The following is a 57010-nucleotide window of genomic DNA, read 5'->3' on the forward strand; positions in this document are numbered from 1 at the left end:
TTTCTTTTTGATTCATTAGATGTCTGCCTCCTTGAAGATAACTCTTCCATTTTCAAAACGCTCTAAACGAGCAAGTGATACGACCTGATGACCTGATTTTTCTAACAGTTCACGACCATCTTGGAAAGATTTTTCTATCACAATCCCGATGGCCTCGACTGTAGCACCAGCTTGTTCGATAATCTGAATCAAACCATTAGCTGCTTGACCATTAGCCAAGAAATCATCAATAATTAATACTTTTTCTCCTGGAGATAAAAACTTCCCTGCAATGGATACGGTACTAGTAACTTGTTTAGTGAAAGAATAAACCTCAGCAGTTAAAATTCCTTCATTCATGGTAATATTTTTTGCCTTCTTAGCAAAAATCATAGGTACATCTAATTGTTCAGCAACATATAGAGCTGGAGCAATTCCAGATGCTTCAATGGTTACGACTTTGGTAATACCTGCATTTTTAAAATATTCTGCAAAGGTGCGACCAATCTCGCGCATTAAGGAAAAATCCACTTGGTGAGTCAAGAATGAATCCACCTTAAGAATATTCTCACCTAGAATATTCCCATCTTTTAAAATACGTTCCTCTAGTAATTTCACAATAACCTCCGAAATAAAAAGGGACTTACATAGTAAGCCCCTTAGAAAGATTGAAACAAATATCCCTGCTTCTTTTATCTCTCTTCGACTTACTCATTGTTAGGTATTTACGGTACCTTTTAGAAACGCCACGCCAATTCGCGACATAAATAAGTAATCATATTTTTAGTGAGCATCTCCATTCCAGATAGAGTTCTTCACAATCACATAATCTACATGTCTAAGATCAGCTACCTTTCGACCTCCAGCATAAGAAATCGAACTTTGCAAATCTTGTTCCATCTCAGTTAGGGTATCTTGTAAATGTCCTTTGGCAGGAAGAAGAATTTTCTTACCTTCGACATTCTTATAGGCACCTTTTTGGTATTCTGAAGCAGAACCATAGTATTCTTTAAATTGTTTACCATCGACTTCAACAGTTTTACCAGGGCTTTCGATATGGCCTGCAAATAAAGAACCAATCATAACCATACTTGCACCAAAGCGGATTGACTTGGCAATATCTCCGTGTGTACGGATTCCACCATCGGCAATAATCGGTTTACGCGCAGCTTTAGCACACCAGCGAAGAGCTGCTAACTGCCAACCACCAGTACCAAAACCAGTTTTAACCTTAGTAATACATACTTTACCTGGACCGATTCCGACCTTAGTAGCGTCTGCTCCAGCGTTTTCAAGTTCACGAACTGCCTCTGGAGTACCAACGTTACCGGCGATGACAAAGGTATCTGGCAATTCTTTCTTAATGTGCTGAATCATTGAAATCACGCTGTCGGCATGTCCATGAGCGATATCAATAGTGATGTACTCTGGAGCATCTTCCTTTAATTGACTAACAAAATCATATTCGTAATCTTTAACACCAACAGAGATAGAAGCAATCAACCCTTTTTCATGCATGCGTTTCACAAAAGGAATGCGCCCATCTTCATCAAAGCGATGCATGATATAGAAATAACCACCTTTTGCAAGTTGTTCTGCAACATCTTCATCCAAGATAGTTTGCATATTAGAAGGAACAACCGGCAACTTGAAGGTATGATTCCCCAAAGTTACATGCGTATCAGCTTCTGCTCGACTTTGAAGGACACATTTGTTAGGGATAAGCTGAATATCTTCGTAGTCAAAGATTGGAAATTCGTTCAACATTCAATGTCTCGTTTCTTTTAGAATGACCTACCTATGCTTTCGCATCACTACGTCTTTTCCGACGTTTCCTTTAAAGATTATAAACTAAGGTAAAGTTTTTGTCAATTATTTTGAAACCTAAAATTTATAACGTTCGGATTTTACTCGTTGTTTCACAAAAAATAGAGAGTTTATAGGCTCTCTATTTTTTGTTTATATTAATAATACTCCCCTTGACGGTAATCCCATGAGTTAAAGGTATCTGACAGATGCATCATGATTTTATCGATGTCAAGTCCTTTACGGATCACAACTGGTGCTGGTGAGATTGAACGTGCTCCTCCTTGTTCTGGAATAAGCTTGCCGTCTTTATCAACCATAGAGACCATCACACCTTGCTCGTAGCGAGTTTCGATTGTTTTGTCTGGTTGGATTGAGGCAACGTAGTCGTCTGCTTCGATGACAAGATCCACTGCTCCTTCGATACGTTGACCGATTCCTTCAACCTTACCACGATTTCCTTTTCCAGAAGGATTTGCAGATGAAGCGTAGACCATCTTGCCTTCTTCCCAAAGTTTGGCAGCTAATTGTTCTCCAGCTTTACCAAACTTAATGACAAAACAGCTTGTTCCACGAACGTCAGTCATGAGTTCTTCACGTCCATCACCGTATGCTTTCAATTTTTCAAAGGCTTCTGTTTTCCAAGGAAGAATACAACCAAGGAGAATATCTTGGTCCCAATGTTTTTGATAGAAGGCTTCAATTTCTGGGTTGAGTTGTGCTAAAGCGCGAAGTTCGTCCATACTACCACAGAGGACAACACCTGGTTTGTTACGGTTACGTTCTTTGGCTTCAAACTTACGCTCAAGTCCAGCCTTGTCACTAGTCATGATAATGTAACCGACTTTAGTAGGACAAACGATACATCCGCCCTCACCTTTTAAAATTTCATAGCCTTCTTGTGAAAGTGTTCCGTTCCATTGAATGTGTTTTGTCATAGTTCTATTTCCTTTTCTATATTTATTCTAATCCTGCCAGTAGGCTGGACGTTGTTTTTCATAAGCAGCAATCAAATCTTCGTACTGCATGGTAATACCGATATCATCCAAACCATTTAAGAGCTTGTGTTTCCATTCGCTATCAATTTCGAAATTGAATTCTCCAACTGGTGAGATGATTTTTTGTTGCTCCAAGTCTACAGTTACTTGGTCGTTCGGTTTGAGTTGGGCTAGTTTTTCTCTAACTTCCCTTGGTTGAACAATTGGCAACATGCCATTATTGAGTTCATTATTGTAATGAATATCTCCAAAAGAGCCTGCAATTACGACCTTAAAACCATAGTCTGCTAGTGCCCAAGCTGCGTGCTCTCTAGAAGAGCCGGCTCCAAAGTTATCCCCTGTGATGAGAATACTAGCCTTACGGTATTCAGGTCGGTTAAAGACAAAATCTGGATCCTCAGTGTACTTATCGTCCAGATAACGCCAAGCATACATGAGGTATTTGCCAAAACCTTTCTTGTCAATCAACTTCAGAAACTGTTTGGGAAGAATTTGGTCGGTATCGATATTGTCATTCATGAGAGGAACGGTTGTACCTGTATAAACTGTAAATTTCTCCATATCCTCTCCTTACTGAGCTTCTGGCATTTTTCGTACATCTACGAAACGCCCTGCAATAGCTGCTGCTGCTGCCATTGCTGGACTGCAGAGGTGTGTTTTAGCACCAAAACCTTGTCTATCTTCAAAGTTGCGGTTACTGGTTGAGGCACAGTGAACACCATCTGGTACTTTGTCAGGATTCATTCCTAGGCACATGGAGCAACCTGGGTCTCTCCACTCAAAGCCAGCATCTTGGAAAACCTTATCCAAGCCCAACTTTTCAGCAGCTCGTTTGACTGGTCGAGAACCAGGTACCACGATAGCCGTCAAATTTGGTGCAATCTTTTTCCCTTCTACAAATCGAGCCGCCAGTTGCAAATCACTAATTCTAGCGTTTGTACAAGAACCAATAAAGACATAGCCTAGTTGGATATCTGCTGGTTTTTGACCTGGTTGTAAATCCATGTAATGATAAGCACGTTCATCATTCATATCCTTTATTTCTGGGAAGCTACTATCAAAGTCAACACCCATAGCAGGATTGGTTCCCCAAGTCACCATAGGAGCCAATTTTGAGACATCCAAACGAATAACCTTATCATAAACGGCATCTTCATCACTAACCAGTCTTTTCCAATCAGCTACTGCTGCATCAAAATCTTTGGGTACACACTCTCGTCCCTTTAAATAGTCAAAAGCGGTCTGATCTGGATTCATGATTCCCATCTTAGAGCCAAACTCGATAGACATATTGCAAATAGTCATACGCTCTTCCATGCTCAGTGCATCAATGGCCTGACCTCGATACTCCACCACGTAGCCAACACCACAAGCAACACCGTACTCGGCAATCAAGGCTAAGATAAAATCCTTGGAATAAACTCCTTTTTGAGGAACACCTGTAAATTCTACCAACATTTTCTTGGGTTTGACCTGCCAGAGTGTCTGGGTAGCGAAGACATGTTCGACCTCACTGGTTCCAATACCGAATGCAATCGCTCCAAAAGCTCCATGGGTTGCTGTATGGCTATCACCACAGACGATGAATTTTCCTGGTTGGGTTCGTCCTGTTTCTGGACCAACCATATGAACGATACCTTGCTTTTCTGAACCGTGTGCAGCATGTTCGATTCCAAACTCTTCAACATTTTCAGCTAACTTATCAATCTGTGCTTTGGAGATTACATCACGTATATCATATATATTGACCGTCGGGACATTGTGGTCAAAGGTACCAAATGTTAAATCTGGTCGTCTTAATCTACGTCCTGCATCTCGCAATCCTTGAAAAGCTTGAGGACTGGTCACCTCGTGAATATAGTGTTGATCCACATACATGAGTTGCGGTTGTCCCTCTTCTCCTGTAATCACATGGAGGTCCCATAATTTATCAAAAATCGATTTTCCTGCCATCCATTACCTCCATATCAAATACAAAGCTACTAGTGTAGTCACTATTCCTAGGAACCAAACCGTTTTAAAATACCATTTTCTAGTCTTGTGATGAAAGGTAACACCTGCCAACCAAGCACCAAAACCACCACACAAGAATGCAAATGATAATAAATATTTTTCAGGGATGCGCCAAGCACCTCTTTTTGCTTTAGATTTATCAATACCATAAATCATAAATACAAATAAATTCCAAATCAAAATAGCAAAAGTAATTCCTTGATTTATCTTCATAATCTTTCAATGATGGCTTCCGTCATTTCCTTGGTTGAAGCCTCTCCTCCTAAATCTCTCGTTAAAATTCCTACTGCTAAAGTTGCTTCAACAGCACGCTCGATACGCTCCGCATCCTCATATCGTCCAAAACTATCTCGTAACATCATAGCAACTGATAAAATCATAGAAATAGGGTTGGCGATTCCTAGGCCTGCTATATCAGGCGCCGAACCATGAATGGGTTCATAGAGACTCGGTCCATTTTCAGAATGACTGGCTGATGGCATAACACCCAGTGTACCAGATAGAACACTTGATTCGTCTGATAGGATGTCTCCAAATAGATTCTCTGTTACGATAACATCGAACTTAGCAGGATTAGTAATCATAAGCATGGCAGCTGAGTCCACCAACTTGTGCTCCAAGGTTACATCTGGAAAATCTTGCGCAACCTCGTCAGCTACTCTTCGCCAAAGTTTTGATGTTGCCAAAACATTTTGCTTATCAATACTGGTAAGGATTTTTCTCCGACTTCTTGCGATTTCAAAAGCCTTACGAACAATCCGCTCTACTTCCTCATAACTATAATCATTGATATCACGCGCTTTTCGGTCTTCAAGGATATGATCACCAAAGTAAATCCCACCTGTCAACTCACGTACTACAAGAAAGTCAACACCAGCAATTCGTTCAGGTTTGAGAGGCGATAAGTGCTTAAGACTATCAAAAATTTTAACTGGACGAATATTGGCATAAAGATTGAGTTCCTTGCGGAGTGCCAAAAGCCCTTGTTCGGGTCGAACTGTAGCATTATCATACTGAGGACTACCGATTGCAGCAAGGAGGATAGCGTCCGCTTCCCTAGAAGCCTTGAGTGTTGCTTCTGGTAAGGGGTGACCCTCAGCATCAATACCTGCACCGCCAAAAGGTTGTTTGACTATCTCAATGTCAAAGTCTGTTTTTTTGGCTATAGATGCTAGAACTTCTAAACCAGCTTCCATGATTTCTGGCCCAATCCCATCACCTGCTAGGGCAACAATTTTCTTTGTCATGGTATTCTCCTTTAAAGACTAGGCATGTCGCGATAGGAAACATTTGGACCTATCTCTCCGGTATTCTCTTTTTGAACAAAAGTATTGGCATTGATGTAGGCAATGGCTGAAGCTTTCAACACATCGAAATCAATTCCGGCCGCGTTAAAGATGGTTTCTGTATCTTTGTTTTCAACAGTAACTAAGACTCTAGCCTGAGCATCGATTCCATCCGTCACAGCGTCAATAGTGTAGGAAACCAAGCGAACAGATTGATTAAAGAACTTGTCAACAGCGTTAAAGATAGCTTCAACAGAACCTTGTCCAGTTGCATTAAAGTCGACTTTCTCACCATCCAAATTAGCCAATCTAACAGTCGCTTCAATTTCATTTTCCGCATGAGTTTGAAGTTGTAAATCATCAAAGTGAAAGCCTTCTGGGTTTTCAACCATGGTCCCAGCTACCAGAGCACGAATATCCGCGTCTGTGACTTCTTGTTTCTTATCTGCAAGTGATTTGAATTTGTCAAAGAGTGGCTTAATATCCTCTTCTGTGAAGTCTAAGGCCAGTTCTCTCAGTTTTTCTACAAAGGCATGGCGACCAGATAATTTTCCAAGCGGAAGACTATTACTCTTTACACCCACCAATTCTGGTGTTATGATTTCATAGGTAAGTGGGTTTTTAAGAACTCCGTCTTGGTGAATACCTGATTCATGAGAAAAGGCATTTCCACCGACAACTGCCTTATTTTTGGGAACTGGAATTCCTGAGAAGCGAGAGACCATTTCGGACGTATTAATCGTTTCGTTTAGGACGATACTTGACTCTGCTTGGTAATAATCCTGACGAATATTGAGGGCTACCGCTATTTCTTCTAAAGCAGCATTCCCAGCTCGTTCGCCGATTCCGTTAATGGTTCCTTCGACACGTCCTGCACCATTCTTTACAGCAGCGAGGCTATTTGCTACTGCCATTCCAAGGTCATCATGGCAGTGAGGTGAATAGATAATCTGACGGTCTGTTTGGACATTGTCAATCAGATATTTAAAGATACTTCCGTATTCCTCTGGAGTTGTAAAACCTACTGTATCAGGAATATTAATATAAGTCGCACCCGCATCGACCGCAGTTTGAACGACTTGTAGAAGAAAGTCCAGCTCAGTTCTAGTAGCATCTTCTGGAGAGAATTCTACTACTTCAAACTTACTCCGTGCATAGGAAACATGTTCACTGATCGCTTCCAAAATCTCTTCCTTACTCTTATTGAGCTTATACTTACGGTGAATCGGACTGGTAGCGATAAAGACGTGAATCTGAGGATACTTTGCATCTTTAAGTGCTTCATAGCAAGCGTCAATGTCTGATTTAACAGAACGTGCTAAGCCTGTCACGGCTGTTTTTTTCATAGCCTTAGCAATTTCTTGAACAGCTGTAAATGAATCTGGACTAGCAGCCGGAAAACCAGCTTCGATTGCTGAAATCCCCCATTTCTCTAACTGTTTTGCTATAGCAACCTTTTCCTTTATTGAAAAATTGACACCTGGTGTCTGCTCACCATCTCGGAGACTGGTATCTAAAAACTCAACTACACGCATAAGAATTCTCCCTTCACATTTTCGATATAGAAAAAACATCTCGCTCGGAGTTCCAAGCGAGATGTTGATTTACTCCCGCTTGGTAAGCCAAACAGGACTAATGCTTTTGCACTAGTCCGAGTACCTCAACAACAAAGCAAATTGATTAAACTTAGCTGTTTTCATGTTTGGCTTTCTCCTTTGTTTGATGTCTTGTTTAGTATTCTAGCATAGGAAAAATCACTTGTCAAGAAAAAATCCAATATTTTCTGAAAATTTCTTCAATAAAGAATATTTTGCGAATTAAAAGTATTTAAAACTCAAATATGTTTATTTATTTCTTAGAAGTCAAAAACCAACTTCTCTCAAATAATTCAAGGACCTTTTCGTCAGTTAGAGTGTCATCAAGTGGAAGACTAATCCAATAGCGTTTATTCATATGAAAGGCTGGGAAAATTCCCATTTGTGAAAGCAAGTCAGCTACTTGGTCGTGTTTGAGGTTGACTGCTTCCACTAGCCCTTCTCTCCCCTTATCTAGCCTATCCCAAGGAATTCTCATTAAAATAGCATACCACTTCTGATTATCTTCGTGGCGTAAAACCGCCGTATCAGGTGATTTCTCCCATAGATATTCCAGCTGATTGCCATACTTTGCTTGAACAAGCGCCATGATTCTCTTGGTCTGTGGATTGAGAAATTCCTCTACCTCAAAACAAGCCTTTCGAATGCTATAAAGTACTTCTAAACAAGCCTCTCGAACGCTTCCGACAAAAGAACCTCTCATACTTTCCATATGAACTTGAGGATAGAGGTCCCTAGTTTCTTGGTCATAAACTCGAAAACTTAAGTCCCCATCCTCAACTGTAACCATCATGAGAAAATCTCCCTGCAAGATAGTCGAACTATAGGTCCATACACCTTGATTTTCTACAAAACCATACTCTTTAGCCTTTTTACTATTAAATTGATAGGCTTTAAAAATTTCAAACATAAGCGAAAACTGCTACCAAAAGCTAGCAGTTCCTTTCTATTTTTTAAAAGACAACCTTTGTTCCATGTAATTGTGTCACGCCCAGTTGATCGATAAAGGTTTGACGGTTGTCCATGTCAATCCCACCACCCGGTAAAATTTCGATTTTTCCTGCAGCGTGTTCTAAAATTCTGCGGTAGTGAGCAAAACGTTTCTCTAAAGAGTCACCAGATACACCAGCTCGAGTCAGGATACGTGTTACGCCAGCCTGGCTGAGCCAATCAATAGCTTCTAGTTGATCTTGGTCACTTAAGTCGTCAAAAGCCATATGGAAGACAATCTCCATACCTTTAGATGCAGCAATCAACTTTTCAAGGTTAGCCTTATCCAATTTCTTATCTGCTGTTAAGGCACCAAAGACAACCCCTTGGCTACCTGCTTGAGCAGTTAGACGAATATCCTCAAGCATAATAGAAATCTCGAGGTCATTGTAAACAAAGTCACCACCACGTGGACGAATCATTGTCATGATAGTCGTATCGTAGTCGGCCGCCAGTTCCACAGCTGCCTTTGTCACTCCGTAGCTTGGAGTTGTTCCACCAACCGCTAAATTATCACAGAGCTCAATACGGCGAGCTCCTGCCTGCATAGCTTTTTCAAGCAAGGTCACATTTTCAGCACAAAATTCGTAAATCATTTGATACTCCTTGAAGGTTTCTTTAATATTATTATATCATATTGTTTTAAGTAACCCCTACTTTTTATCAAGGAAAATCATGACTTTTTTAGCTATTCTTTATCTGGAATTACCTTAAAGAGATAATAGGTTATAAATACTGTTAAGCAGCCTAAAGCAATTTTTACAGGTAAGAGCGGAGCAAAATAAATGGAGATTCCCATCAAAATATAAATCGATACGATAATCTTCTTCTTTCGTTCACGCGCAATAGACTTAGTTTCTCTGAAGTCCGCAACATAAGTTTGGTAGAGCTTGGTATGATAGAGCCAATCTTCAAAACGTTTAGAGGATTTTGAAAAACAAGCAATTGACAACAAGAGAAAGGGTGTTGTCGGTAATAGTGGCAAGGCAACTCCAACGATTGCTAAAGCTAAAGAAATGAATCCAATGCAAAGATAAATAATGCGCATATCTGCTCCTAAGTAAGAATAATCTTCTTCTAGTTAAGCATAAAAAGATAAAATCTGTCAAGTTTAAATTAAAAAGAGCTGAAATTATCATTTCAGCCCTAATTATTTTTATTTAATCTTGTCTTCTTCGTAGTCACCATTGCTACATACAATCTGTTTCCCGCCACCACGGATTTTTTTCTCCATGAGGAAATGACCACATTTAGGACAATCACGTCCAACAGGTTTATCCCAAGAGGTAAACTCACATTCTGGATAACGATTGCATCCATAGAAAATACGATTACGTTTGGTTTTGCGTTCGATGATTTGCCCTTGATGGCATTTTGGACATGTAACACCAACTTCTTTAACAATGGCCTGCGTATGTCGACAATCTGGGAAATTACTACATGCATAAAACTTACCGAAGCGTCCAATCTTAATCACCATCGGACTACCACAAACTTCACAGTCAAATCCTGCTGGTTCGTCCTTGATTTGAATTTTTTCCATCTCTGCTTCAGCTTTTGCGACCTCTTTAGAGAATGGTTTGTAAAATTCATCAATAACTCGTTGCCACTCTTCTTTTCCGACCTCAACATCGTCCAGTTTACCTTCCATTTCAGCGGTAAACTTCACGTTAACAATGTCTGGGAAGTATTCGACAATCAGCTTGTTAACGACTTGTCCTAAATCAGTTGGTTCAAAGCGTTTAGATGCTAGTCTTACATAGTAACGTTTTTGGATTGTTTCAATGGTTGGAGCATAGGTAGATGGACGTCCAACTCCGTTTTCTTCCAAGGTCTTAATCAAAGTAGCCTCAGAATATCGTGCCGGTGGTTGTGTGAAATGTTGTTCAGGTTTGCTATTAACCTGTTTGACCACATCTCCTACTTCCATATCAGGCAGCATCTTATTTTTATCAGAATCGTTGTAAATAGCTAAATAACCATCAAACTTAACCTGACTACCATTCGCCGCGAATTGAACACCATTTTGCGAAAGTTTAACAGCCATGGTATCAAAAATTGCACCAGTCATTTGACTCGCTACAAAGCGGTTCCAGATAAGGGTATAAAGTTTTAGCTGGTCTTTATCCAAATACTTAGCAATTTTCTCAGGTGTATTAAAGACACTTGAAGGACGAATAGCTTCGTGGGCGTCTTGAGCGCCAGAGGCATTTTTCACCTTGCTACCATGTTTAGAATACTTACTACCAAAACGTTCATTGATGTAGCTAGCGGCTTCATTCTGAGCAACTGGGCTGATACGAGTAGAATCCGTACGCATATAGGTGATCAAACCTTGGACACCTGTACCAATATTGATTCCTTCATAGAGTTGCTGAGCAACCATCATCGTCTTTCGAGTACGGAAGTTAATCTTGTTAGCAGCATCCATCTGCATAGAAGACGTTGTATATGGAAGAGGAGCATTGCGCTTTCTTTCCTTTTTATCTACTTGATCAACAGTAAAGTCTTTACTGCTAAGATGAGATAAAACTTTTTTGACTTCATCATTGGTGGTCAACTTCATCTTCTTGCCATTCATTCCATAAAAAGAAGCTTGGAATTGCTTGGTACCTTTTTTAAAGACACCATCAATCGTCCAATATTCTTCTGGTTGGAAGGCATTGATTTCATTTTCACGATCAATGATTAGCTTAAGAGCAACAGACTGAACACGCCCTGCTGATAAGCCTTTTTTAACCTTTTTCCAAAGAATTGGTGAAATTGAATACCCCACTAAACGGTCCAAAACACGACGGGCCTGTTGGGCATCGACCAAATCCATATTAATTTTACGAGGTTCTTTAAAGGCATTTTTTACTGCATCTTTGGTAATCTCGTTGAAAACAACACGGTTGGTATCATTCTCGTCTAGATCTAAAATATGCGCTAAATGCCATGAAATAGCCTCCCCTTCCCGGTCCGGGTCACTTGCAAGAAAGACTTTATCGGCTTTCTTAGCTTCTTTTTTCAAATCATTGATGAGAGGACCTTTCCCACGAATATTGATATATTGCGGTTCGTAATTATTTTCCACGTCAACTGACATACTTGATTTTTTCAAATCACGAATATGTCCTACGCTGGCTAAAACCTTATAATTACGTCCTAGATATTTCTCAATCGTTTTCGCCTTAGCAGGCGACTCCACGATTACAAGATTTTTTTTACTTGTTGATTTTTTCTTTTTGGTTGCCGTTACCACAGTATCACACCTTCTCAAAGTAATTAAACTTTATAAAGTGTAAACCATTTTTAAAAACCTGTCAAGACATAACACCCATATAATAGAAGAAAAGTTTGCTAAATGAAATCATTTCATTCATTAAAATTCAAATTCTGCTAGTATATCCTGCCCACATGTTGCTAGTTTTGCTCCTTCTTGGATTAAATGATGACAGCCGTCTGAGCGTCCATCTAAAATGGAACCTGGAATCGCAAAGACATCTCTACCTTCCTCCATGGCACGCTCACAAGTGATTAAGCTACCAGACCTCATTTTAGCTTCTGCAACGATGACTCCTCGACACAATCCTGCAATAATGCGATTTCTGGCAGGAAAGTGATATTTCAAAGGTTCTTCTCCTGGACCGTACTCGCTTAGAAGCAAATGATGTTCTCCAATGTATTCTTGAAGGCGTTTATTGGAGCGGGGATAATAGACATCTAAACCAGTCCCAATCACTGCAATCGTTTTGCCCCCAGTTTGTAGAACAGACATATGGGCTGCTGTATCAATTCCTCTAGCAAGTCCACTCACCACAACTAATTCATTTTCCAATTCTTCAATGATTTTACGGACTGATTTGGTTCCTATTTGACTACAAGTGCGACTACCTACAACTGCAACCTTGGGTAATTTCAAGAGATTTAAATCTCCTTTATAAAAAAGCAATACAGGTGCATCATAAATTTCACTGAGTGAAATGGGATAAACATCATCCAAAATTGAAAATGATGGGAACTTTTCAAAATCTTTCTTCAGGCGTTCCATGCTTTCAAAAGTCAGTTTATGGTACCGCTCCATAAAAACTACTGGATTACGACACTCTGAGGCTTCAGCGATTGTCTCTAAACTCAATTCCTGATCATAAATTTCTCCGTATTGAAGTACTTTCAGAACCTGCTGATTACTTAAACCTGCCTGCTTCAATTTATAAATCTCAAAATTGTCAATCTTAATCTTCATTATTAACTCCTTGTCATCCTCTCTCTATTTATATATTCGTAGAAAAATAAAAAAACTCCCAACAATTTTACTTGTTAGGAAGTTTCTATTTATCTTTGTTATCTTAGTAATCAGGTCGAAGAACTCCAGTGACAGTCGCTTTAGTCGCTTCATAGTCTCCGTCAATAACAACCTTGATAATGCGTTTAGCATCCTCTTCAGGCGCAGGAACCAAAGGGAGACGAGTTGGACCAGCTTCAAATCCCATATAGTTGAGGACTGCCTTAACAGGTGCAGGACTTGGGTATGAGAAGAGAGCATTAACCTTGGGAATAAACTTACGTTGAATAGCTGCCGCTTTCTTCATATCACTCTCTTCAATCGCAGTGAACATTTCATACATTTCATCACCATTGGTATGAGAAGCAACAGAGATAACCCCATCAGCACCAAGGTTCATAGCATGGAAGGCATCCCCATCTTCACCAGTGTAGATCAAGAATTCTTCTGGTTTGTGCTCAATCAAATAAGCCATATTTGCAAGGCTGGTACATTCCTTAACACCAATGATATTTGGATGTTCCGCTAAGCGAAGCATGGTTTCTGGTGTCAATTCTACTACTACACGACCTGGAATGTTATAGATAATGATGGGTAAATCAGAGGCATCTGCAATAGCTTTAAAGTGCTGGTACATACCTTCTTGAGATGGTTTATTGTAGTAAGGAACAATTGCGAGACCAGCCGCAAAGCCTCCAAAATCTGCCACTTCTTTGACGAACTCAATAGAGTCTCGTGTATCATTAGTACCGACACCAGCAATTAAAGGAACACGGCCATTAACCACTTTCTGAACTGCTGCAAACAACTGCAACTCCTCATCGTGAGTAAGAGTCGGACTCTCAGCAGTCGTCCCCGCCAAGAGAATTCCGTCTGTGTGATGTGCCAATAGATGTTCAATCAACTTTGGAATAGCATCGAAATTTATGGAGCCATCTTCGTGAAAAGGAGTAATAAAAGCAGTGATAATTTTACAATCTTTTAAATCTTGATAAGACATAGAAAAAACCTTTCTCTATATAAGAAAGAGGCTGGGGCATACTTGCCTTTGCCTCCTGTTCTGTACATAAAATAAGAGGAAGAAATCAAACTCTTCGAGTTACTGATTTCTGTTTTGCTCCCTATTTCAATTCAAACTTCAACTCAGCTGTTGGGTGTACTAGACCACGTTCATGTAAAGTCTCTGCAATTTGAACTGAGTTCCAAGCAGCACCTTTAAGAAGGTTATCAGACACCACCCACATGTGGATCCCTTTTTCAGCATCCAAGTCTTTACGGATACGTCCGACAAAGGTATCGCGAGAACCAACCGCATTAATAGCTTGAGGATAGATTTGATGAGCCACATCGTCTTCAAGAACTGCACCTGGAAAGGCAGCAATCGCAGCTTTGACTTCATCGATTGGAGCCACTTCTTTTGTTTCAATGTAAACTGACTCAGAGTGAGCTGACAAGACAGGAATACGCACGCAAGTTGCTGAAACGGCAATGCTATCGTCTTCCATGATTTTCTTAGTTTCGTTTGTCATCTTCATTTCTTCATAAGTGTAGTCATTATCAGTGAAGACATCAATTTGAGGAAGGGCATTAAAAGCAATTGGATAGTGTTTCTTATCGCCACCTGATGGCAAGATTTCCGCATGCAAATCACGTGGATTTACACCATCATTCAATACTTCACGCAATTCACGTTGTGTCTCAAGAATAGCACCCATACCAGCACCTGAGACAGCTTGATAAGTTGAAACAATGATACGGTCTAAGCCCCATTTTTGACGAACTGGTTCAAGAGCTACCATCATTTGAATAGTTGAACAGTTAGGACATGCAATGATCCCATTATGAGCATCAAGGGCATGGGCGTTTACTTCAGGAACAACCAATGGCACATCTGGATTTTGACGGAAATAAGAAGTGTTATCTACTACTACTGCCCCTGCTTTAACAGCATAAGGTGCGTATTTTGCAGAAGTTGAACCACCAGCAGAGAAGAGAGCAATATCAACTCCTTCAAAAGCTTCTTCTGTTGTTTCTTCAATAGTCACATCTTGGCCCTTGAATTGCAAGACCTTTCCTGCAGAACGTGCAGACGCAAGGTAGCGAATCTTATCGATTGGAAGAATTGATTCTTCCAACATTTTGATCATTTGAGCACCAACGGCACCTGTAGCACCGACAACAGCAACTGTATATCCCATAACAAACCTCTTTTGGAATTTTCTAAAAATTTCTATAATAGAAACATTATACTACTTTTTAGAAAAATTGAAAAGTCTTTACCTTATCTATTTTCTGAAATTGACAAGAAAAAAGGTCGCTATCATTAGCGAACCTTTTTCTAAAAATTTACAAATTAATATCTTTGTTTATACGGTTTATTAAATGCATCTAAAACATCTGACGGAGTGTCTGAATAAGATTTGATTTCTTTTAAATCTCCCTTTACGATAATCCGTTCGGTTGCATCATAGTCTACACAAGTGACCAAGGTAATTTCATTGATACCTTCACGATCATCGATTTCATCAACTCGATCTGGGGTTACGTGTTTCACTTCCCGAATTTCGTAGGTATAAACTTTATCCTTATCAGTCAGATAAATCTTCATTCCTTCTTTGGCATTGACCAAAGGAGAAAATAGCATTTGGCTAGCATTCTCAGCTGTAAAGATATGGTGACTAGCAAGAGAATAATTTCCTTCACCCATTTTTTGATTTGGTTTCATGGTTCCTGCTCCGTAGAACAAGTTTACATTGTCCAAACCTTTAAAGATTGGCAGGTTGATTTCTACTTCGGGAACTGCAATTCCACCTATAACAGGTAACTGTTGTGCATCCCATTGGGATGATAAAACTGCCTCCGAAGAAATAGCCTTCACGGAATTAAAATCAAAATTTCCTTCTGCACCATTGTTCTCTTCAAGCTTCTCTTTTGAAACTTGACTAACTTGATACTTGTTAGTATTCCAAACCATAAAGATATTACGAATCTTTGAGTTAAAAATCAAGGCTAGAGACAAAAGGATTAGAAAGCCAGCTAAAATATTAATCAGCAGATTCTTACGTTTATTTTTTTTACTCTTAGTTCTTTTTTGAGACATTATTCTTCACTTTCTGTTTCGTTTTCTGCCCCAACTTCTTCTTTCTCAGCTGCCGCAACTGTTGTAAAGGTTACAATCTTAGCATTCTCATCTAAACGCATGACCTTAACTCCCATGGTTGAACGTCCAGTTTGAGAAATATTGGCAACATTTGTACGAATCATGACACCGGTATCTGTGATAACCATCAAATCTTCGTCACCTTTTACTGTGAGAAGGCCTGCAAGTTGACCGTTTTTATCAGTAATATTAGCGGTCTTCATACCTTTACCAGCACGACCTTTAGTTGGATATTCAGTGGCAACTGTACGCTTACCGTATCCTTTTTCGGTGATAATGAGGACCTCATCTTGGTCAGTGATTACTCTAGCTCCAACTACAGCATCACCTTCACGAAGGTTTACCCCTTTAACACCTGTAGCGCTACGACTCATACTACGAACGGATGACTGGTTGAAACGAACTGCATAACCCAATTTAGTACCGATAATGATATCAGTATCTTCTTGAGTAAGAAGAACATTAATCAATTCGTCCTCATCTTTCAAATTCAAGGCTTTTAGACCATTCTGACGAATGTTGGCAAATTCTTTAACGCTAGTTCTCTTAACAATACCTGCTCGAGTCGTAAAGAAGATATATGCATCATCACTACGTTCTGATTCGACATTAATGATAGTTTGGATGCTTTCTCCCTCATCCAGTTTCAAGAGGTTAACTACAGGCAATCCCTTGGCTGTACGACCGTATTCTGGGATTTCATAACCTTTCAAACGATAGACACGACCTTTGTTGGTAAAGAATAGCAAGTGATCATGGGTGCTGGTAGAAACCAACTCACGGACAAAGTCATCATCCTTGACTCCTGTTCCCTGTACGCCACGTCCACCACGTTTTTGGGCAGTAAACTCGTCTTGGTCCAAACGTTTAATATAACCTTTATTTGATAGAGTGATAAGAACATCAGACTCTTCAATCAAGTCTTCATCTTCAAGCGTCAAGACTTCACCAAACATTAACTCAGTACGGCGTTTATCTTCATACTTGCGTTTGACTTCATCCAATTCTTCCTTGATGATTTGAGCCACACGTTCTGGTTTTGCAAGAATATCTGCTAAGTCGGCAATCAAAGCAATGAGGTCATCATATTCAGATTGAATCTTATCACGCTCCAAGCCAGTCAAACGACGGAGACGCATGTCTAGGATTGCTTGGCTTTGACGTTCAGATAGCTTGAACTTGCTCATCAATTCCGCTTGAGCTTCTTGGTCAGTTTCGCTGGCACGGATGATACGAATGACTTCATCAATATGATCCAGAGCAATTAGCAAACCTTCCAAGATATGCGCGCGTGCCTCAGCTTTTTCTTTATCAAATTGAGTGCGACGAGTCACAACTTCTTTTTGGTGCTCAATGTATGCATCTAAGATTTGGCGAAGCGATAAAATCTTTGGAACACCATTTTGGATAGCAAGCATGTTAAAACCAAAGCTAGTCTGCATCTGAGTCATCTTGAATAAGTTGTTCAAAATAACATTAGCTGATGCGTCGCGTCTAACTTCAATAACAAAGCGAACACCTTCACGGTTAGATTCATCACGAACAGCTGTAATTCCATCGATACGTTTTTCCTGAACTAAGCGCACAATATGCTCATGAACTTTTGTCTTATTAACCATATACGGGAATTCAGTAACAACGATACGTTCGCGACCTGTTTTAGTTTCTTCAATTTCCGTACGAGAACGAAGAACAATAGATCCCTTACCAGTCTCATACGCCTTGTGAATACCTGATTTACCCATAACTAGGGCACCAGTTGGGAAGTCTGGACCAGGCAAAACTTCCATCAAATCTTTGGTTGTAACTTCAGGATTATCCATGACGAGTTTAACAGCATCAATAGTTTCACCCAAATTATGAGGTGGGATATTGGTCGCCATACCAACGGCAATACCTGTGGCACCATTGACCAAAAGATTTGGGAAACGAGCTGGTAAAACAACAGGTTCGCGCTCGTTGGCATCATAGTTATCAACAAAATCAACGGTATTTTTATTGATATCGCGAAGCATTTCAAGAGCAATCTTGCTCATACGTGCTTCGGTATAACGTTGCGCGGCAGCACCATCACCGTCCATAGAACCAAAGTTACCGTGCCCATCTACAAGCATGTAGCGGTAGCTCCACCATTGAGCCATACGAACCATAGCTTCATAGATAGATGAGTCTCCGTGTGGGTGGTATTTACCCATTACGTCCCCTGTAATACGGGCAGATTTCTTATGAGGTTTATCAGGCGTAACTCCTAATTCGTTCATTCCGTACAAAATACGACGATGAACAGGTTTCAACCCATCACGAACATCAGGAAGAGCACGCGATACGATTACACTCATGGCGTAGTCGATAAAGCTAGTCTTCATCTCCTTGGTCAGATTGACATTCACTAAATTTTTATCTTGCATTAACAAATGCCTCATTTCACTATTAGTAACTAGATATATTATACCATAGTTTGGACTATTTTACAGTTTAACAACACCTGTAAAACGTTTACATATTTATCCCGAAGGTATATCCGTGACAAAGCTTAGCAAAAGTGATAGAATGAAATCAAATGGGGTTCCCCCTGAATAAAATAAAGGAGATGTTTAGACAAATGACAGCAACTAAACAACACAAAAAAGTTATCCTCGTCGGTGACGGTGCCGTAGGTTCATCTTACGCTTTTGCCCTCGTAACACAAGGAATTGCACAAGAACTTGGTATCATTGAAATTCCTCAATTGTTTGAAAAAGCAGTTGGTGATGCTGAAGACCTTAGCCACGCGCTAGCTTTTACTTCACCTAAAAAAATCTATGCAGCTAAGTACGAAGACTGTGCGGATGCTGACCTTGTAGTTATCACTGCTGGTGCTCCACAAAAACCAGGTGAAACTCGTCTTGATCTTGTTGGTAAAAACCTTGCTATCAATAAATCAATTGTTGAACAAGTTGTTGCATCTGGATTTGACGGTATCTTCCTTGTTGCTGCTAACCCAGTTGACATTTTAACTTACTCAACTTGGAAATTCTCAGGTTTCCCTAAAGAACGTGTTATCGGTTCAGGTACTTCACTTGACTCAGCTCGTTTCCGTCAAGCACTTGCTGAAACTATCGGTGTTGATGCACGTTCAGTTCACGCCTACATCATGGGTGAACACGGTGACTCAGAATTTGCCGTTTGGTCACACGCTAACGTTGCCGGTGTTAAATTAGAACAATGGTTACAAGCTAACCGTGACTTGAATGAAGCAGATCTTGTTGAACTCTTCATCTCAGTTCGTGACGCTGCTTACTCAATCATCAACAAAAAAGGTGCTACTTACTACGGTATCGCAGTTGCTCTTGCTCGTATCACAAAAGCTATCCTTGATGATGAAAATGCGGTTCTTCCACTTTCAGTCTTCCAAGAAGGACAATACGGAGTTGAAAACGTCTTTATCGGTCAACCAGCTATCGTTGGTGCGCATGGTATCGTTCGCCCAGTTAACATCCCATTGAACGACGCTGAAACTCAAAAAATGCAACTTTCTGCTCGTGAATTACAAGAAATTATTGACGAAGCATGGAAAAACCCAGAATTCCAAGCTGCTTCTAAAAACTAATTCAATTAAATTTTTAAAAAAAGAAATGTCTAGACAAAACAGTCTAGACATTTTTTTATAACGTTAATTCATTTGTGCAAACGCCGCTTCTGCATCTGCATTACTAATTGCACCTATTTGGATTTTGGCAATTTTACCATTTGAATCGATTAGAAATTCTGTTGGAATGCTTCGAATCTGATAGGCTTGGAAGGTTGTCCCCTTGGTGTCATATAGGACAGGAATATCCTTATAGCCCTGCTCCTCAAACCATTTTGGAAATTGGTCTATGGTTTTTTCACCTTGAAGGCCTGGTGCAATAACAGATAATATTTCAAAATCACGATCTTCTTTTGCAGCAAGTTCCATTAGTTCTGGCATACTTTTTTTACATGGTCCGCACCAAGAAGCCCAGAATTTTAGATAAACTTTTTTACCTTTAAAATCAGATAGTTTGACTTCTTTTCCATCCATCGATTGGAGCGTGAAATCCGGCGCTTCTGCTCCTACAGCAATTTGCTTAACCGTTGCCTGTTGCTGTGTTTGAGTCGTTTGATTTTCCTGACTTGATTCCTTCTCTTCCTTGCCACAAGCAATCAAAAGAAAGATAGATAAGAAACTAAGTCCAAAATAGATTATTTTTTTCATAGATAACTCCTTTTATCCTAATATTCCGGATAAGACATTTAACTGTCCCAACATTAATAAAATTCCCATGAGAATAATTAGTAAACCACCAATTCTTTTCAGTAAGAGTAGGTGAGATTTAATTCTACTAAAATAAGGCATGATGAGACCTGATGCCAAGGCCAATACTAAAAATGGAAGCGCCATTCCAAGAGTATAAACTAGAGTTAATAATGCCCCTTGAAAAGCTCCATTTCCTCCTGAGGCAGCTAATGCTAAAACCGAACTTAAAACTGGACCAATACATGGAGTCCAACCAAAGCTAAAGCTAATACCTAATAGAAAGGCTGATAGATATTTACTAGACTGTTTTTGATCAAATCTTACTGTTTTTTGGAACTCTAATTTTCGTAAATGAAGGATTTCCATCTGATGTAAGCCTAGTATGATAATAATACCACCCATAACATAACGAAACCAATCAGCATAGAGTAAATTGCCGAGAAATCCTGCTCCAAACCCTAGAATAAAGAAAATTAGAGAGATACCTGCGATAAAACAGAATGTCCGAATTAATCCTGTCCAGGCAACATCTTTACCTAAAAACCGAAATGTCTTTGACTGCTCTTGATCATCTAACAAAACACCTGCATAGACTGGTAACAAGGGAAATATGCAGGGTGAGAAAAACGATAAAACCCCAGCTAAAAATACAGAGATAAAAAATATAATACTTTCCAATTAAGAACCTTCTTTCATATAGTTATCTTCTATTTTACTATAAAAGAAAACGTTTGTAAGATATCTGCTACGCAAATTTGATTTCAACTTTAACGAATCAAAAAAGGAGCTCAGCTCCCTTTTTTTATTAATATGTTCCCTCTTCACCTTGACTTGTCAAGATTACAGGTCCATCCTTGGTGATAACAAACTGGTGTTCATACTGACAAGATAGACCACCGTCGATAGTTTTGTGAGCCCAGCCTGTTTTCATGTCTGTATCGATTTCCCAATCACCTGTATTAATCATAGGTTCGATTGTCAAAACCATACCTTCACGAAGACGAAGACCACGACCAGCTACACCATAGTTAGGAACCATTGGTTCTTCATGCATAGTTGGGCCAACACCGTGTCCTACAAGATCGCGGACAACGCCGTATCCACGACTTTCAGCATATTCTTGAATCGCTGCACCAATATCACCAATTCGGTTGCCAACAACAGCTTGCTCGATACCCTTATACATAGCTTCCTTGGTCACGTCCATCAAGTTTTTAACTTCTTCTGATGGTTTACCAACTGCGTATGCCCAACAAGAATCAGCCAAGCCACCCGTAAAGTTTTGAGTATATTTTTTCATCTGCTCAACGTTGTTAAAATTGAGTTTAGAAACATTGAGGTCAGACTTCGCGATTGGCCCACCAAGAACCATATCAACCTTGAGAAGGTCACCCTCTTTGAGGATATAATGACGAGGGAAGGCGTGTGCTACTTCGTCATTGAGCGAACAGCAGGTTGCATATGGATAGTCCATCATTGCTCCATCAACACCAATCTGTAGTGGAAGGAAATTCTCTTCTTTACAACGACGGCGAACATACTCTTCTACTTCCCACATATCAACACCTGGCTTGATGATATCACGCAAGCCAATGTGGATACTTGCAAGAAAATCACCTGCCTTATCCATAGCTTCGATTTCTCTAGCTGATTTTAATGTAATCATGTTTTCTCCTAGATTCTAATTAATTTTTACAGTTACATTTGCTTTTGATACAATTTGATGATTGAGATAAATGTCATAATCAATAATAGCCGATCGTCTCGTATGATGAATAATTCTAGCTTGAATACGTAGAACATCATCAATCTGAACAGCCTGTAAGAAGTAAATCAACATTTGTTCAATGATGAGGTTACGCCCGCTATTAACGACCAAGTCTTGTGTCATATGAGTCAAGATTTCTGAAAGAACACCATTAGCCAGAACACCATTTTTTTCTAACATAAAGGGTTCGACTGTAATAACAACTTCATCATGATGATAAGACAACTTCTGTCCAATCTGTTCTGAAAAGGTTGGTAAAGTTGAGACCTGAGAACGACTCATTTTTTCCATGACATCACGTCTAGTAATGACACCAAGCAAGGTTTGATTGCTCCGTACAACAGGTACCATTTCAAAATCTTCTGCAATCATTCTCTGGCTCACGTTAGCAATATTCGTTGCTAGGCCTGTCATATAGACCGTTCTTGTCATGACCTTATCAATGGTAGTCCCTGGTAACTTATCTCCAGCATCACGCATGGTCACGACACCAACAACAACCTTGTGCTGATTGATAACAGGGAATCGACTACTTCTATTCTTACGAACTAAATCTAAATAATCTTTTACAGTATCCGTTTCTTGTAAAAAACCATATTCATGACAAGTGCGATAGATTTTTTCAACCGTTAAAATATCTGTCTTTATTTGTACATTTGACAAAGCTCGGTTAATCATGGTTGCAATGGTAAATGTATCATGTTTACTGCGTAACACTGGGATATTTTTCTTATTAGCAGCATCCAAAACATCTTTATGAACTTCAAATCCACCTGTTACCAAGACAGCATTTTCATTTTCAAGTGCCAATAATTGAATTCGTGTTCTATCACCGACTATAAGTAGACCGCCATCATGAAGATAAGAAAGAATATTCTTTTCTGTCATGGCTCCAATGGAGAATTTACTGAATTCTCTCTCCAAACCTGCTTGGCCAGCTAAAACTTCCGAACCAGTGACTTCTGCAATTTCTGCAAAGGTTAATCTCTCAATGGCAACTTTTTTGGACTTGACACGGACAGTTCCACTTCGAGGACGTGTTTCAACCAATCCTCTATTTTCAGCTTCTTTGATAGCACGATAAGCTGTACCATCACTCACTCCCAGCCTATTTGAAATACTTCGAACACTGACCCGTTTTCCGACTGGTAATTCTTCTAAATAAGCTAAAATTTCTTGGTGCTTACTCATTTAGCTCTCCTTTTGTATAGCGAAATTCTAGATAATCCCGCATCTTACGAGTATATCGATCACTACCCTTGAAACGACGATATAGAACGAAGCCTGATTTTTGTGCAACCTTTTGACTAGCACTATTTTCTAAATGCGTCACAATAGAAAGTTGCTTTAATTCAAACTGATCAATAGACAAATCGCGTAATTTGGTAACTGCTTCCGTCATATATCCCTGAGACCAATAGTCTTTCCTTAAAAAATAGCCAATTTCCGCTTCTTTACGGATTTCATCTAGCTTTTCAAACTTGATGGCTCCAATCATCTTCTGTGCTTTCTTATCACAAATCGCCCAAATTCCCAAAGGTGATTTCATAAAGTAGTTAGCCAGAGCATATTGACTTTCCTCAATGCTGGCTTGCGTAGGAAAAATAAATTGGAGATTTTCAGGGTCTGATGCTAGAGCATGAAAGTCATCTACATCCGTAAAAAAGAATGGACGGAAAAACAAACGTTCCGTCTCATAGAAAGAATACATTGCTAATTTTGTCCAGATATTCATTGTGTTCCTCAAAATGGCTAATCTTCGATTAGCTCAATATCTGCTCCAAGGTTACGTAATTTTTCAATAATATTTGAGTAGCCTCTTAAAATGAACTCTACACTAGTAATTTCTGTTCTACCTTCAGCCATTAATCCCGCAATAACCAAGGCAGCTCCTGCACGTAAGTCAGTCGCTCTTACACTTGCACCGTGTAAAGGATTGCCACCCTTGTAGAAAATATGGTCATTCGTTGTAGAAATATCTGCATTCATTTTGGCTAATTCGAAGACATGGTTCACACGTTTTTCATAAATGGTATCAATCAGTGTTCCTCGTCCTTCTGCTTTCAACAAAAGAGGAGTAATCGGTTGTTGAAGGTCTGTAGCAAATCCTGGATATGGAGCTGTTTTGATATTTACAGCCTTAAGATTTGTTTGTTCTTCAACGTAGATACTGTCTTCAGAAACCGTCATATGAACACCCATTTCTTCAAGTTTTGCAATAAAACCTTCTAAGTGTTCATAGAGTACATTGTTAATACGAATTCCTTGTCCCACAGCAGCAGCCATTGCAATATAGGTCCCTGCTTCAATACGATCAGGAATTACTTGATGGCGTGTGCCGTGTAGAGATTCAACACCATCGATAGTAATCATATCTGTACCTGCACCACGAATATGAGCTCCCATATTATTTAACAATGTAGCTACATCAATGATTTCAGGCTCTCTAGCCGCGTTTTCAATGACTGTACGTCCTTGGGCTTTTACCGCTGCAAGCATTGTGTTAATCGTTGCTCCAACACTAACAGTATCCATATAAATATGAGTGCCTTGTAATCTAGAGCCGTTTGTTGAGAGATTCATATTGTCTCCCTCATAGGTTGTCTTAGCACCCATGGCTTCGAAGGCTTTTAAATGCAAGTCAATCGGACGAGGTCCCAAGTCACATCCACCAGGTAAACCTACTGTTGCTTCACCGAAACGTCCAAGAAGACTACCGTAGAAATAATAGGATGCACGAAGACTGTTGATTTTACCATATGGCATTGGTTTATTTTGAACACCACGAGGATCAATCTCTAAAACATCATCATAGCGCTTTACACTAGCACCCATAATTTCCATGATATCAACCAAACTAGCAACGTCAGAGATGTCTGGAACACAGTCCAAAATAACTACATCATCTGACAAAATAATAGCTGGAATCAGAGCTACCACACTATTTTTCGCTCCGCTAATGGTTATCTCACCCTTTAATGGACGTCCACCGTTAATGACAATTTTTTTCATTATTTTTATATACTCTTTCACTATTTATTCATAAGGTCTCACCCTATATTATACCATATTTCTTTCTTATTATCTATCATAATAAATCAAATAAGTTCCTTAAGATTTTATTGATTCAGAATAGTTTTTGAAGTAAACTTAAAAAATAACTGATACTAATATTGTTCAAGAAAAAAAGCTTTCCAAAAATCTTGGAAAGCCTTATTTAATGTTTATTTTGCGATTGGGTAAACAGAAACTTGTTTCTTATCGCGACCTTTACGTTCGAAACGTACTACGCCTTCAACTTTAGCGAACAAAGTATCGTCTCCACCACGTCCAACGTTTACACCTGGATAGATGTGTGTACCACGTTGACGGTAAAGGATTGATCCACCAGTTACAGTTTGTCCGTCAGCTGCTTTAGCTCCAAGACGTTTAGCTTGTGAATCGCGTCCGTTTGATGTAGAACCTCCACCTTTTTTGTGGGCGAAAAGTTGCAAGTTGTTAAGAGTCATTTTTAACATAATGTTTTCCTCCGTGTTAGTTTTCTGTGATAACTCTGGTTTGGACGAACTCAGAAGAGTTCTCCGATAAGTTTGCCATACCTAAGAAAAATGATTCAAAGAATAATTGTGTCATTTCTCTCTGGTGAGAAGGAAGATCTTTTGGAATTTCAACCATCAGATAGCCACCTTCATCTTCGTTTAATTCTAAGATTGGTTCATAGCCTGCAAATTTCTCAATGGAATTGATAAAGTTTATGGCAAGCGTAGAAACCGATGCACACACGACATCTAGGCCGTATTCGCCACTCTCGGCGTGTCCAGTAATCTCCGCACTCCTCAGCTCGCCATCTTCGGCTCTCTCAAAGACTGCTTGTATCATGTGTTCTCCTTAAAATTAAGCGTTGATTGCGTTGATGACAACTTTAGTGTATGGTTGACGGTGACCTTGTTTACGGTGGCTACCTTTTTTAGGTTTGTACTTGTAAGTAACAACTTTCTTTTGTTTTCCTTGTTTTTCAACAGTTCCAACTACAGTAGCTCCAGCAACAAGTGGAGTTCCGACAACAGTGTTTTCACCACCAACAAGAACAACTTCGTTAAAAGTAACTTCTTGACCAGCTTCAACGTTCAATTTTTCAACGTAAACTGCTTGACCAACTTCAACTTTAACTTGTTTTCCGCCAGTTTTGATAATTGCGTATGTGCTCATTATGCACCTCCTATGATTTTTTGGGGTTTCCCCGAATTTTTGTGAAGACTCGCCTAGCATCGTGGGACGAACCACTTAAACTTGATGAATCAAGCAACGATGTTCGTGCGGTTGCACAGGACTGTGCATAGTCAACTCTTCAAGTATAGCATGATTCCAAATTTTTGACAAGTATTTTCACTCAAAATTCAGCCTTTTATTAGACTTTTTTCGCAAAGAAGATAAAACCATACTTAGATAAAAAATACTCATCATGATAGGGACACCTAAAATTGTTTTTTCGTTGAAGATAATCGTTAAGTAAGCTGAAAATACTACTCCTAGAATGAAACTAACAAGTAGGCTCACAAAAATCAATCCTTCCATCAAAAAGGCTGTATGCTTGGTCCGAACATATTCGCCAAAAGCCAACATGGTGCGTTTGATATTTCCCGTCATAAAGGCATTATTATAGGCAATTCCAGAAACCTCTCCAAAAGCTGTTGTAACGAGACCCATACAAAAAGCCAGAGGAGGAATAATAAACATGTTATCAACACTCAATGGAACAAAGCCGATTATCAATGATAAAATAGCTAATGGAACAAGTGATAGAATGGGTTTTTTAACAATGCGAAGTTTTTCCTTGTAAATCGTAAGCAAAAAAACGCCTAACATGAAAGATAAAAGTGTCAATATCTTTATTTCAGCATCAGCCAAATTTTTCTGAACGATTCCGACTGATAGAAATACCACATTCCCCGTTTGTCCAGCGACTAAGGTATTCCCTCTTACAATAAACGTATAGGCATCTACATAGCCTGCACAAAAAGTCAAAAAAAGCGCCAATCTTTTTGAATGACGAGAAATTTTTCTCATAGGTAATAATCTCATACTAATCTCCTAAATATACTGTAACTATTATACCATTTTTTCTAGAAATTTCGAAGTATCAAAGCAAAAGAATTATCTCAAGCTAACGAGTTGACTCTTTCTATGATATAATGAAATCAATCATTACTTGTGGAAAAGGAGTAACTATGCTAAAACTTGGTATCATAGGAACTAGTTCAATCAGCCATCATTTTCTAGAGGCTGCCCATACTAGCGGGAAATTTCAACTGGGTGCAGTCTATTCTAGAAAAATAGAAACCGCAGAAAAGTTTGTTGAACAGTATCAAGGCGTTAAGCTATTTGATCAGTTAAATGATTTCTTTAATGATTCATTCGATGTGGTATACATTGCTAGTCCGAATTCCCTGCATTTTAGTCAAGCAAAGATGGCTTTAACTGCTGGAAAACACGTTATCCTTGAAAAACCAGCTGTCACTCAACCACAAGAATGGCAGGAATTAGTACAAACGGCTAAAGATAATAAATGTTTTATCTTTGAAGCGGCACGTAATTACCACGAAGAGGCTTTCGCTACAATTAAAGATTTTCTTGCAGACAAATATGTTTTAGGAGCAGACTTTAACTACGCTAAATATTCATCTAAGATGCCTGAACTCCTTGCTGGCAATACTCCTAACGTTTTCTCAGACCGTTTTGCTGGCGGAGCTCTCATGGATTTAGGAATTTACCCACTCTATTCTGCTATTCGCTTATTTGGGAAGCCAACTCGTGCAACTTATCAAGCTCAGCAACTAGACAACAGTATTGATCTAAACGGAGACGGTATCCTCTCCTATCCTGACTATCAAGTACATATCAAAGCAGGAAAGAATATCACTTCTAATCTTCCTTGCGAGATTTATACGACTGACGGCACCTTGACGCTCAATACAATCGAGCATATCCAATCAGCTGTTTTTATAGACCATCAAGGAAATGAACTTCAACTTCCTATCCAGCAGGCACCTCACACTATGACTGAGGAAGTTGCTGCTTTCGCACATATGATCAAACAACCAGACCAGGCACTTTACCAATCTTGGATTGATGATGCGACACACGTCCACAACCTACTTTACACCATGCGCCAGAATGCTGGCATTAGATTTGAGGCAGAAAAATGAAAACCAAACTACCTACCGAATGGCAAGAATTGATTGACCAACTGGGATTCCAAGAATTTACCCCCATTCAAATTCAACTTTTTCAACCTATAACAGAAGGTGAAAACCTACTTGGAGTCAGTCCAACTGGAACAGGGAAGACTTTAGCCTATCTCCTACCTAGTCTTCTCAAACTGCAAAAGAAAAAAGCCCAACAATTATTGATTTTAGCACCTAATACTGAGCTTGCTGGACAAATTTTTGAAGTCACTAAAACCTGGGGTGAGGCTATCGGATTAACAGCTCAGCTATTTCTATCCGGTTCGAGCCAGAAACGCCAAATTGAACGACTTAAAAAAGGACCAGAAATCCTGATTGGAACACCTGGTCGTATCTTTGAACTCATTAAATTGAAAAAAATCAAGATGATGAATGTGGAAACAATCATTCTTGATGAATTCGACCAGCTCCTTGATGATTCTCAAATCCACTTTGTAGAAAAGATTACCCACTACGCACCTCGTGACCATCAACTTATTTACATGAGTGCCACTACCAAATTTGACCAAGATAAGATTGCACCTAACACGCGCATCATTGATCTATCAGACCAAAAGTTAGACAATATTCAACATTTCTACATGCAAGTAGACCAACGTCACAGAGTAGATATGCTTCGTAAACTGGCACAGGTTGAAGATTTCCGTGGTCTTGTCTTCTTTAATAGCTTGTCAGACCTTGGAAGCGCCGAGGAAAAATTACAATATCGTGATGTTTTAGCAGTTTCGCTAGCTAGCGATGTCAACGTTAAATTTAGAAAAGTTATTCTAGAAAAATTCAAAGATAATCAACTGACACTACTTCTTGCCACAGACCTTCTCGCTCGTGGTATCGACATTGATAGCTTGGAATGCGTGATTAACTTTGACGTCCCTAGAGACACGGAAACTTACACTCACCGTGCTGGACGTACAGGACGCATGGGCAAAGAAGGCTATGTCATCACTCTTGTGACACATCCAGAAGAGCTTAAAAAACTGAAGAAATTTGCAAGTGTACGTGAAATCGTCCTGAAAAATCAAGAACTCTATATCAAATGAGAGTGGGACAGAAATCGGTAATTCGTTAGAATTCGATTTCGTCGTCCCACCTCCGCACAGTTGAGTAGGGCTGTAAAAGCTGATGAAATCAGCGTAGTAGAGCCCACTCAACCACTGCGTCTTGCTCGACAATCCAAAGCCAATTGAGAGGCTAGGACTTTTGTCCCAGCCTCTTTTTCTTATCCCCAAGTAATTTCTAAACGATAGTCGGCAAATGGAACTCCTTCTTTGTTTTGTAGTTGGTAGGCTAGTTCAATCTTCCCTTCACTAACTTCATAGTGGCTTGTTTGGATGACAAACTCCTGCATACCCATAGGTGTTGGAATATAGGCTAAACTATCAGAATCCTTGAGAAAACGCATGATGGTCTTGGGATTTGAGAAACGTGACATGACCAGTTCCTCCCCATTAAATTTCAAAACTACTTTTTCTTGGTCTTCATTGAAAAAAAGGAGATAGGAAAAATCGCCCTTTTCCCGTAATTCAACATCATAAAGTTGGTCGATTACTTCCAATTGTTCATCGAACTTGATGGTATTTCTCATTCTTATCTTCACAACTATTCCTCTTTCTTCTCACTTATCCCTACTATTTTACCAAAAAGGCAAGGAATTTGCTATAATGGTCTTATGAATGAAAAAGTATTTCGTGACCCAGTTCACAACTATATCCACGTTAATAATCAAGTCATTTATGACCTGATCAATACCAAAGAATTTCAGCGGCTTCGTCGCATCAAACAGCTTGGAACATCTAGCTATACTTTCCACGGTGGAGAGCATAGCCGTTTTTCTCACTGTTTGGGTGTCTACGAAATTGCTAGGCAAATCACGGAGATTTTTGAGGAGAAATATCCTGAGGAATGGGATTCTAACGAGTCACTATTAACCATGACTGCGGCTCTTCTACATGATCTCGGACACGGTGCCTACTCTCATACTTTTGAAAATCTCTTTGACACCGACCACGAGGCCATTACCCAGGAAATTATCCAAAGCCCTGATACAGAGATTCATCAGGTTCTTTTGCAGGTTGCACCGGACTTTCCAAAAAAAGTAGCCAGCGTTATCGATCACACTTATCCAAACAAACAAGTGGTTCAGCTCATTTCTAGTCAGATTGATGCAGACCGTATGGACTATCTCCTTCGCGACTCCTACTTCACCGGTGCTTTTTATGGCCAGTTCGATCTGACACGTATTCTTCGTGTCATTCGTCCTGTTGAAAATGGCATTGCCTTTCAGCGTAATGGGATGCATGCCATCGAGGACTATGTACTCAGTCGTTACCAGATGTATATGCAGGTTTATTTCCACCCAGCCACACGCGCCATGGAAGTCCTTCTGCAAAATCTTTTGAAACGTGCCAAGGAGCTCTATCCTGAAAATAAGGACTTCTTTGCCCTTACGTCCCCACATCTACTACCATTTTTTGAGAAGAAGGTAACCTTATCTGACTATCTTGCACTTGACGACGGGGTAATGAATACCTATTTCCAACTCTGGATGACTAGTACAGATAAAATTCTAGCCGACCTTTCCCAACGTTTTATCAATCGTAAGGTCTTTAAATCTATTACTTTTTCTCAGGAAGACCAAGACCAGCTTGAAATCATGCGAAATTTCGTAGAAGAAATTGGTTTTGACCCCAACTACTACACAGCTATTCATAAGAATTTTGACCTTCCTTACGATATTTATCGACCAGAGTCTGAAAATCCTAGAACACAGATTGAGATTGTTCAAAAAAATGGTGAACTGGCAGAACTTTCTAGCTTATCTCCTATAGTTCAGTCTCTTGCAGGGAGCCGTCACGGTGACAACCGCTTCTACTTCCCTAAAGAAATGCTTAAGCAAAACAGTATTTTCACAAATATCATTCAACAATTTTCTCATTTGATTGAGAATGATCATTTTAATCCAGACAAGAATTAACAGAGGAAATTTATGAGTATAAAACTAATCGCCGTCGATATTGATGGTACCCTGGTTAATAGCAAAAAAGAAATTACTCCAGAAGTTTTTGCAGCTATTCAAGATGCCAAAGCAGCTGGAGTCAAGGTTGTCATTGCAACAGGACGCCCCATCGCTGGTGTTGCCAAACTCCTTGATGACTTGCAGTTGAGAGATGAAGGTGACTATGTTGTGACCTTCAACGGTGCCCTAGTTCAAGAAACCGCTAATGGCCATGAGATTATCAGCGAATCCTTGACTTACGAGGACTATCTGGATATGGAATTTCTCAGCCGTAAACTTGGAGTCCATATGCATGCTATTACCAAAGACGGCATCTACACTGCCAATCGCAATATCGGAAAATACACCGTACACGAATCAACCCTCGTCAGCATGCCAATTTTTTATCGTACACCTGAAGAGATGGCTGATAAAGAAATCGTCAAATGTATGTTTATCGACGAACCAGAGATTCTCGATGCTGCTATTGAAAAGATTCCAGCAGAATTTTACGAGCGATACTCTATCAACAAATCTGCTCCATTTTACCTAGAACTCCTTAAAAAAGATGTAGACAAGGGATCTGCTATCACTCACCTAGCTGAGAAACTTGGACTAAGCAAAGATGAAACTATGGCGATCGGGGATGAAGAAAATGACCGTGCCATGCTAGCAGTCGTTGGTAATCCCGTTGTTATGGAAAACGGAAACCCAGAACTCAAAAAAATCGCCAAATACATCACCAAAACAAATGATGAATCCGGCGTAGCCCATGCTATTCGTACGTGGGTCTTGTAAACTGAATAGAATATAATAAAAGCACCCCAGAAGTTAGAGAAAAAGTCTAACTCCTGGGGTGTTTTAATTACAGATTACTCTTCTGAGTTTCTTTTTATTTTTGGAATTTTCTTATCGTCCAGTTTAGGAATCCCCTTGTTCTCAATCTTGGGAAGGTTCTTTAGTTCTTCAAGAGTCGGTACTTTCTGGTATACCTTAGCAGGCCTATAGAGTAAAGCAAACGAAAAGAACAAGGCTATAATGCTTCCAATAGCTGCTATGTTCCGTTTGCTCGCTTCTGTCGAAGGAACCTCAGCTCCACTTGTACTAAGGTCCTTCCATTCAGGATGCTCTGCTTCAATCGCTTTTTTCTCTTCCCAAAGTGGAACGAGTAAGAAATGGTTGAACGGAACAACTGTAGCCATAGCTGTCGCGCCTAGCGGGATAAATCTATTGAGATTTATGATGAGCAAGATACTTAGGATAGAAAATAATACGAATAGAAGGATTACTAATACTAGGCGAATTTTATATTCTTTTTTTATTCGAAGGTATTCTTCTTGGGACATCTAACATATTACCTCTTTCTCCAAAATTCTATACATCTGAAAAGCATTAGTCCAGTGACTCCTGCTGTAAATCTTTGATAAACTTCACAACTTGACGGTTTCCAATCCTAACATGATAGCCACCGCTATTATTGACTAGTTTATCCCCTTCATATCGATCAATCTTTACTGCATAAAGACCGCTTGGCAAGGGTTGATTGTTAAAAAACTCTTTCATTTGCGATTCAAGGTCTTCAAGATAGGCATCATATAACTGATCCTTCTTGTCTTCTGGAGTGTAGTATCGAAATTGAAATTCTGGTATAAAAATATCTTTTTGGAAAAGATATTGAGCATCCATAGGATACATCCCTTGTAATGCTTGTCCATTTCTTTGATTTTCCTCTAATATTTCATCATAAAGATACATGTTGCCAGATTTACTATTAAATTTAAAATCAATCCCTTCGTACTTCAAAGCAGTCATTTTAGGATCTGTTATTGAAGTGTCCAATGTTTTTAAAAACTCACTGGTGCCTGGACTTATTTCAATCCCTAGATAGGCTAATTCTGGAAAAGCCTGATAAATTTTTTTGTTTTGTTCATAATCTACTTCTGCATCCGTCTTTTTATACTTTTTGTTTTCCGAAGGACGAGTATAGTATTCAAAACGGGAATTAGCTTGATAGGTTTTACCATCTATATTTTCAGTGTAAGTACCATGGATTACAAATCCTCCTACACTTGTATAGTTTTTTTCGTATTTTTCTAACTCAAACTGACCTTTAAGACCGTAGTTCTTATAAGAACGATGTACAGCTTGCTCAAGTTCATTCCGACTTGCATGGGCAAATAGACCCCACATATCCATCATTGCAAGAATAGGACTAAGGATTATGAATATTGCGAATAGTATAACCATGGATAAGCATCCAATTAATAAGCCTTTTTTCATCTCTTTCTCCTAAACATTCTATGCCTATTATATCATAAAAAAGAGAGCGGTTTCGCTCTCTTTATCGCTCTGTAAGTCCTGCTCTCAAGATCATATCTTTAAAAGCTCTATTCACTCGGGTTAGATTATCTGCATCGATTTTTTTGATTGAGATGAACTAATCTGCGATTGAATTGCAGCTTCTTGACTAGCATTTGACATAATTCCTCCCCTTAAATTTACTATTTATAAAATGCATTCAATATAAATACCATTGTCAACAAGATGGGTGTCAAAATTAATGTTGCCATACATATCCATACTTGATGCTTATACACTACTTCCATACCACTGTATCTCTCAACAAAGGACTCTTTGGGACAAGCAGGGTTATACCAAACAGTCATCTTTGAGCCCTTTGGAAAAGCATCTTCCAAAACACGTGTAACAGAAACGACCGAATTTCTATAAATTGTTATCTTTTGAGCTAATAACTCCGACCTAGAAGTGGCTTGTACACTCTTCCAAGGAACTGATATGAGAGTGACTCTATGGTAGTCCAGATTTCTTTGATAAGTTCGCCCATCAACTTTATATTCAACAATTGGAGGACCTGCCGGTTTTGAATACTTGTATCCTACTACAATTCCCTCAACGCATGCCGTAGATAAATTTTTTATCCTTAGTTCTCTTTTGTAAAAATAACGGAAAAAGAAAAGTACAGATGAACAGAGTAATAAAATTCCAAATAGCAACAAAAAATAAAGCTTTAAATCTGACATATAGTTCCCCTACTTCATTTGAATATCTGATATACTTAGGTTCATTTTTCTTTCATCTACAATCTTTGTAACAATCGATTTCTGTTCAGTTGTTAAAGGAAGTAAGAAAATTGTTGCAGATTGTGTAGGTAGCTCCCCGCTTTCAGAAATCTTGTATTCAACTAATTCATTTTGGTAGATTTGCTGTCCCGCATAACTCCAACTAATTTTAAATTTAGCATCATGATTAATGTCAGTATCCGTCTTGTTTAATATCATAAATACTGCATACTCCTGCTCATTAAATGTATATGTACTACCAGAATAGTATAGAGTAACTTCTCCTTGATAACCTACCTCAGGATGTTCTTCAATTAATTTCTTTCCAAACTCTATTAATTCCGATGTTTTACCTTCATATTGTGGTGCTACTACAAATTTCAATTTTTTATCCTTCTTAACAACCGTCTCATTTTTACTAGTCTCGTTTTTCCCAGTTTTATTTCCGTTTGCGCATCCTCCGAGTATTAGCAACAAAATTATAAAAAGTACTTTCTTCATTTTTCTCCCCCAAAAACAACAAAATCTATGTCTATTATACCACAAAAGAGAGCGGTTCCCCTCTTTATTTATTTCCATATAATACTCTTATAACACACAACTAGCATCTTGTGAGCTAGAAGAAAAAATAAAGGTAAAGAAAAAGCAAGCCTAATAGCTTGCTTGATAGTTAAGGAATTAAAAATTGATTTTCATAGTCTTTTGGGAGCTTATAAGATATTTCTCCATTGCCATTACCAAATCGACTTTGATTAAAAATTGGAAATAGCTTGGAGTCGTAATTCGTTTTTATAGCAAAACGTTCATTTTCAAAACTAATAGTTGCAGCTACTGACGGATCCTCAAAAACCGTTTGTTTCCCTTGGGAATGCAAACGAACGTTTATAGTAGCTATTTCTTCAGGATATTTCTCAAATCGAATATCAAAACGAATGTCTCTACCTATCGAAGGAGTGTATATTTGATGTTTACTTACACTTACACTGATACTTTGAATCTTTCCTAATTTCTGTTCCAATTCTGGGTCGTTTCTATACAGGTTGGCTTGGATAGCTAGTTTGAAATTTTCCTCATGTTCTTGTAGCCATCTGTTAAGTAAACCAATCATAATTTCTTTTTGAACTTTCGAGGATACATCCTTGCCTTTGTTAACAGAAGCATTCAAAAGATTATTCATCGTTTCATTCAATTTATCATGCTCTCTCTTCCAATCCCATGAGGGATCACTTGATACCTCTACTACTGATAAGTACCATCTCCTCATAGTTTCAGGAGATTTATAAGGATTTGGTTTTATAAATGTAAAAGGACCTATACCAGCATCAGGAAAGACTAATTCTACTTTCATTGACTGCTTGCGATTATTATTAGCATAGGCTGTAAAGGAAATATGATAATTTCCACCTACATCTCCACCATTATCAAAGCCTCCCCTGGCAGAACCTGGTAAAAGCGTCACTGACTTTATATATTGCCCTTGACTGTCTATGTCTGCAATAATTTCTTTCTTGATAGAATCCTCATGATCATGAATAAACTTACCAGTGTTCCCAATCGGTACCCTAATAAACAAATAAGACAAAGCAATAATCATAAAGGGAACGGAAATCGCAAGGAATATCCACTTGTTCGATTTTAACATACTATCTCCTAATGCTCATTAAAAATCAGTTATAAAACAGCATTTATATTGCTTTTTAACTTATAAACTTCTCTATTTTTTCAAAAATGAGTTCTTGTTTTTCGTAACTTTCTCTGAGTGGTAACATACCTAAGATTACCGTAAAGAAACCCAAAAATAAAATACTATTAATGATAAGGATAGAGGCCTCTGTTCCATTATCAGTAAATATATAAAATCCTAAACATCCTATAACTGCAACAAAAAGAATAGGCAGAAGTTTATACAGTTTTAACTGACGTTGTGAGCTTGCTAATTTGAAAACTATTTGATACTTCGTTCCTTTACTTGACAGCTTTTGTTGAAGATTGTGACGAACTACAAAAGCAATGAACCTGAAAGTAAGATAAGCTAGGACAATAGAGAGGAAAAATAATCCTAATTTAAAAGAAATATTATGGCTAATGTAATAACTCTTAAAAGCATTCGTAACAATCCCATAACCAGCTCCTCCTATTGCTACACCTATTCCAATACCAAGAGATTTGCTCATAGTTGGAGCTAATCTCTCAAAACTCGTATCTCTTTTATCTAACTTCAAGCATTTAGCTGTGATTTCACTAGGAAGAGAACCCCAGAAATAAGTTTTAGGACTAATGCTAGTCATATCCAAAAGATATTTTTCACCTTTAAATTCTACAATTTTATGAAACGTTTTATTTGTTTCTTTAAATTTTAATTCCATATTTACAACTCTTCAATTTCAGTCAACGTCATTGTTTTATAGTAGTCTGGTATTTGTGGCATTCTTAATAGTACAAAGGCCCACCATGAAATCATACCATTTATCACCAATATAGCACTTTCATAACCACTATTCAGTCCCATAAAAAATGCCAAACATATAATGTTAATTCCTAGTGTGAAAAACAACCAATCAATTATTCGTTTCCCTTTTGGTTCAAAAACAAGTCGACAACGTTTACTATTTGGCGGGATTCTTGATTCGAACTTTCGTACTGCAACTTTTTCATACCAGACAGCCATAAGATAAGACAAAAATACAGAGAAAGCAAACAGCACTAATTTCAGTAAAATTTGCTCACTAATTCCCCAACTAATAAATGCATCTTTCATCAATCTATGAGAAAAAACCACAAGTGGTTGAACCATGATGACTAAAGCAGTAGACGCGTTCAAGGGTGTCTTTGATTTTATTCTAAAACTATCATTAGATGGAGATAACTCAACCATTTCAGCAGAAATCTCTTTAGGAAGTAAGCCGAAAAAATAGGACTTACCTTTTATAGTAGTAGAATCTAAAATATATTTTTTATTTTTAAACTCAACGATTCTAAAAACTGCTATATTCGAATATTTAAATTTTAATTCCACATTTACCACCCAAACTAAACCTATTCAGCGCAAAAAGTATAGAAAACATTAGCGTTTCACTAACAAGCCAAAATAAGCCTTTTTTCATCTCTTTCTCCTAAACATTCTACGTCCATTATACCACACCATGGATATCTTATGAATGGTTCAAAATTTGGTCAAAGAAAAAACACTGGTAATCCAGTGTTTTTGTGACTAGTACTGCACCCTGCAGGAATCGAACCTGCAACTACTCCTTAGGAGGGAGTTGTTATATCCATTGAACTAAGGGAGCTAGAGAAAAACCCTGCCTTGCAGCAGAGTTTTTTCATCGAATTAACGACGGATTTCTTTGATACGAGCTGCCTTACCTTGAAGAGCACGCAAGTAGTACAATTTCGCACGACGTACTTTACCGTAACGAACAACTTCGATCTTTTCAACACGTGGAGTGTGGATTGGGAAGATACGTTCAACACCTACACCGTTAGAGATTTTACGAACTGTGTAGTTTTCTGAGATGCCAGCACCTTTACGTGCAATAACAACACCTTCAAAGATCTGAACACGTTCACGGTTTCCTTCGACAACTTTCGCGTGTACACGAACAGTGTCACCAGGACGGAATGAAGGGATATCTGTACGAAGTTGACCTTCAGTCAAGCTTTGGATTAATGGATTCATTTTATTCTCCTATCTTTGTCAATCTTGAGGAAACTTCCTCAGCGGATAAACTGTATTTTTGTGCGTCCATTACACACAAGATACAGTTTATCAAATTTCCTAGAAAAAGTAAAGAAATTTAAAGCAAAATTCCCAAAAAAATTGCAAGAAAACCAAGCAAATAGGTTAATAATAAATAACTATAAAATGCCTTCTTGTCATTGATCAGTCTTTGGAGTTCATCATTCAAAGTTGAGAAAGTAGTCAAACCACCACAAAAACCAGTCGCAAGTATAGAATAGACTTCTTTTGACTCCACATAGTTATAGCATAATCCAATCAAAAAACAACCTAGAAGATTAGCTATGAGTGTTCCTAGTGGTAGCACTGACCCTTGATTATAACGGGAAAAGAAATAACGAACAAGGGCACCCAGTCCACAAGCAAGCGCTAGATAAAATACTACCATTTCTTCCTCCCTAGACAATAAGCTAATAAAAGTCCGCCACCAATGCTCAAAAGCAAATACATCACCAAACTAAGGTATCGTCCTGTGTCCAGCAATTTCACAGCATCTAATAGGAGACTAGAAAATGTCGTTAAGCCACCACAGAATCCTGTTCCAAGCGCTAGAATGGTGCCTTTACTACTTCCCTTATAAACCAGATAACCTTTTACAAGGTAGACAAGGCAAAAAATTCCTAAATAGTTGACTACTAGTGTTCCCCAAGGGAAGTCTGGACTAGATGGCAACCATCTCGAAATCTGAAAACGCACAATTCCTCCCAGCATACCAGCTAGAAAGATTCCTAGAGGGTAAAATTTTTCTTTTTTCATTTGAACGTTTTATCCTGATAATCACGTGAACGTTTGAGAATATCTGAAAAAGTCGCAACAATTGTATCTTCGTATTTTTTATTGCCTACACGACTTTTGACTTTTTCAAAGATAACTTCTTCTCTTTTAGTATCTAGAATAGGTTTTCCTGAAGCTTTTTTATAGGCAACTACTCCTTCAACTAAATGCATCCTCTCTTCTAAAAGTTGAACGATCTGGTCATCGATTTTATCGATTTCTTGTCGAATAGTATCTAAATCCATAGAGTCTCCTTTTTAATTGAACTATTGTACCAAAAATGCACTAAATAGGCTAGTAAAGTCCTAATCCTGCTTAATAAAAACTGCACTGACAATTTTCATCAGTGCATTTCATGCTTATCCTACTTTAGCAGCTAATTCTTCCGCGAATTGTTCCAAGCGTTCAATATCTTCTTCCTCAGCAGAAAGGTCAACTTTAACGCACTCTGAACCCTTTTCAGCTCCAGTAGCGATAAATACTCGGTCGAAGTCATCAACAGCTTTACAGAATTCATCGTAGAAAGTATCACCTGATCCGACTACACCATAGATTTTCCCACTCAAGTTGAGGTCTGCTAGATCTTCGTAGAAGTCCATCATCTCATCTGGTAATTCTCCATCTCCGTAGGTATAGGTTGCGACAATGGCGATGTCTGCTTCTAAAAAGTCAGAAGCGTCAACGGTTGTACACTCATCAACATCCACTTCTAAACCACATTCTCTTAATTTATCTGCTACAATATCAGCGATTTCTTCAGTATTACCGGTCATACTGGCAAATACAATTTTTGCTAATGCCATAAGGTCCTCCTCAATTAATCTTTCTCCATTATATCACATCTTTTTCATTTTAAAAATAAAAACTCTTGTGCTAAAATGAAATGAGAAAGAATTGAGGTTATTTATGGAGATTTGCCACCAAATTTTAGAAAAAATCAAAGCATACAATACTATTATCATCCATCGTCATATGAAACCAGATCCTGACGCTCTGGGGAGCCAGGTAGGTTTAAAAGCCTTGCTTGAGCATCATTTTCCAGAAAAAACGATAAAAGTAGTTGGTTTTAATGAACCAACCTTAACTTGGCTTGCTAAAATGGATCAGGTAGAGGACACAGACTATCAAGGTGCACTTGCCATTATCTGTGATACAGCAAACACAGCACGTATTGATGATAAACGATACACTAAGGCTGAGTCAATTATCAAAATTGACCACCATCCAAATGACGAAGTCTACGGCGATCTTGTTTGGGTAGACACGAACTCTAGTAGTGCGAGTGAGATGATTGCTCTCTTTGCTGAAGCAACTAACTTAGAATTATCCGACTACGCTGCTAAAATGCTCTGCGCTGGAATTATTGGTGATACCGGCCGTTTTCTCTACCCTTCTACTTCTGCACGCACGCTTCGTATCGCAAGTCAACTCAGAGAACATAACTTTGACTACGCTGAATTAACTCGTAAAATGGATACTATGAGCTTTAAGATTGCCAAACTGCAAGGTTATGTCTATGATCACTTAGAAGTTGATGAAAATGGTGCTGCTCGTGTTATTCTCACCCAAGAAATCTTGAAGAAATACGAAGTTACTGATGCGGAAACAGCAGCCATCGTTGGCGCTCCAGGCCGTATTGATACTGTTAGCCTTTGGGGAATTTTTGTGGAGCAAGCAGATGGTCACTACCGCGTACGTCTTCGCAGTAAATTTGTCCCAATCAATGAAGTTGCAAAAGAACATGATGGCGGTGGCCATCCTCTTGCTAGTGGAGCTAATTCCTATAGTTTAGAAGAGAATAAGCTCATCTACCAAAAATTAAAAAACTTGCTGAAAAATAGATAAAAAGCTTGCCAAACTTTTCAGAATCTGATAGACTAGTATAGTAACAATCTATGGCTCGCAAAGAGACCATGGCAGAAAGGAAATATTGCAAAATGAAAAAAGATATCCATCCAGAATATCGCCCAGTTGTCTTCATGGACACAACTACTGGTTACAAATTCCTTAGCGGTTCAACAAAACGCTCTAGCGAAACTGTTGAGTTCGAAGGCGAAACTTACCCATTGATCCGTGTGGAAATTTCATCAGACTCACACCCATTCTACACTGGACGTCAAAAGTTCACTCAAGCAGATGGACGCGTGGATCGTTTCAACAAAAAATACGGTCTCAAATAATCAACCGCATCACTTGTATACGGTTAAACGAAAACAACTTCGATTCGGAGTTGTTTTTTTGTTGCTTTCATGATCATCATCGATGAGTTTTTCAAATGTAGTTCGACTAGAAGTACTATTTTAACTTTCCCTACTACTTTCATGCTCCCTACAAACAAAAAAGCCTGTCACTTAATATGACAGACTTTTTATAAAATCATTATTTAACGGCTTCTTTAAGAGCTTTACCAGCTTTGAATGCTGGAACTTTAGAAGCTTTGATTTTGATTTCTTTACCAGTTTGTGGGTTGCGACCTTTACGAGCTGCACGTTTACGAACTTCGAAGTTACCAAAACCGATCAATTGAACTTTTTCACCAGCTGAAAGGAATTCAGTTACAGCTGCGAATACAGCGTCAACTGCTGCTGCTGAATCTTTCTTAGTCAATTCTGTAGCTTCTGCTACTTTAGCGATCAAATCTTGTTTGTTTGCCATGTTAATGAATCCTCCAAAATTATTTCTAATTAACACTTATAATCATAACCTAAAATTGCTTTTAGGTCAAGTCAAAAACACGTTTTATCTCAATTTTTCTTCATTTTTTTAGGAATTATAGCGAATTAAGATCGCCCAGGCGTTTTCTCCGGTGTGAGTTTGGATAATTGAGCCTGTTTCTAGGACTGAAATCGGTTTTTCAACGTAAGGTTGTAGAACAGCTTTCATCTCGTTTGCAAATTCATTTGTACCTGCATAAGAAATACCAATCTCAGCTACTGAACGATTTGAAAGAGTGGCTACTAACTCATCCAACCATTTCTTAAAGGTTTTTGAACCACGGCCTTTGACAATCGGTTGAAGCTCATGGTCTTTCATTTGCATAACTACTCGAATATTAAGTAAAGAGCTCAGCAAACCAGTAACACGGCCAATGCGACCACCTTTTACAAGATTTTCTAAAGTTGAAACACCGATGTAGAGTTCAGTGTGATTTTTTACGTCCTCTACATGGGTTAGAATAGTTTCAAGGTCTTTTCCTTCTTGAGCTAGTTTAGCAGCTTCCACAACTTGGAACTTCAAGGCCTGATCTGTGAATGAACTATCCAAAACAGTGACATCTGCTGTTGACAAACTTGCTCCTTGACGAGCCGCTTCAACAGTTCCTGATAAAGCATGGGACATGTGAATAGCTAGAATCTGACTACCATCCTTACCCAAATCATCAAAAATTTCTGCAAAGAGTCCCACTGGTGGTTGACTAGTCTTAGGAAGATTTTTACTAGCTTGCATCAAGCGAAGAAATTCTCCTTCTTCGAGATCTGCATCTGAATAAAGGACACTATCAATCATTACAGATAGTGGAACAACAGTAATATCAAATTCTTTAACCACTTCCGGTTCAATAGTAACCGAAGAATCCGTTACAATTTTTACTTTTGTCATTTTGCCAATCTTTCTATTTTTACTATTGTTGATTATTCAACTTATAACTATAACAATTATATCAAAAAAATACTAAAAGTTCATACTCAATCCATCTAAATTTAAAGTAATTTATACTCCTTTTTAATAAAAAAAGAAAATCACCTATAGTTGGTGATTATCTTTTGTATTTAAGATAAATAATCATACAAATCTTGCATTTGTAAATCATCGGGTACTAATTGGAGATAGGATTGAATGTAGTCTTTTGCTTCTTCTAGCTTACCGAGTTCTCTTAACAAATAAATAAACTGTTCCAAAAACTCTGGATTATCCTTGAGTTCAGTAGCAAGTTCCTTATAGAGATCATATGCTGCATCTAATACTTCAGTTTCTTGATAGCTTCGAGCAATCATCCATTTAGTCAAGACATTTTCAGGTTCATAGACTGCTAAAGCTAGAATGTCTTCGTATCTGTCTTGTTCTTGGTAGATGGTAGCTAAGCGTAGCAAAATCTCTTCCTGGTCATCAGCATTTTCTTGTGCTTGAATCAGATAAGCTTCTGCTTGCTCAGGTTGATGCAACTCATAAGATAGCTGAGATGCAAGGAGTAAGAGCCGAGTTTCAAAAGGATTTTTTGACAAGCCCTGTTGAGCTATTTTAAGAGCCTCTTCAGTCTGATGCTCCTTATGCAGTGCTTGACTATAACCATATTCATAACCCTCAAAATCTGGAGAAATAGTGTCTAGTTGTTTAAAGTATAGTAAGGCTTTCTGGTAGTCCTCTTGATCAAAATAGAGACTTGCAAGCTCAAATGCTGTTTGGTCATCATATTCTAATTCTAAGGCTTTTTCTAAAAATTCTATAGCAGATTCAAACTTACCTAAACGTGCATAGGCAAGACCTATTCTCTGATAGGTCGAAATTCCAGTTTGATCGTAGATAACTCGATTATCTAATTGAGCATAGCCCTTAATGGCTTCTAAATCGTTTCCTAGCTCACTATCTAGTTCAGCTAGTCCAAATATCAGGAGAGGGTCATCAGAGTAGCTACGAGCTTCTAAGAGCTTCTCACGCGCAACATCTGTCAATCCTTCCATCTGATATAAATCTGCTTTTAAGGCAAGAGCAGATACGTACCATTCACTCTCCGGACCAATATTCTCTAAGTAATCAAAAGCTTCTTCGATAAGTCCATCTTCACCAGCAATAGCAGCTAAATTGATGTAGACTTCTGGGAATTTCGGTGCTAATTTCTCATAGATTTGTGCTGCTTGTGGGAAAAAACCAATCCCTTCCAAATAAGCAGCAAGTTCAAAAAGCACTTCATCTGAATCTTCTTCTAAAGCTTTTTGGAAAAAAGATTCTGCTTTTGATAGATCTTGTTGCTCCAAAGCTTCGAGCATTTGTTGACTATTGTTCACCTTCAGTCTCCTCTACTGGCTCATAAAGTCCACTAACTCCTTTATACCAATCAAAAATTTCTGAGATAACTACTTTTGCAGAAGCGTAGATTGGAATACCTAGCAATACACCCCAAATACCGAACATAGAACCTGAAGTTAACAGTACAAAAAGAATCGTAATTGGGTGAATATTTAATTGGCTACCTAAAATCAGTGGAGAAACAAAACGTCCTTCAATAGTTTGCTCTACAATGAAAACGATAATAACTTTTAAGAGCATAACAGGACCAGCAATCAAACCCAAAACAAGGGCTGGAATCATTGCAAGAAAACTACCTAGATAAGGAACTAAATTGAGAATACCGGCTGTAATACCTAAAGTAACAGCATAACGAAGTCCAATAATCTTGAATAAGATAATAAACATGATGGCGACGATTACAGCCACTGTAATTTGCCCTCGAACATAATTGGAAAGTTGTTGATTGACTTCTGAAAGAACCTTACCAACTGGTTCTCTCAATTTATTTGGTAAGAATTGAGTAATATAGTCTCTAAGTCCTTTTCCATCTCGAAGGAGATAAAAGAGCATAAATGGCATGATGATCAGAGCGACAATGACCTGTGACGTTCCACTGATAAGAGCACTCACCCAGTTAACAGCCTTAGAAGAAATATTACTTGCCCAAGCAGTTGCTTGTGTTGAAAAATTAGCTAAAACTTGCTCCAGTTGGGGTCTAAAGTCATCTGGCAAACGCTTGGTTACAAGGTCATTAATGACTCTATCAGCATCCTCGAGATAACTTGGGACATTTTGCGCAAAAATTACTACTTGACGTTGAAGGTTTGGAATTGCAACGGCTAGTCCAATAATCAAGAGTATGGCAATAATGATAAAGATAATACTAATGGCTAAGACACGGTTAATCTTGTACTTCTCCATCAGATCTACTAGTGGATTTAAGAGGTAAAAAAGTAGACCCGATAAGATAACCGGCAACATTACTACTGATAAAAAGTCTATAACTGGGAAAAATAAAAAGCTAATTTTACTGAGAATAAAAATATTGAGACCTAATAACAAGGTCACCAAAAAAACAGTGATCGCTTTATTGTCTAAAAACCATTTAAAAAACCAAGATAAGGTAAAGTGTTTCTCTTTTTGTTCCATTTTTTCTTCCTTTCCTTTGTCCTAACATTATACCATGTTTTAATAAAAATAAGGGTATTTTATAGTCTTTTAGCAAGGGATAAATTTGTCTTCTTGACAAGGGAAGAGCTGTTTGACTGACTTAGATTTTTCATCAAGCAGGCCTTTTTATGTTATAATTGAATTATCTTTTTCTAGAGGTATGAATATGAAAGAAATAGTATATTTTGGAACCTATACACGACGTATTTCTCAAGGGATTTACAAGGCTGATTTTGATACTGAGACTGGCAAACTCTCAAATCTAGAACTATTTGCAACCGAGCCAAGTCCAACCTACTTAGCCTTTGATCAGCATCAGCATCTCTATACTGTCGGAAGCCATGATGACAAAGGTGGAATCGCAGCATACAGAACTGATGGTGCCCTCCTGAATCACGTCGTTGAAGAAGGTGCTCCTCACTGCTACGTTGCAGTCGATGAGACACGGAGTCTAGTCTATGGCGCTAACTATCATAAAGGTCAAGTTCTAGTCTATAAACGTAAAGAAGATGGCTGTCTTGAATTGGCAGACAAAGTTCAACACACTGGCCATGGTCCACATGAAAACCAAACTTCTCCCCACGTACACTACACCGATTTAACACCAGACCAATATTTGGTAACTTGTGACTTAGGTACTGACGAGGTCATTACCTATGATGTCAATCTAGAAGGAAAGTTGACCAAACTAGCAACTTATAATTGTAATCCTGGCGCTGGTGCTCGTCACCTTGTTTTCCACCACCACTACAAGATTGCTTATCTCATCTGTGAACTCAACAGTACGATTGAAGTATTGATTTACGATGGAGTCGGAGAATTTGAACAAATGCAGGTCATTTCAACCTTACCAGATGACTATAGTGGCTTTAATGGTACTGCAGCTATTCGTCTTTCTAAAGATGGCAAATTCCTCTACGCTTCTAACCGAGGCCATGATTCTATCTCTGTTTATAGCATTTTAGCAGATGGAAGCTTGGAATTATTAGAGATTGTTCCAACCAATGGGAAAAATCCACGTGATTTTGATTTGTCACCTGACCAAGAATTCCTTATCGCTGTTCACCAGGATTCTGATAACGCGACAGTCTTTAAGCGCAATCCTGAAACTGGTAGACTGGCAGAAATCTCTAATGAATTTCATGTTCCTGAAGCAGTCTGCATAAGTTTCAATAAATAGGACATAAAAAAATGAACTTGATTTAACAAGTTCATTTTTTATTTTATAATTTATTTCCGACATTAATACGGTTAATAGCACGTTGCAATGCAATTTTAGCACGGCGCTCTTGATCGATTAAGTGTTTGTCTTGTGCTTCTTCGATTTCACGTTCTGCACGAAGTTTAGCACGTTCTGCACGACTAACATCAATATCGCGCGCACGTTCAGCTGAGTCAGCAATAATGGTAATGACATTATTAGCAATCTCAATGATTCCTCCGTTTACTGCAATCCAGTTCACATGAGTATCATCATCGATGCGTTTAACCTTAACTTCATCAACTGCTAGAACCGCAATCATATTTTCATGTCGTGGCAAGATCCCCATCTCACCATCCAGAGTTCGTACCGATACAAAGCTGGCATGGTGATCATAGACGAGGCCATCTGGTGTCACGATCTGGACAGTTAAATGTGCCATAGATCACCTCTTAAAATCCCATTTTTTCAGCCTTAGCAATAACATCTTCGATTGAACCTACTCCACGGAAGGCATCTTCTGGCAAATGATCGTATTTACCGTCAAGAATCTCCTTGAAGCCACGAACAGTTTCAGCTACTGGAACATAAGATCCTGGTTGACCAGTAAATTGTTCTGCAACGTTGAAGTTTTGTGACAAGAAGAACTGAATACGGCGTGCACGAGCAACCAAAGTCTTTTCTTCATCAGAAAGTTCATCCATACCAAGGATGGCGATGATATCTTGCAACTCATGGTAGCGTTGAAGAACACGCTTCACTTCAGCAGCTACTGCATAGTGCTCTTCTCCAACAATTTCAGGTGCCAAGGCACGTGAGCTTGAAGCAAGAGGGTCAACGGCAGGGTAAATCCCCAATTGAACCAATTTACGTTCCAAGTTAGTTGTTGAGTCCAAGTGAGCGAAGGCTGTTGCTGGCGCTGGGTCAGTATAGTCATCCGCTGGCACATAGATAGCCTGGATAGAGGTTACAGAACCCTTCTTAGTTGACGTGATACGTTCTTGCAATTGACCCATTTCTGTTGCGAGGGTTGGTTGATAACCAACGGCTGAAGGCATACGCCCCAAAAGGGCAGATACTTCTGAACCAGCTTGTGTGAAACGGAAAATGTTGTCAATGAAGAGAAGAACGTCTTGACCTTCTACATCACGGAAGTATTCAGCGATTGTCAAACCAGTAAGAGCAACACGCATACGTGCTCCTGGTGGCTCATTCATCTGACCAAATACCATGGCTGTTTTTTCGATAACGCCTGATTCTTTCATTTCCCAGTAAAGGTCATTCCCTTCACGAGTACGTTCCCCAACACCAGTAAATACTGAGATACCACCGTGTTCTTGGGCAATGTTGTGAATCAATTCTTGGATCAATACGGTCTTACCAACTCCGGCACCACCGAAGAGTCCGACCTTACCACCTTTAAGGTAAGGGGCAAGAAGGTCGATAACCTTGATCCCTGTTTCTAGAATTTCTGAAGAGGTAGACAATTCATCAAAAGTTGGTGCTTTTTTATGAATTGGCTGACGCTCTGCATCTTCACCAAAAGGAGCTTCCAAGTCAATGGTATCTCCCAAAACGTTGAAGACACGTCCTAGAGTTTCTTTCCCAACTGGTACTGAGATTGGACGGCCTGTGTCCAATACTTCCAAACCACGGGTCAAGCCATCAGTTGATTCCATAGCGATAGTACGAATCATACCATCTCCCAACTCCAAGGCTACTTCAAGGACGATTTTTGTTTTTCTTTCGTCATTTTTGTAGACGACAAGTGCATTATTAATCTCTGGTAGTTTCTCACCTGCTGCAAACATGACGTCTACAACGGGACCGATAACCTGAGCAATTTTACCTGAACTCATCTACTTCTCCTATTCTGTATAAGATACTGTCGGTTCCTAGCTCAACTAGGTCCTAATACTCTTCGAAAATCTAATTCAAACCACGTCAGCGTCGCCTTACCGTACTCAAGTACAGCCTGCGGCTAGCTTCCTAGTTTGCTCTTTGATTTTCATTGAGTATAAGTTCATTTTCATACGAGCTGGACTAGAACCTATTCTAAAGCACTAGCTCCTGCTACGATTTCTGTAATTTCTTGTGTAATCGCCGCCTGTCTGGCACGGTTATACTGGATAGTCAAATCATTGATAACTTTTTTAGCATTATCTGTAGCTGTTTGCATAGCCGTCATCCCTGCCGCATTTTCAGCTGTCTTCGCATCAATTATAGCACCGTAAATCATACTTTCTGCAAACTGTGGCAATAGTTGATCCAAGATTTCTTCACGACTTGTTTCAAGCTCAAATGTCAAGCTGTAGTTATCATCTGCTTCATTTGGGTCCAAGTCGACAATTGGAAGCATCTGCTCCACACGCATTTGACTTGTCAGTGTATTCACGTGGTGGTTGTAGCAAACATAGAGCTCATCGAAAAGTTCATTTTGATACATTTCAATGGTTTTTGAAATAATCTTGCGAACTTCATCGAAGCTTGGTTGACTGGCTAGACCACGCAATTCATAAATTGGCTGAATACCACGAGCTTTAAAGAAGTCTGCTCCCATCCCACCGATACAGATGACTTCAAAATCATCACCTGAAGGATGGTATTCTTGTTGAAGTTCCATGACAGCCTTTAAGATTGAAGAGTTATATCCTCCAACAAGACCACGGTCAGATGTAATGACGATATAGCCTGTTTTTTTGACAGGGCGACTAATCAACATTGGATTTGTTGATCCGCCAGCACCATCTCCGTGAAGGATGTCTGTAAGGAGTTTACGGACTTTTTGAGCATAAATCTGGAAGTTGCGTGCAGCTTCTTCAGAACGACCTAACTTAGCTGCAGAAACCATCTGCATGGCGTTAGTAATTTGACTAGTATTTTTCGTTGAGGCGATTTTTGTTTTAATATCATTTAGAGATACTGCCATCTGACACCTCTATTCTTATTGGAAGCTGGATTGGTTGAGAAACTCAGTAATCGCAGCATCCAAGACTGCTTCTTCTGGCAAGTCTTTTGTTTCACGAATAGTTTCCAAAATCTCTGGATGTTGCGCATCAAAGAAGGCATGGAATTCTTCCTCAAAACGAACAATATCATCAACTGATATAGTATCCAAGAATCCATGAGTCAAGGCATACAGAATGGTTACTTGTTTCTCAACAGGTAGTGGTTTATGAACTGGTTGTTTCAATACTTCTACAGTACGACGACCACGGTTCAATTTAGCCTGAGTAGCAGCATCCAAGTCTGAACCAAATTTAGTAAAGGCTTCCAACTCTCGGTATGAAGCAAGGTCGATACGAAGAGTACCAGCAACCTTCTTCATGGCTTTAATCTGAGCAGAACCACCGACACGAGATACAGAAGAACCCGCATCAATAGCTGGACGAATACCCGCATTAAAGAGACTATCACTTAAGAAGATTTGTCCATCCGTAATAGAGATTACGTTTGTGGCGATATAAGCTGAGATATCTCCTGCTTGGGTCTCGATAAATGGAAGAGCCGTGATAGATCCACCGCCAAGCTCATCTGAAACTTTAGCAGAACGCTCAAGTAGACGGCTGTGAAGGTAGAAGACATCCCCTGGGAAGGCCTCACGACCTGGTGGACGGCGGAGCAAGAGAGAAAGTTCACGATAAGCTACCGCTTGTTTAGATAGGTCATCATAAACAATCAAGACATGCTTCCCTTGGTACATGAATTCTTCTGCCATAGCAACCCCTGCATAAGGAGCAAGGAAGAGCAATGGAGAAGGTTGTGAAGCTGAGGCTGTCACAACGATTGTGTAATCTAAGGCACCGTACTGACGAAGTGTTTCTACTTGTGTACGAACTGTTGATTCTTTTTGTCCAATCGCTACATAGATACAAATCATATCTTGACCTTTTTGGTTCAAGATAGCGTCAATAGCGATAGTTGTCTTCCCTGTTTGACGGTCACCAATGATCAACTCACGTTGGCCACGACCGATTGGAACAAGGGCGTCAATAGCTTTCAAACCTGTTTGCAATGGTTCTGAGACAGACTTACGTTGCATAACACCAGGAGCTGGTGCTTCAACTGGACGAGTCTTGTCTGTATTAATCGGTCCCAAACCGTCTACAGGACGACCAAGGGGATCGACTACACGTCCAATCAAGCTATCACCAACTGGAACTTCCATGATTTTCCCTGTACGACGAATTGTATCGCCTTCACGGATATCTGTAAAGTCTCCAAGAATGATAATACCGACATCTGTTGATTCCAAGTTTTGCGCCATACCATAAGAGCCGTTTTCAAAAATCAACAGCTCACCACTCATGGCATTTTCAAGACCATGAGCACGCGCAATCCCGTCACCAATATAGGTTACAACACCTGTTTCAGTCACATCAAAATTGGGTTTGAAATTTTCAATTTGTTGCTTAATTAAAGCGCTGATTTCTTGTGCGTTAATTGCCAAAAGAACACCACTTTCTATTTCAAATTTTCCTTAACAACTTTAAGTTGTTGTTTAATACTCACATCAATTGTCTTGTGATTGGCAAAAATAACAAAACCACCGATTAAACTATCGTCAATTTTTTCCTTAATGCTACGAACTTTTAGAGACATCTTTTTCTCGATGAGAGGAATTAGTCGTTCTTTCTGTTCGTCAGTCAAAGGATGTGCAGACAAAATAGTCACTTCAAAACGATTGGTTTCTTTTTCAAGACGATTCAAGCAATCTACAATCACATCATAAAACAGGTTTGATCTGTGATTGTAAAGTAGAACCTCGATAAAGTTTTGCACTAAAGGTGACACAGAGTCCTGGAAAAAACGAACCGTTTTTTCTTTATCCGACTCATCTACTGCCACCTGAGCTAAAAAAGAAGGTAAGCCTGTTTCTTCAGCTACTTGCTTGATTTGAGACAAGTCTGAAAAAATAGAGTCTTCTTCTCCTTTTTCAATCACCAATTGGACAAAAGGCATGCTGTATTTTTCAATTACCTTTAGAGTCTTTTTGTCCATTAAGCTTCTCCTAGCTGATCGATATACTGATCAATGAGTTCTTTATGGGCCTGACCGTCAAGGTTTTGAGAGATAATTTTTCCAGCTAGACTGATTGTCAAGTCTGCCACATCTCCCTTAACACTTTGTAAAGCTTCAGCTTTATTTTGAGCAATTTCTTGGTTGGCTTTTTCTTTTAAGCGCCCTGCTTCAAGTTTAGCTTCGGCCAAAATATCAGCTTTACTTTTCTCAGCTGTTTCCTTTGCATTCTCGATAATCGTTTTAGCTTCGGTACGGCTACCTGCTAACTCAGCTTCGCGTTTGCTAGCAAGTTCCTCTGCCTTTTTACGGGCTTCCTCGGCACCATCAATATCTGAAGAAATCTTTTCAGCGCGTTCATCTAAGACACTGGTAATATTTCCCCAAGCATATTTCTTCACTAAAAAGATCAATAAAAGGAAGGAACCAGCGATCAGAATAAAGTCACCAATAATGGTACTAATAGTTAAATCCATCTTCTAATCCTCCTCTACTTACTCTTCCCCTTCATTTATTTTTTTACCAATGTACATAGATGACAACATGGTAAATACATAAGCTTGAATACATGAAATGAAAATCGAAAATGCTGTCCATAACATGTTTGCAATAAAGGCAAAAGGATACCAATACAAGGCATGTTGTGACAAGGCCAATAGCAATCCCGCTAAGACCTCTCCGGCAAAGATATTTCCGTAAATCCGAATCGCCAAAGAGGCAAAATTGGTGAACTCTTCTAAAATGTTCATCGGAGTCATAAAGCCAGGTGTAACAAATGCTCTCAAATATTCTTTCACGCCTCTACGACGAACTCCTTCTACATGAGCGATCAAAGTGATCAATAATGAGAGGGATAAATCGTATCCAAGGTTGGCTGTTGGAGAAGTCCACAAGTTATAACCGTTTGTTGTTTGTACTTTTGCCATTAAACCAATATTATTGGCAACCAAGATAAACAAGAATAGAGAAAATAGGAACAAGGAATAATCCTTGATGTATGAATCTCCAATGTTTGGTTTTGCAAAACTAACCACAAAGTCATAAATCATCTCAAGAGCATTTTGTTTGCCCTTGGGACGGATGGTCATTTTACGACTTGCCCAATAGACAAAGGCAAAAACCATCAAAACAGTTACAAGAGACATGGCAAGCAGGGTCAAATCAAAGGATATTGGTCCAATATTAACGGTTGGATTCAAACTTTCTTCCATGGTTTGACACCTCCATTTCTAAATAGAGTTGTCTATTTAATGACAAATGCCATCGCTAGGGTTACAAAGAAGGTACCTTCTACAAAGGCAACACCAAGAATTAAAAGGCTGCGTAATTGGTCAATAATTTCAGGTTGACGAGCGGCAGACTTGAAGAGATTACTCATAATCAATCCTTCAGCAATAGATACACCCATACAGGCAAGACAAAGTCCGAAAAATGTTAAATTCATGACGAATTCTCCTTTTTTAAATTAAATTTACCTCCCTAGTTTAGTCCTAAAATTTGCTTTTGTCAACTTTTTACTAGTATTGAAAGCGTTTCGAATCATTTATTTCTAATTTTAGGATTTTCAAGACAATTATATAGAAAATTTTATTGTCTTTTCATACTACTTTCACTATCTTTCTTTGTTTTCTGAAAACAAAAAACCGAGTTTTACAACTCGGATTTGTCAGTTCTTATCTGAAATAAATTGAGTAATGATTTTGACAAGCTGGATTAAATGCAGCATTACAAAATGGACAAGTGCCCGTCTCTGTATACTCTTCATACGTTAGTGTTTTCCCACAGGATCCACATAAGATAGGTCTATCCTCTTTCAGATTTAAAGGATAGGGAGAAAATAAGTGCGACTCCAGTTCATTATGACACTGATAACAGGCATAGTATTTCTGACACTCATAGCACTGAAGTGCTACGATATCCTTATCACTATGGTAATGAACACATCTGCTTTCATGATCTACTAGTAAGCCCTGAGCTTGAACCATTCTTTTTCCTTATCTAGGCACGAACTGTGACGCTTGTTCCATCTTCTTTATAGAGATTGATCAGGCCTTCTTTCAAAGCACGTACCATGTCCCCTGCTTGAACAGGTTGAGGAACCTTGATAGTCAAAAGTTCCATTGGATTTGGGGCGCGATCGATTTTATTTCCTTTGGCATCGTGAAGATCTTCGATAAAAGTTTCAAAATGACGGAAGCCTGGTCCGTAGAACTCAACTTGGTCGCCTTCGTTGATAACGTTACGTTGACGAATGGTTGCTGTCTGAGTAGCATCATCATAAGCTACTACTTCAGCAACAAACTTGTATTCTGGAATCTTACGACGAGCTCCGAAAAGTTGCTCATTTTCAGATGGTGTTCCGTAGTAGAAACCTGTAGCCAACTCACGTTGGGCAACCTTCCACATTTCATCAATCAAGTCTTGCTTAATAGCTTCAAACTTTTCAGGGCTCTCAAGATAGGCATCAACAGCTGCCTTGTAACAGTTTGTTACTGTTGAAACATAGTGGATAGACTTCATACGGCCCTCAATCTTAAGACTGTCCACACCATTTTCAATCATATCTGGGATATGGTCAATCATAGACATATCAACCGCAGACATAGAGAATTCTTCAGGAATTTCTCCCTTGAGACTCTTACGTTCCTTACCGAAGGGCATATCGTAAAGGTCATATTTCCAACGGCAAGATTGTGAACATCCCCCACGGTTGGCATCGCGCATACTCATGTGGTTAGAAAGGGTACAACGACCAGAGTATGAGATACACATAGCTCCATGGACGAAGGCTTCAATCTCAACATCTGTACGTTTGCGAATCTCTGCCAATTCTTCCATAGAAACCTCACGCGCCAAAACGACACGAGTCAAGCCAAGTTCTTTCCAGAATTCTAGGGTTTCGTAGTTAGTCGCACTTGCTTGTGTTGAAAGGTGGATTTCAAGTCCTGGTGCTTCTGTTGCTGCAATCATGATCAAGGCTGGATCTGATACGATAACCGCTGCAATACCAATATCACGTAGTTTACGGAACCATTCTCCAGCACCTTCTTCATTTCCCTCGTGCATAACCATATTAGCAGCCACATATACCTTAGCTCCATACTTAGCCGCGAACTGTACTCCTTCTTCCATTTGTTCGAAAGTAAAGTTCCCTGCACGGCTACGAAGACCATAGGCCTGACCACCGATAAAGACAGCATCTGCTCCATATTGAACAGCTACTTTTAGTTTTTCAAGTGTTCCTGCAGGTGATAGAACCTCAGGACGTTTCAAAGTTTTTGTCATGTTTTCTCCTATTTGCAATATAAAAGTTTGACACTAATCTTTACCATTTTATAGCAAAAAGGTTCTAAAATCAAGTTTTGATTGATTGTTTAGACAATTTTAATTTTCTTGAAAAGCTAAGCTCAGCGAACTGTTTCTATTTGCCAAGCACCCCAACCTTTAAAACGAATGGCCCCCTTTTGATCCGTTTTGTAAATCGAATTCCCAAATTCTTGGTTATTCACCCCATTTTTTTCTTTAAATTTTTTCTTCTTGTCTACCGACATGACAGTGATTTTAGGCTGAAAGATTTCGAAGACTTCGACATCTGTCTTTTTCTTCGATGCTTGCTGATGAGTTAGCACTACATCTGCTTGGATTTTTGGATAAGACTTGTTTAAGAACTTCTCCTCTATATTTCCAGTGACTAGAAAAGTTTGATTTAGTAGCTTGCCATACATTGCTATTGAGGCTTTACTATTCCTGTTTTGATTTTTGATTACTTCTAAACTACTCCCAAAAATAACTAACTGCTCTCCTGTTTTAATAGGACGTACTTTCAAGTTACTTTCCTCTAATTTATCCATAAATTCTCTTTTAGATAGAGTTTCTTCAGTTACTAGAATCTCTCCAAGATTGAAGGCTTTACTAATTTCTAGTAGATGGTCTAGTTGCTTAGGTTCACTATCCGTTAAAACAAGCTGATCAATCTTTGCCACTCCTCTACTTTTCAGATAGGGAATTAAACTCCGTTTGGCAACGCTCGAGGTGACTTTCTCCTGCCAAGCTTCTTTTTTCTCAACTGCTAACTTTTCACCGACATCCAGTAATATTGTCTTTCCTGTCATGTCTCTTAGGAAAATGCTTCGCCCCTGCTCCATGTCTAGGACTGTGATTTCATTTTCCAGTGGATGTTTGGTTACTAAGAAAAGGTAAACGATAAATAGGATAAGCAAAGGTGCTTTCTTCAAATTTTTACGATAATCATAAATCAGCGCCAAAGAGACTAATAGACATACCAAAACCCAGAGATTAGGTTGACCAAAAACAAAGGGCCTAGTAGATAGCTGAGATACATAGCGTATGATGTTTTCTAGCCATTCAAAGAGAAAGTTAAACTGGGTAATAGGATATATCCATGAAAGACAGAAGAGTATTGATAAAAGGGGTAGCAAGACCATATCAAATAAAAAAGAAAAGACAAAGGTTAAGAGTATGGACCAAGGTTGAAATTCAGAAAAATAGAATGATAAAATTGGCAGAATTCCTAAGGAAATAATGAAACTTTCTCTCACCAGAGCTTTTATCCCTGCTACTTCCTCGCCAGTCATGGTCAAGATAAAGGCATAGGCACAGGAGAGCACCCCTCCAGCAGTTAGAAAGAAATTCGGCATCACGATAAACAAGACAAGGACTGTCAGAGCAAAATTATCCAGCCCCTTGAAGCCATGTTGAGCCAAAAGTTTTTGTAAGAGACTACGAATAACAGAAGCTGAGAACCCTGTCAAACCTGCATAGACCAAAGAAAAGGGATAGGCAAGCCATTTGAACTTCTCTTGCGTCAAACCCAATCGTAAGAGTGATTTTTTAAAAGCATTCATGAAGAAACCAACCTGCATCCCTGACAAAGCAAAAAGGTGAATAATTCCTAGACTGGAATAAAGTTCATTCATTTCCTCAAAATCTGTGTCCAAGTGCCCTAATAAGAGTCCCGTCATATAATTGCGCATGGGGTCAGGAAAATTCCTTTTTATCCAGACAACTGCTTTTCTTCGCAAGCTGGATAGATTTTCTCCTATATCCCAGCTGGATGCTTTCTTTAATTCGATAATTTCCGATATAGTTAAGGTCTGATAAATCCCCTGTGTTTTGAGATAGTTTCGATAATCAAATCCCGCAAAATTATTTGCTCCTTGAGGAATAGCTAGCTTTCCTTTTACTACTATCTCATGCAGTTCAGATAACTCTTTAAACCTTTCCTTTTCAGCCTCTGACTGGAATTTATAATAGACCTGAAAGAGTCTGCCATCAGACTTCCCACGAAAGGATAAACTATCTCCATTGACCTTGATAGTATCAGGCAAGATTCGTACCGTATTAACGGAGTCAACAAGATGTTGACTCGCTTCTTCTTGTTGCCATTTTTGAAATATAAACCAGCTTCCAAAAAGACCACAAACAAAGAGAACCTTGACCACAGTCTTCCATGGAAATTGAAAAAAGAGACAAAGCAGTAAAAAGACAAAGCCCAAAAGTGCTAAAAAGCTTGCTGAAAAAATAGCATAGTAGAGCCATAATAAAAGAAAACTGAGATAGATTTTTGGGATGGGAAATCGACTAATCCACTGTGACATACTCTTTTAACTTTTCTATCGTTTTCGCACCAATACCAGAAA

The 57010-nt window shown here is 38.9% G+C and carries 65 protein-coding genes, 1 tRNA gene, 1 riboswitch and 1 other annotated feature (2 of these 68 running past the window's edge); of the genes, 8 read left to right on the forward strand and 58 right to left on the reverse strand.

Annotation, left to right across the window (positions count from 1 at the left end):
• The 18 genes from O3643_RS02140 to gyrA form a co-directional block, all read right to left on the reverse strand.
• A protein-coding gene (locus tag O3643_RS02140) for a nucleobase:cation symporter-2 family protein (RefSeq protein WP_247912398.1) crosses the window boundary here: on the reverse strand, positions 1–16 show its 5' end (the start). Its footprint begins 1244 nt before the window's first position; the window shows 16 of its 1260 coding nt (coding positions 1–16); it begins with the start codon at positions 14–16; the stop codon falls past the left edge of the window.
• The gene (locus tag O3643_RS02145; RefSeq protein WP_371499523.1) at positions 16–597 is read right to left on the reverse strand and encodes a xanthine phosphoribosyltransferase; all 582 of its coding nucleotides are present in this window, start codon (positions 595–597) and stop codon (positions 16–18) included. Before O3643_RS02145 ends, O3643_RS02140 begins: the two co-directional genes overlap by 1 nt.
• Positions 598–673: 76 nt before the next feature.
• Positions 674–770, reverse strand: a riboswitch (purine riboswitch).
• Positions 763–1746 (reverse strand): GMP reductase, encoded by a 984-nt coding sequence (gene guaC / locus O3643_RS02150; protein ID WP_371499525.1) that lies wholly within the window; start codon positions 1744–1746, stop codon positions 763–765. It overlaps the preceding riboswitch by 8 nt.
• Positions 1747–1943: 197 nt before the next feature.
• Entirely contained in the window at positions 1944–2723 is a 780-nt protein-coding gene (locus O3643_RS02155) for an L-threonylcarbamoyladenylate synthase (protein WP_371499527.1), read from the reverse strand.
• A 27-nt stretch (positions 2724–2750) separates the two neighbouring features.
• Positions 2751–3344, reverse strand: a complete 594-nt coding sequence (leuD, locus tag O3643_RS02160) for a 3-isopropylmalate dehydratase small subunit (protein ID WP_371499529.1) — start codon at positions 3342–3344, stop codon at positions 2751–2753.
• Positions 3345–3353: 9 nt separating this feature from the next.
• A complete protein-coding gene (gene leuC, locus O3643_RS02165) occupies positions 3354–4736 on the reverse strand; it encodes a 3-isopropylmalate dehydratase large subunit (protein WP_371499531.1) in 1383 nt (460 codons plus the stop codon).
• A 3-nt stretch (positions 4737–4739) separates the two neighbouring features.
• A complete protein-coding gene (locus O3643_RS02170) occupies positions 4740–5009 on the reverse strand; it encodes a DUF1294 domain-containing protein (protein ID WP_371499533.1) in 270 nt (89 codons plus the stop codon).
• On the reverse strand, positions 5006–6043 hold the full coding sequence (leuB, locus tag O3643_RS02175) for a 3-isopropylmalate dehydrogenase (RefSeq protein WP_371499535.1): 1038 nt from the start codon (positions 6041–6043) through the stop codon (positions 5006–5008). The genes O3643_RS02170 and leuB overlap by 4 nt, the downstream gene beginning before the upstream one ends.
• An 11-nt stretch (positions 6044–6054) precedes the next feature.
• Positions 6055–7617: a 2-isopropylmalate synthase gene (locus tag O3643_RS02180; protein WP_371499537.1), complete on the reverse strand. Its 1563-nt coding sequence runs from the start codon at positions 7615–7617 to the stop codon at positions 6055–6057.
• A 313-nt stretch (positions 7618–7930) separates the two neighbouring features.
• Positions 7931–8587, reverse strand: a complete 657-nt coding sequence (locus O3643_RS02185) for an MmcQ/YjbR family DNA-binding protein (RefSeq protein WP_371499539.1) — start codon at positions 8585–8587, stop codon at positions 7931–7933.
• 43 nt (positions 8588–8630) lie between these two features.
• On the reverse strand, positions 8631–9263 hold the full coding sequence (locus O3643_RS02190; protein WP_371499541.1) for a copper homeostasis protein CutC: 633 nt from the start codon (positions 9261–9263) through the stop codon (positions 8631–8633).
• 92 nt (positions 9264–9355) lie between these two features.
• Positions 9356–9715 carry a YbaN family protein gene (locus O3643_RS02195; RefSeq protein WP_006148621.1) on the reverse strand — a complete coding sequence of 120 codons (360 nt, stop codon included), beginning with the start codon at positions 9713–9715 and terminating at the stop codon, positions 9356–9358.
• Positions 9716–9823: 108 nt separating this feature from the next.
• A complete protein-coding gene (gene topA, locus O3643_RS02200; protein WP_371499543.1) occupies positions 9824–11911 on the reverse strand; it encodes a type I DNA topoisomerase in 2088 nt (695 codons plus the stop codon).
• A gap of 120 nt (positions 11912–12031) precedes the next feature.
• On the reverse strand, positions 12032–12889 hold the full coding sequence (gene dprA / locus O3643_RS02205; protein ID WP_371499710.1) for a DNA-processing protein DprA: 858 nt from the start codon (positions 12887–12889) through the stop codon (positions 12032–12034).
• Positions 12890–12998: 109 nt separating this feature from the next.
• Complete coding sequence (gene dapA, locus O3643_RS02210; RefSeq protein ID WP_371499545.1) at positions 12999–13934, reverse strand: 4-hydroxy-tetrahydrodipicolinate synthase; 936 nt, start codon at positions 13932–13934, stop codon at positions 12999–13001.
• Positions 13935–14055: 121 nt separating this feature from the next.
• Entirely contained in the window at positions 14056–15132 is a 1077-nt protein-coding gene (locus O3643_RS02215; RefSeq protein WP_371499547.1) for an aspartate-semialdehyde dehydrogenase, read from the reverse strand.
• Between the two features lie 155 nt (positions 15133–15287).
• Positions 15288–16034: a class A sortase gene (locus O3643_RS02220; RefSeq protein ID WP_371499549.1), complete on the reverse strand. Its 747-nt coding sequence runs from the start codon at positions 16032–16034 to the stop codon at positions 15288–15290.
• A complete protein-coding gene (gene gyrA / locus O3643_RS02225) occupies positions 16034–18502 on the reverse strand; it encodes a DNA gyrase subunit A (RefSeq protein WP_371499551.1) in 2469 nt (822 codons plus the stop codon). The genes O3643_RS02220 and gyrA overlap by 1 nt, the downstream gene beginning before the upstream one ends.
• Before the next feature lie 194 nt (positions 18503–18696).
• On the opposite strand from gyrA, the gene O3643_RS02230 reads away from it, so the two are divergent.
• Positions 18697–19683 carry an L-lactate dehydrogenase gene (locus tag O3643_RS02230; RefSeq protein WP_004253416.1) on the forward strand — a complete coding sequence of 329 codons (987 nt, stop codon included), beginning with the start codon at positions 18697–18699 and terminating at the stop codon, positions 19681–19683.
• Positions 19684–19746: 63 nt separating this feature from the next.
• Here O3643_RS02230 and sdbB read toward each other — a convergent pair whose 3' ends face one another.
• The 10 genes from sdbB to O3643_RS02280 form a co-directional block, all read right to left on the reverse strand.
• Complete coding sequence (sdbB, locus tag O3643_RS02235) at positions 19747–20310, reverse strand: thiol-disulfide oxidoreductase-associated lipoprotein SdbB (RefSeq protein ID WP_371499554.1); 564 nt, start codon at positions 20308–20310, stop codon at positions 19747–19749.
• Positions 20311–20322: 12 nt separating this feature from the next.
• The gene (ccdA2, locus tag O3643_RS02240) at positions 20323–21030 is read right to left on the reverse strand and encodes a thiol-disulfide oxidoreductase-associated membrane protein CcdA2 (RefSeq protein ID WP_371499556.1); all 708 of its coding nucleotides are present in this window, start codon (positions 21028–21030) and stop codon (positions 20323–20325) included.
• Between the two features lie 127 nt (positions 21031–21157).
• Positions 21158–22018: a methionyl aminopeptidase gene (locus O3643_RS02245; protein WP_006148631.1), complete on the reverse strand. Its 861-nt coding sequence runs from the start codon at positions 22016–22018 to the stop codon at positions 21158–21160.
• A gap of 15 nt (positions 22019–22033) precedes the next feature.
• A complete protein-coding gene (gene spxR / locus O3643_RS02250) occupies positions 22034–23311 on the reverse strand; it encodes a CBS-HotDog domain-containing transcription factor SpxR (protein ID WP_371499558.1) in 1278 nt (425 codons plus the stop codon).
• Entirely contained in the window at positions 23304–23855 is a 552-nt protein-coding gene (locus tag O3643_RS02255; RefSeq protein ID WP_371499560.1) for a GNAT family N-acetyltransferase, read from the reverse strand. The genes spxR and O3643_RS02255 overlap by 8 nt, the downstream gene beginning before the upstream one ends.
• A 17-nt stretch (positions 23856–23872) precedes the next feature.
• On the reverse strand, positions 23873–25132 hold the full coding sequence (locus O3643_RS02260; RefSeq protein ID WP_371499562.1) for a UDP-N-acetylglucosamine 1-carboxyvinyltransferase: 1260 nt from the start codon (positions 25130–25132) through the stop codon (positions 23873–23875).
• Positions 25133–25344: 212 nt separating this feature from the next.
• A complete protein-coding gene (gene rpmA, locus O3643_RS02265; protein ID WP_000916509.1) occupies positions 25345–25638 on the reverse strand; it encodes a 50S ribosomal protein L27 in 294 nt (97 codons plus the stop codon).
• Positions 25639–25654: 16 nt separating this feature from the next.
• Entirely contained in the window at positions 25655–25999 is a 345-nt protein-coding gene (locus O3643_RS02270; RefSeq protein ID WP_000613699.1) for a ribosomal-processing cysteine protease Prp, read from the reverse strand.
• Positions 26000–26014: 15 nt separating this feature from the next.
• Positions 26015–26329: a 50S ribosomal protein L21 gene (rplU, locus tag O3643_RS02275; RefSeq protein ID WP_000109141.1), complete on the reverse strand. Its 315-nt coding sequence runs from the start codon at positions 26327–26329 to the stop codon at positions 26015–26017.
• 35 nt (positions 26330–26364) lie between these two features.
• Positions 26365–26452: a sequence feature (ribosomal protein L21 leader region), on the reverse strand.
• A 54-nt stretch (positions 26453–26506) separates the two neighbouring features.
• The gene (locus O3643_RS02280; protein WP_371499564.1) at positions 26507–27202 is read right to left on the reverse strand and encodes a YoaK family protein; all 696 of its coding nucleotides are present in this window, start codon (positions 27200–27202) and stop codon (positions 26507–26509) included.
• Between the two features lie 146 nt (positions 27203–27348).
• Between O3643_RS02280 and O3643_RS02285 the strand changes: the two genes are divergently transcribed.
• Positions 27349–28326 carry a Gfo/Idh/MocA family protein gene (locus O3643_RS02285; RefSeq protein ID WP_371499566.1) on the forward strand — a complete coding sequence of 326 codons (978 nt, stop codon included), beginning with the start codon at positions 27349–27351 and terminating at the stop codon, positions 28324–28326.
• Positions 28323–29405, forward strand: coding sequence for a DEAD/DEAH box helicase (locus O3643_RS02290; protein WP_371499568.1), 1083 nt, complete (start codon positions 28323–28325; stop codon positions 29403–29405). Before O3643_RS02285 ends, O3643_RS02290 begins: the two co-directional genes overlap by 4 nt.
• 179 nt (positions 29406–29584) lie before the next feature.
• Here O3643_RS02290 and O3643_RS02295 read toward each other — a convergent pair whose 3' ends face one another.
• Positions 29585–29962, reverse strand: a complete 378-nt coding sequence (locus O3643_RS02295) for a DUF1934 domain-containing protein (protein WP_371499570.1) — start codon at positions 29960–29962, stop codon at positions 29585–29587.
• 72 nt (positions 29963–30034) lie between these two features.
• On the opposite strand from O3643_RS02295, the gene O3643_RS02300 reads away from it, so the two are divergent.
• Together O3643_RS02300 and yidA are read left to right on the forward strand one after the other, a co-directional pair.
• A complete protein-coding gene (locus O3643_RS02300; RefSeq protein WP_371499572.1) occupies positions 30035–31339 on the forward strand; it encodes an HD domain-containing protein in 1305 nt (434 codons plus the stop codon).
• A gap of 12 nt (positions 31340–31351) precedes the next feature.
• Positions 31352–32158 (forward strand): sugar-phosphatase, encoded by an 807-nt coding sequence (yidA, locus tag O3643_RS02305; protein WP_006152355.1) that lies wholly within the window; start codon positions 31352–31354, stop codon positions 32156–32158.
• Positions 32159–32232: 74 nt separating this feature from the next.
• Here yidA and O3643_RS02310 read toward each other — a convergent pair whose 3' ends face one another.
• From O3643_RS02310 to O3643_RS02370, 13 genes are all read right to left on the reverse strand, one after another.
• Positions 32233–32706, reverse strand: coding sequence for a hypothetical protein (locus O3643_RS02310; RefSeq protein ID WP_371499574.1), 474 nt, complete (start codon positions 32704–32706; stop codon positions 32233–32235).
• A 46-nt stretch (positions 32707–32752) separates the two neighbouring features.
• Positions 32753–33640 (reverse strand): hypothetical protein, encoded by an 888-nt coding sequence (locus tag O3643_RS02315; RefSeq protein WP_371499576.1) that lies wholly within the window; start codon positions 33638–33640, stop codon positions 32753–32755.
• 221 nt (positions 33641–33861) lie between these two features.
• Entirely contained in the window at positions 33862–34401 is a 540-nt protein-coding gene (locus O3643_RS02320) for a DUF3592 domain-containing protein (protein WP_371499578.1), read from the reverse strand.
• 9 nt (positions 34402–34410) lie between these two features.
• Positions 34411–34941 carry a hypothetical protein gene (locus O3643_RS02325; RefSeq protein ID WP_371499580.1) on the reverse strand — a complete coding sequence of 177 codons (531 nt, stop codon included), beginning with the start codon at positions 34939–34941 and terminating at the stop codon, positions 34411–34413.
• 169 nt (positions 34942–35110) lie between these two features.
• Positions 35111–36082, reverse strand: coding sequence for a hypothetical protein (locus O3643_RS02330; RefSeq protein WP_371499582.1), 972 nt, complete (start codon positions 36080–36082; stop codon positions 35111–35113).
• A 55-nt stretch (positions 36083–36137) separates the two neighbouring features.
• On the reverse strand, positions 36138–36806 hold the full coding sequence (locus tag O3643_RS02335; RefSeq protein ID WP_371499584.1) for a hypothetical protein: 669 nt from the start codon (positions 36804–36806) through the stop codon (positions 36138–36140).
• A gap of 2 nt (positions 36807–36808) precedes the next feature.
• The gene (locus O3643_RS02340) at positions 36809–37465 is read right to left on the reverse strand and encodes a DUF443 family protein (RefSeq protein WP_371499586.1); all 657 of its coding nucleotides are present in this window, start codon (positions 37463–37465) and stop codon (positions 36809–36811) included.
• A 193-nt stretch (positions 37466–37658) separates the two neighbouring features.
• Positions 37659–37730, reverse strand: a tRNA-Arg gene (locus tag O3643_RS02345).
• A 41-nt stretch (positions 37731–37771) separates the two neighbouring features.
• Complete coding sequence (rplS, locus tag O3643_RS02350; RefSeq protein WP_001068670.1) at positions 37772–38119, reverse strand: 50S ribosomal protein L19; 348 nt, start codon at positions 38117–38119, stop codon at positions 37772–37774.
• 118 nt (positions 38120–38237) lie between these two features.
• Positions 38238–38567 (reverse strand): fluoride efflux transporter CrcB, encoded by a 330-nt coding sequence (gene crcB / locus O3643_RS02355; protein ID WP_004253364.1) that lies wholly within the window; start codon positions 38565–38567, stop codon positions 38238–38240.
• Complete coding sequence (gene crcB, locus O3643_RS02360; RefSeq protein ID WP_004253361.1) at positions 38561–38935, reverse strand: fluoride efflux transporter CrcB; 375 nt, start codon at positions 38933–38935, stop codon at positions 38561–38563. Before crcB (O3643_RS02360) ends, crcB (O3643_RS02355) begins: the two co-directional genes overlap by 7 nt.
• Positions 38932–39198 carry a chorismate mutase gene (locus O3643_RS02365; RefSeq protein WP_004253358.1) on the reverse strand — a complete coding sequence of 89 codons (267 nt, stop codon included), beginning with the start codon at positions 39196–39198 and terminating at the stop codon, positions 38932–38934. The genes crcB (O3643_RS02360) and O3643_RS02365 overlap by 4 nt, the downstream gene beginning before the upstream one ends.
• Positions 39199–39312: 114 nt before the next feature.
• A complete protein-coding gene (locus tag O3643_RS02370) occupies positions 39313–39756 on the reverse strand; it encodes a flavodoxin (RefSeq protein ID WP_004253355.1) in 444 nt (147 codons plus the stop codon).
• Positions 39757–39859: 103 nt separating this feature from the next.
• On the opposite strand from O3643_RS02370, the gene O3643_RS02375 reads away from it, so the two are divergent.
• Positions 39860–40798 carry a bifunctional oligoribonuclease/PAP phosphatase NrnA gene (locus O3643_RS02375; RefSeq protein ID WP_371499589.1) on the forward strand — a complete coding sequence of 313 codons (939 nt, stop codon included), beginning with the start codon at positions 39860–39862 and terminating at the stop codon, positions 40796–40798.
• A 92-nt stretch (positions 40799–40890) separates the two neighbouring features.
• Entirely contained in the window at positions 40891–41133 is a 243-nt protein-coding gene (locus O3643_RS02380; protein ID WP_004253349.1) for a type B 50S ribosomal protein L31, read from the forward strand.
• Positions 41134–41332: 199 nt separating this feature from the next.
• Here the strand turns inward: O3643_RS02380 and O3643_RS02385 are convergent, their stop codons facing one another.
• The 4 genes from O3643_RS02385 to O3643_RS02400 all read right to left on the reverse strand — a co-directional run bounded on the left by O3643_RS02385 (position 41333) and on the right by O3643_RS02400 (position 45109).
• Positions 41333–41608 carry an HU family DNA-binding protein gene (locus tag O3643_RS02385; RefSeq protein ID WP_004253345.1) on the reverse strand — a complete coding sequence of 92 codons (276 nt, stop codon included), beginning with the start codon at positions 41606–41608 and terminating at the stop codon, positions 41333–41335.
• Positions 41609–41716: 108 nt separating this feature from the next.
• Positions 41717–42553, reverse strand: a complete 837-nt coding sequence (locus tag O3643_RS02390; RefSeq protein ID WP_049495720.1) for a DegV family protein — start codon at positions 42551–42553, stop codon at positions 41717–41719.
• Between the two features lie 170 nt (positions 42554–42723).
• Positions 42724–43956 (reverse strand): tetratricopeptide repeat protein, encoded by a 1233-nt coding sequence (locus O3643_RS02395; RefSeq protein WP_371499592.1) that lies wholly within the window; start codon positions 43954–43956, stop codon positions 42724–42726.
• Complete coding sequence (locus O3643_RS02400; RefSeq protein WP_371499594.1) at positions 43946–45109, reverse strand: AI-2E family transporter; 1164 nt, start codon at positions 45107–45109, stop codon at positions 43946–43948. Before O3643_RS02400 ends, O3643_RS02395 begins: the two co-directional genes overlap by 11 nt.
• A gap of 187 nt (positions 45110–45296) precedes the next feature.
• Here O3643_RS02400 and O3643_RS02405 point away from each other — a divergent pair, with 187 nt between their 5' ends.
• Positions 45297–46310, forward strand: a complete 1014-nt coding sequence (locus tag O3643_RS02405; protein ID WP_371499596.1) for a lactonase family protein — start codon at positions 45297–45299, stop codon at positions 46308–46310.
• Positions 46311–46353: 43 nt separating this feature from the next.
• Here O3643_RS02405 and O3643_RS02410 read toward each other — a convergent pair whose 3' ends face one another.
• The 12 genes from O3643_RS02410 to O3643_RS02465 form a co-directional block, all read right to left on the reverse strand.
• Positions 46354–46773: a F0F1 ATP synthase subunit epsilon gene (locus O3643_RS02410; RefSeq protein WP_006148659.1), complete on the reverse strand. Its 420-nt coding sequence runs from the start codon at positions 46771–46773 to the stop codon at positions 46354–46356.
• 10 nt (positions 46774–46783) lie between these two features.
• Complete coding sequence (gene atpD / locus O3643_RS02415; RefSeq protein ID WP_036757320.1) at positions 46784–48190, reverse strand: F0F1 ATP synthase subunit beta; 1407 nt, start codon at positions 48188–48190, stop codon at positions 46784–46786.
• A 191-nt stretch (positions 48191–48381) separates the two neighbouring features.
• Entirely contained in the window at positions 48382–49260 is an 879-nt protein-coding gene (locus O3643_RS02420) for a F0F1 ATP synthase subunit gamma (protein ID WP_004253324.1), read from the reverse strand.
• Positions 49261–49275: 15 nt separating this feature from the next.
• Positions 49276–50781 carry a F0F1 ATP synthase subunit alpha gene (gene atpA, locus O3643_RS02425; RefSeq protein ID WP_004253321.1) on the reverse strand — a complete coding sequence of 502 codons (1506 nt, stop codon included), beginning with the start codon at positions 50779–50781 and terminating at the stop codon, positions 49276–49278.
• Positions 50782–50795: 14 nt separating this feature from the next.
• Positions 50796–51332 (reverse strand): F0F1 ATP synthase subunit delta, encoded by a 537-nt coding sequence (locus O3643_RS02430; RefSeq protein WP_223338978.1) that lies wholly within the window; start codon positions 51330–51332, stop codon positions 50796–50798.
• A complete protein-coding gene (gene atpF, locus O3643_RS02435) occupies positions 51332–51826 on the reverse strand; it encodes a F0F1 ATP synthase subunit B (RefSeq protein WP_006148662.1) in 495 nt (164 codons plus the stop codon). Before atpF ends, O3643_RS02430 begins: the two co-directional genes overlap by 1 nt.
• 18 nt (positions 51827–51844) lie before the next feature.
• Positions 51845–52561 carry a F0F1 ATP synthase subunit A gene (gene atpB, locus O3643_RS02440; protein ID WP_004253312.1) on the reverse strand — a complete coding sequence of 239 codons (717 nt, stop codon included), beginning with the start codon at positions 52559–52561 and terminating at the stop codon, positions 51845–51847.
• A gap of 32 nt (positions 52562–52593) precedes the next feature.
• Positions 52594–52794 (reverse strand): F0F1 ATP synthase subunit C, encoded by a 201-nt coding sequence (locus O3643_RS02445; protein ID WP_004253309.1) that lies wholly within the window; start codon positions 52792–52794, stop codon positions 52594–52596.
• Between the two features lie 229 nt (positions 52795–53023).
• Positions 53024–53335, reverse strand: coding sequence for a CHY zinc finger protein (locus tag O3643_RS02450; RefSeq protein ID WP_371499600.1), 312 nt, complete (start codon positions 53333–53335; stop codon positions 53024–53026).
• 13 nt (positions 53336–53348) lie between these two features.
• Complete coding sequence (locus tag O3643_RS02455) at positions 53349–54635, reverse strand: U32 family peptidase (protein ID WP_371499602.1); 1287 nt, start codon at positions 54633–54635, stop codon at positions 53349–53351.
• Positions 54636–54757: 122 nt separating this feature from the next.
• Entirely contained in the window at positions 54758–56968 is a 2211-nt protein-coding gene (locus tag O3643_RS02460) for a ComEC/Rec2 family competence protein (RefSeq protein ID WP_371499604.1), read from the reverse strand.
• On the reverse strand, positions 56952–57010 hold the 3' end of the coding sequence (locus tag O3643_RS02465; protein WP_371499606.1) for a helix-hairpin-helix domain-containing protein. 574 nt of this gene lie beyond the right edge of the window; only the last 59 of its 633 coding nucleotides appear in the window; its start codon lies off the right edge, out of view — the gene reads right to left on this strand; it ends in the stop codon at positions 56952–56954. Before O3643_RS02465 ends, O3643_RS02460 begins: the two co-directional genes overlap by 17 nt.

It is taken from the genome of Streptococcus sp. 20925_1_44 (genome assembly GCF_041432435.1).
Lineage (GTDB): Bacteria > Bacillota > Bacilli > Lactobacillales > Streptococcaceae > Streptococcus > Streptococcus infantis.

What these genes read in the sequence shown, in the direction of transcription:
- O3643_RS02385 (WP_004253345.1), bottom strand. Translation starts at nt 41,608, where the DNA reads ATGGCAAACAAACAAGATTTGATCGCTAAAGTAGCAGAAGCTACAGAA.
- O3643_RS02190 (WP_371499541.1), bottom strand. Translation starts at nt 9,263, where the DNA reads ATGATTTACGAATTTTGTGCTGAAAATGTGACCTTGCTTGAAAAAGCT.
- O3643_RS02455 (WP_371499602.1), bottom strand. Translation starts at nt 54,635, where the DNA reads ATGACAAAAACTTTGAAACGTCCTGAGGTTCTATCACCTGCAGGAACA.
- O3643_RS02300 (WP_371499572.1), top strand. Translation starts at nt 30,035, where the DNA reads ATGAATGAAAAAGTATTTCGTGACCCAGTTCACAACTATATCCACGTT.
- O3643_RS02195 (WP_006148621.1), bottom strand. Translation starts at nt 9,715, where the DNA reads ATGCGCATTATTTATCTTTGCATTGGATTCATTTCTTTAGCTTTAGCA.
- spxR (WP_371499558.1), bottom strand. Translation starts at nt 23,311, where the DNA reads ATGAGTAAGCACCAAGAAATTTTAGCTTATTTAGAAGAATTACCAGTC.
- O3643_RS02445 (WP_004253309.1), bottom strand. Translation starts at nt 52,794, where the DNA reads ATGAATTTAACATTTTTCGGACTTTGTCTTGCCTGTATGGGTGTATCT.
- O3643_RS02280 (WP_371499564.1), bottom strand. Translation starts at nt 27,202, where the DNA reads ATGAGATTATTACCTATGAGAAAAATTTCTCGTCATTCAAAAAGATTG.
- rplS (WP_001068670.1), bottom strand. Translation starts at nt 38,119, where the DNA reads ATGAATCCATTAATCCAAAGCTTGACTGAAGGTCAACTTCGTACAGAT.
- O3643_RS02365 (WP_004253358.1), bottom strand. Translation starts at nt 39,198, where the DNA reads ATGGATTTAGATACTATTCGACAAGAAATCGATAAAATCGATGACCAG.
- guaC (WP_371499525.1), bottom strand. Translation starts at nt 1,746, where the DNA reads ATGTTGAACGAATTTCCAATCTTTGACTACGAAGATATTCAGCTTATC.
- O3643_RS02170 (WP_371499533.1), bottom strand. Translation starts at nt 5,009, where the DNA reads ATGAAGATAAATCAAGGAATTACTTTTGCTATTTTGATTTGGAATTTA.
- O3643_RS02220 (WP_371499549.1), bottom strand. Translation starts at nt 16,034, where the DNA reads ATGTCTCAAAAAAGAACTAAGAGTAAAAAAAATAAACGTAAGAATCTG.
- O3643_RS02290 (WP_371499568.1), top strand. Translation starts at nt 28,323, where the DNA reads ATGAAAACCAAACTACCTACCGAATGGCAAGAATTGATTGACCAACTG.
- crcB (WP_004253361.1), bottom strand. Translation starts at nt 38,935, where the DNA reads ATGAAAAAAGAAAAATTTTACCCTCTAGGAATCTTTCTAGCTGGTATG.
- O3643_RS02320 (WP_371499578.1), bottom strand. Translation starts at nt 34,401, where the DNA reads ATGTCAGATTTAAAGCTTTATTTTTTGTTGCTATTTGGAATTTTATTA.
- O3643_RS02405 (WP_371499596.1), top strand. Translation starts at nt 45,297, where the DNA reads ATGAAAGAAATAGTATATTTTGGAACCTATACACGACGTATTTCTCAA.
- O3643_RS02400 (WP_371499594.1), bottom strand. Translation starts at nt 45,109, where the DNA reads ATGGAACAAAAAGAGAAACACTTTACCTTATCTTGGTTTTTTAAATGG.
- gyrA (WP_371499551.1), bottom strand. Translation starts at nt 18,502, where the DNA reads ATGCAAGATAAAAATTTAGTGAATGTCAATCTGACCAAGGAGATGAAG.
- O3643_RS02420 (WP_004253324.1), bottom strand. Translation starts at nt 49,260, where the DNA reads ATGGCAGTATCTCTAAATGATATTAAAACAAAAATCGCCTCAACGAAA.
- rpmA (WP_000916509.1), bottom strand. Translation starts at nt 25,638, where the DNA reads ATGTTAAAAATGACTCTTAACAACTTGCAACTTTTCGCCCACAAAAAA.
- atpD (WP_036757320.1), bottom strand. Translation starts at nt 48,190, where the DNA reads ATGAGTTCAGGTAAAATTGCTCAGGTTATCGGTCCCGTTGTAGACGTC.
- dapA (WP_371499545.1), bottom strand. Translation starts at nt 13,934, where the DNA reads ATGTCTTATCAAGATTTAAAAGATTGTAAAATTATCACTGCTTTTATT.
- O3643_RS02430 (WP_223338978.1), bottom strand. Translation starts at nt 51,332, where the DNA reads ATGGACAAAAAGACTCTAAAGGTAATTGAAAAATACAGCATGCCTTTT.
- atpB (WP_004253312.1), bottom strand. Translation starts at nt 52,561, where the DNA reads ATGGAAGAAAGTTTGAATCCAACCGTTAATATTGGACCAATATCCTTT.
- O3643_RS02285 (WP_371499566.1), top strand. Translation starts at nt 27,349, where the DNA reads ATGCTAAAACTTGGTATCATAGGAACTAGTTCAATCAGCCATCATTTT.
- rplU (WP_000109141.1), bottom strand. Translation starts at nt 26,329, where the DNA reads ATGAGCACATACGCAATTATCAAAACTGGCGGAAAACAAGTTAAAGTT.
- yidA (WP_006152355.1), top strand. Translation starts at nt 31,352, where the DNA reads ATGAGTATAAAACTAATCGCCGTCGATATTGATGGTACCCTGGTTAAT.
- O3643_RS02335 (WP_371499584.1), bottom strand. Translation starts at nt 36,806, where the DNA reads ATGGAATTAAAATTTAAAGAAACAAATAAAACGTTTCATAAAATTGTA.
- O3643_RS02370 (WP_004253355.1), bottom strand. Translation starts at nt 39,756, where the DNA reads ATGGCATTAGCAAAAATTGTATTTGCCAGTATGACCGGTAATACTGAA.
- O3643_RS02255 (WP_371499560.1), bottom strand. Translation starts at nt 23,855, where the DNA reads ATGAATATCTGGACAAAATTAGCAATGTATTCTTTCTATGAGACGGAA.
- O3643_RS02315 (WP_371499576.1), bottom strand. Translation starts at nt 33,640, where the DNA reads ATGAAAAAAGGCTTATTAATTGGATGCTTATCCATGGTTATACTATTC.
- O3643_RS02390 (WP_049495720.1), bottom strand. Translation starts at nt 42,553, where the DNA reads ATGACAAAAGTAAAAATTGTAACGGATTCTTCGGTTACTATTGAACCG.
- O3643_RS02310 (WP_371499574.1), bottom strand. Translation starts at nt 32,706, where the DNA reads ATGTCCCAAGAAGAATACCTTCGAATAAAAAAAGAATATAAAATTCGC.
- leuD (WP_371499529.1), bottom strand. Translation starts at nt 3,344, where the DNA reads ATGGAGAAATTTACAGTTTATACAGGTACAACCGTTCCTCTCATGAAT.
- O3643_RS02410 (WP_006148659.1), bottom strand. Translation starts at nt 46,773, where the DNA reads ATGGCACATTTAACTGTCCAGATCGTGACACCAGATGGCCTCGTCTAT.
- crcB (WP_004253364.1), bottom strand. Translation starts at nt 38,567, where the DNA reads ATGGTAGTATTTTATCTAGCGCTTGCTTGTGGACTGGGTGCCCTTGTT.
- leuB (WP_371499535.1), bottom strand. Translation starts at nt 6,043, where the DNA reads ATGACAAAGAAAATTGTTGCCCTAGCAGGTGATGGGATTGGGCCAGAA.
- O3643_RS02330 (WP_371499582.1), bottom strand. Translation starts at nt 36,082, where the DNA reads ATGTTAAAATCGAACAAGTGGATATTCCTTGCGATTTCCGTTCCCTTT.
- O3643_RS02270 (WP_000613699.1), bottom strand. Translation starts at nt 25,999, where the DNA reads ATGATACAAGCAGTCTTTGAGAGAGCCGAAGATGGCGAGCTGAGGAGT.
- O3643_RS02230 (WP_004253416.1), top strand. Translation starts at nt 18,697, where the DNA reads ATGACAGCAACTAAACAACACAAAAAAGTTATCCTCGTCGGTGACGGT.
- O3643_RS02460 (WP_371499604.1), bottom strand. Translation starts at nt 56,968, where the DNA reads ATGTCACAGTGGATTAGTCGATTTCCCATCCCAAAAATCTATCTCAGT.
- O3643_RS02375 (WP_371499589.1), top strand. Translation starts at nt 39,860, where the DNA reads ATGGAGATTTGCCACCAAATTTTAGAAAAAATCAAAGCATACAATACT.
- O3643_RS02180 (WP_371499537.1), bottom strand. Translation starts at nt 7,617, where the DNA reads ATGCGTGTAGTTGAGTTTTTAGATACCAGTCTCCGAGATGGTGAGCAG.
- O3643_RS02155 (WP_371499527.1), bottom strand. Translation starts at nt 2,723, where the DNA reads ATGACAAAACACATTCAATGGAACGGAACACTTTCACAAGAAGGCTAT.
- leuC (WP_371499531.1), bottom strand. Translation starts at nt 4,736, where the DNA reads ATGGCAGGAAAATCGATTTTTGATAAATTATGGGACCTCCATGTGATT.
- sdbB (WP_371499554.1), bottom strand. Translation starts at nt 20,310, where the DNA reads ATGAAAAAAATAATCTATTTTGGACTTAGTTTCTTATCTATCTTTCTT.
- O3643_RS02450 (WP_371499600.1), bottom strand. Translation starts at nt 53,335, where the DNA reads ATGGTTCAAGCTCAGGGCTTACTAGTAGATCATGAAAGCAGATGTGTT.
- O3643_RS02325 (WP_371499580.1), bottom strand. Translation starts at nt 34,941, where the DNA reads ATGAAGAAAGTACTTTTTATAATTTTGTTGCTAATACTCGGAGGATGC.
- O3643_RS02245 (WP_006148631.1), bottom strand. Translation starts at nt 22,018, where the DNA reads ATGATTACATTAAAATCAGCTAGAGAAATCGAAGCTATGGATAAGGCA.
- atpF (WP_006148662.1), bottom strand. Translation starts at nt 51,826, where the DNA reads ATGGATTTAACTATTAGTACCATTATTGGTGACTTTATTCTGATCGCT.
- O3643_RS02185 (WP_371499539.1), bottom strand. Translation starts at nt 8,587, where the DNA reads ATGTTTGAAATTTTTAAAGCCTATCAATTTAATAGTAAAAAGGCTAAA.
- O3643_RS02380 (WP_004253349.1), top strand. Translation starts at nt 40,891, where the DNA reads ATGAAAAAAGATATCCATCCAGAATATCGCCCAGTTGTCTTCATGGAC.
- O3643_RS02260 (WP_371499562.1), bottom strand. Translation starts at nt 25,132, where the DNA reads ATGAAAAAAATTGTCATTAACGGTGGACGTCCATTAAAGGGTGAGATA.
- O3643_RS02215 (WP_371499547.1), bottom strand. Translation starts at nt 15,132, where the DNA reads ATGGGATATACAGTTGCTGTTGTCGGTGCTACAGGTGCCGTTGGTGCT.